The organism is Agromyces sp. Marseille-Q5079, assembly GCF_051016555.1.
Lineage (GTDB): Bacteria > Actinomycetota > Actinomycetes > Actinomycetales > Microbacteriaceae > Agromyces.
Window position 1 is genome coordinate 1 of the sequence record NZ_JBPEJF010000006.1, and the last position, 55,394, is coordinate 55,394.

At 66.3% G+C, this 55,394-nt stretch carries 60 protein-coding genes and 2 tRNA genes (1 of these 62 running past the window's edge); 37 read left to right on the plus strand and 25 right to left on the minus strand.

Annotation, left to right across the window (positions count from 1 at the left end; genetic code table 11):
- From ACR3IO_RS13965 to ACR3IO_RS13985, 5 genes are all read left to right on the plus strand, one after another.
- Positions 1 to 447: ATP-binding cassette domain-containing protein (locus ACR3IO_RS13965; protein ID WP_434071823.1), on the plus strand; the 447-nt coding region annotated here is incomplete at its 5' end.
- Positions 444 to 1,397: a D-isomer specific 2-hydroxyacid dehydrogenase family protein gene (locus ACR3IO_RS13970; protein ID WP_434071824.1), complete on the plus strand. Its 954-nt coding sequence runs from the start codon at positions 444 to 446 to the stop codon at positions 1,395 to 1,397. The genes ACR3IO_RS13965 and ACR3IO_RS13970, both read left to right, overlap by 4 nt.
- 163 nt (positions 1,398 to 1,560) lie before the next feature.
- A tRNA-Asn gene (locus tag ACR3IO_RS13975) sits at positions 1,561 to 1,633 on the plus strand.
- A 101-nt stretch (positions 1,634 to 1,734) separates the two neighbouring features.
- Positions 1,735 to 2,445: an AzlC family ABC transporter permease gene (locus ACR3IO_RS13980; protein ID WP_434071825.1), complete on the plus strand. Its 711-nt coding sequence runs from the start codon at positions 1,735 to 1,737 to the stop codon at positions 2,443 to 2,445.
- Positions 2,442 to 2,747: an AzlD domain-containing protein gene (locus ACR3IO_RS13985; RefSeq protein WP_434071826.1), complete on the plus strand. Its 306-nt coding sequence runs from the start codon at positions 2,442 to 2,444 to the stop codon at positions 2,745 to 2,747. Before ACR3IO_RS13980 ends, ACR3IO_RS13985 begins: the two co-directional genes overlap by 4 nt.
- 57 nt (positions 2,748 to 2,804) lie before the next feature.
- Here ACR3IO_RS13985 and def read toward each other — a convergent pair whose 3' ends face one another.
- The gene (gene def / locus ACR3IO_RS13990; RefSeq protein ID WP_434071827.1) at positions 2,805 to 3,371 is read right to left on the minus strand and encodes a peptide deformylase; all 567 of its coding nucleotides are present in this window, start codon (positions 3,369 to 3,371) and stop codon (positions 2,805 to 2,807) included.
- A 39-nt stretch (positions 3,372 to 3,410) separates the two neighbouring features.
- On the opposite strand from def, the gene ACR3IO_RS13995 reads away from it, so the two are divergent.
- From ACR3IO_RS13995 to ACR3IO_RS14020, 6 genes are all read left to right on the plus strand, one after another.
- On the plus strand, positions 3,411 to 4,328 hold the full coding sequence (locus ACR3IO_RS13995; RefSeq protein ID WP_434071828.1) for a DMT family transporter: 918 nt from the start codon (positions 3,411 to 3,413) through the stop codon (positions 4,326 to 4,328).
- A 165-nt stretch (positions 4,329 to 4,493) separates the two neighbouring features.
- Positions 4,494 to 5,750 (plus strand): glycosyltransferase, encoded by a 1,257-nt coding sequence (locus tag ACR3IO_RS14000; RefSeq protein WP_434071829.1) that lies wholly within the window; start codon positions 4,494 to 4,496, stop codon positions 5,748 to 5,750.
- A gap of 10 nt (positions 5,751 to 5,760) precedes the next feature.
- Positions 5,761 to 5,834, plus strand: a tRNA-Ile gene (locus ACR3IO_RS14005).
- Positions 5,835 to 6,004: 170 nt separating this feature from the next.
- Complete coding sequence (locus ACR3IO_RS14010) at positions 6,005 to 6,235, plus strand: helix-turn-helix domain-containing protein (RefSeq protein ID WP_434071830.1); 231 nt, start codon at positions 6,005 to 6,007, stop codon at positions 6,233 to 6,235.
- Entirely contained in the window at positions 6,235 to 7,479 is a 1,245-nt protein-coding gene (locus ACR3IO_RS14015; RefSeq protein WP_434071831.1) for a tyrosine-type recombinase/integrase, read from the plus strand. Before ACR3IO_RS14010 ends, ACR3IO_RS14015 begins: the two co-directional genes overlap by 1 nt.
- Before the next feature lie 86 nt (positions 7,480 to 7,565).
- Positions 7,566 to 8,216 carry a nuclease-related domain-containing protein gene (locus tag ACR3IO_RS14020; RefSeq protein WP_434071832.1) on the plus strand — a complete coding sequence of 217 codons (651 nt, stop codon included), beginning with the start codon at positions 7,566 to 7,568 and terminating at the stop codon, positions 8,214 to 8,216.
- Positions 8,217 to 8,243: 27 nt separating this feature from the next.
- Here the strand turns inward: ACR3IO_RS14020 and ACR3IO_RS14025 are convergent, their stop codons facing one another.
- From ACR3IO_RS14025 to ACR3IO_RS14050, 6 genes are all read right to left on the minus strand, one after another.
- Positions 8,244 to 8,783 (minus strand): hypothetical protein, encoded by a 540-nt coding sequence (locus ACR3IO_RS14025; protein WP_434071833.1) that lies wholly within the window; start codon positions 8,781 to 8,783, stop codon positions 8,244 to 8,246.
- Positions 8,784 to 8,842: 59 nt separating this feature from the next.
- A complete protein-coding gene (locus ACR3IO_RS14030) occupies positions 8,843 to 9,298 on the minus strand; it encodes a single-stranded DNA-binding protein (RefSeq protein WP_434071834.1) in 456 nt (151 codons plus the stop codon).
- A 42-nt stretch (positions 9,299 to 9,340) separates the two neighbouring features.
- Entirely contained in the window at positions 9,341 to 11,224 is a 1,884-nt protein-coding gene (locus ACR3IO_RS14035; protein WP_434071835.1) for a type IV secretory system conjugative DNA transfer family protein, read from the minus strand.
- 3 nt (positions 11,225 to 11,227) lie between these two features.
- Entirely contained in the window at positions 11,228 to 12,223 is a 996-nt protein-coding gene (gene dprA, locus ACR3IO_RS14040; protein ID WP_434071836.1) for a DNA-processing protein DprA, read from the minus strand.
- Between the two features lie 61 nt (positions 12,224 to 12,284).
- Entirely contained in the window at positions 12,285 to 13,775 is a 1,491-nt protein-coding gene (locus ACR3IO_RS14045; RefSeq protein WP_434071837.1) for an ATP-binding protein, read from the minus strand.
- Complete coding sequence (locus ACR3IO_RS14050) at positions 13,772 to 14,203, minus strand: hypothetical protein (protein WP_434071838.1); 432 nt, start codon at positions 14,201 to 14,203, stop codon at positions 13,772 to 13,774. The genes ACR3IO_RS14045 and ACR3IO_RS14050 overlap by 4 nt, the downstream gene beginning before the upstream one ends.
- Before the next feature lie 390 nt (positions 14,204 to 14,593).
- On the opposite strand from ACR3IO_RS14050, the gene ACR3IO_RS14055 reads away from it, so the two are divergent.
- Positions 14,594 to 15,928 (plus strand): AAA family ATPase, encoded by a 1,335-nt coding sequence (locus ACR3IO_RS14055; RefSeq protein ID WP_434071839.1) that lies wholly within the window; start codon positions 14,594 to 14,596, stop codon positions 15,926 to 15,928.
- Positions 15,929 to 15,969: 41 nt separating this feature from the next.
- Positions 15,970 to 16,659, plus strand: a complete 690-nt coding sequence (locus ACR3IO_RS14060) for an HNH endonuclease (protein ID WP_434071840.1) — start codon at positions 15,970 to 15,972, stop codon at positions 16,657 to 16,659.
- Between the two features lie 183 nt (positions 16,660 to 16,842).
- Here ACR3IO_RS14060 and ACR3IO_RS14065 read toward each other — a convergent pair whose 3' ends face one another.
- Genes ACR3IO_RS14065 through ACR3IO_RS14075 form a run of 3 tightly spaced genes read right to left on the minus strand, consistent with a single transcriptional unit; the run spans position 16,843 to position 19,989 of the window.
- Positions 16,843 to 18,306 (minus strand): SCO6880 family protein, encoded by a 1,464-nt coding sequence (locus tag ACR3IO_RS14065; protein ID WP_434071841.1) that lies wholly within the window; start codon positions 18,304 to 18,306, stop codon positions 16,843 to 16,845.
- A gap of 3 nt (positions 18,307 to 18,309) precedes the next feature.
- Positions 18,310 to 19,692 carry a conjugal transfer protein TrbL gene (locus tag ACR3IO_RS14070; RefSeq protein WP_434071842.1) on the minus strand — a complete coding sequence of 461 codons (1,383 nt, stop codon included), beginning with the start codon at positions 19,690 to 19,692 and terminating at the stop codon, positions 18,310 to 18,312.
- 27 nt (positions 19,693 to 19,719) lie between these two features.
- Positions 19,720 to 19,989: a DUF6112 family protein gene (locus ACR3IO_RS14075; RefSeq protein ID WP_434071843.1), complete on the minus strand. Its 270-nt coding sequence runs from the start codon at positions 19,987 to 19,989 to the stop codon at positions 19,720 to 19,722.
- A gap of 90 nt (positions 19,990 to 20,079) precedes the next feature.
- Between ACR3IO_RS14075 and ACR3IO_RS14080 the strand changes: the two genes are divergently transcribed.
- A complete protein-coding gene (locus tag ACR3IO_RS14080; RefSeq protein ID WP_434071844.1) occupies positions 20,080 to 20,760 on the plus strand; it encodes a hypothetical protein in 681 nt (226 codons plus the stop codon).
- 16 nt (positions 20,761 to 20,776) lie between these two features.
- Here the strand turns inward: ACR3IO_RS14080 and ACR3IO_RS14085 are convergent, their stop codons facing one another.
- The 9 genes from ACR3IO_RS14085 to ACR3IO_RS14125 form a co-directional block, all read right to left on the minus strand.
- Positions 20,777 to 21,043 (minus strand): DUF6112 family protein, encoded by a 267-nt coding sequence (locus ACR3IO_RS14085; RefSeq protein WP_434071845.1) that lies wholly within the window; start codon positions 21,041 to 21,043, stop codon positions 20,777 to 20,779.
- Position 21,044: 1 nt separating this feature from the next.
- Entirely contained in the window at positions 21,045 to 22,217 is a 1,173-nt protein-coding gene (locus tag ACR3IO_RS14090) for a M23 family metallopeptidase (RefSeq protein WP_434071846.1), read from the minus strand.
- A 9-nt stretch (positions 22,218 to 22,226) separates the two neighbouring features.
- Positions 22,227 to 22,880, minus strand: coding sequence for a hypothetical protein (locus tag ACR3IO_RS14095; protein ID WP_434071847.1), 654 nt, complete (start codon positions 22,878 to 22,880; stop codon positions 22,227 to 22,229).
- A 69-nt stretch (positions 22,881 to 22,949) separates the two neighbouring features.
- On the minus strand, positions 22,950 to 23,927 hold the full coding sequence (locus tag ACR3IO_RS14100) for a ParB N-terminal domain-containing protein (RefSeq protein WP_434071848.1): 978 nt from the start codon (positions 23,925 to 23,927) through the stop codon (positions 22,950 to 22,952).
- Positions 23,924 to 24,808, minus strand: a complete 885-nt coding sequence (locus ACR3IO_RS14105; protein ID WP_434071849.1) for a hypothetical protein — start codon at positions 24,806 to 24,808, stop codon at positions 23,924 to 23,926. Before ACR3IO_RS14105 ends, ACR3IO_RS14100 begins: the two co-directional genes overlap by 4 nt.
- A gap of 3 nt (positions 24,809 to 24,811) precedes the next feature.
- Entirely contained in the window at positions 24,812 to 25,222 is a 411-nt protein-coding gene (locus tag ACR3IO_RS14110; RefSeq protein WP_434071850.1) for a hypothetical protein, read from the minus strand.
- A complete protein-coding gene (locus ACR3IO_RS14115) occupies positions 25,215 to 25,913 on the minus strand; it encodes a DUF2637 domain-containing protein (RefSeq protein WP_434071851.1) in 699 nt (232 codons plus the stop codon). The genes ACR3IO_RS14110 and ACR3IO_RS14115 overlap by 8 nt, the downstream gene beginning before the upstream one ends.
- On the minus strand, positions 25,901 to 26,800 hold the full coding sequence (locus ACR3IO_RS14120; RefSeq protein WP_434071852.1) for a bifunctional DNA primase/polymerase: 900 nt from the start codon (positions 26,798 to 26,800) through the stop codon (positions 25,901 to 25,903). The genes ACR3IO_RS14115 and ACR3IO_RS14120 overlap by 13 nt, the downstream gene beginning before the upstream one ends.
- An 11-nt stretch (positions 26,801 to 26,811) precedes the next feature.
- On the minus strand, positions 26,812 to 27,933 hold the full coding sequence (locus ACR3IO_RS14125; protein WP_434071853.1) for an ArdC family protein: 1,122 nt from the start codon (positions 27,931 to 27,933) through the stop codon (positions 26,812 to 26,814).
- 322 nt (positions 27,934 to 28,255) lie between these two features.
- Here ACR3IO_RS14125 and ACR3IO_RS14130 point away from each other — a divergent pair, with 322 nt between their 5' ends.
- From ACR3IO_RS14130 to ACR3IO_RS14185, 12 genes are all read left to right on the plus strand, one after another.
- Positions 28,256 to 28,678, plus strand: coding sequence for a hypothetical protein (locus ACR3IO_RS14130; RefSeq protein ID WP_434071854.1), 423 nt, complete (start codon positions 28,256 to 28,258; stop codon positions 28,676 to 28,678).
- A gap of 61 nt (positions 28,679 to 28,739) precedes the next feature.
- Positions 28,740 to 29,204 (plus strand): hypothetical protein, encoded by a 465-nt coding sequence (locus ACR3IO_RS14135; RefSeq protein WP_434071855.1) that lies wholly within the window; start codon positions 28,740 to 28,742, stop codon positions 29,202 to 29,204.
- Entirely contained in the window at positions 29,201 to 30,193 is a 993-nt protein-coding gene (locus ACR3IO_RS14140) for a DUF6545 domain-containing protein (RefSeq protein ID WP_434071856.1), read from the plus strand. Before ACR3IO_RS14135 ends, ACR3IO_RS14140 begins: the two co-directional genes overlap by 4 nt.
- 14 nt (positions 30,194 to 30,207) lie before the next feature.
- Complete coding sequence (locus ACR3IO_RS14145) at positions 30,208 to 31,332, plus strand: alpha/beta hydrolase family protein (RefSeq protein WP_434071857.1); 1,125 nt, start codon at positions 30,208 to 30,210, stop codon at positions 31,330 to 31,332.
- A 56-nt stretch (positions 31,333 to 31,388) separates the two neighbouring features.
- Positions 31,389 to 31,640 (plus strand): hypothetical protein, encoded by a 252-nt coding sequence (locus ACR3IO_RS14150; protein ID WP_434071858.1) that lies wholly within the window; start codon positions 31,389 to 31,391, stop codon positions 31,638 to 31,640.
- 883 nt (positions 31,641 to 32,523) lie between these two features.
- Complete coding sequence (gene mobF / locus ACR3IO_RS14155; protein WP_434072013.1) at positions 32,524 to 35,958, plus strand: MobF family relaxase; 3,435 nt, start codon at positions 32,524 to 32,526, stop codon at positions 35,956 to 35,958.
- A 168-nt stretch (positions 35,959 to 36,126) separates the two neighbouring features.
- A complete protein-coding gene (locus ACR3IO_RS14160; protein ID WP_434071859.1) occupies positions 36,127 to 36,471 on the plus strand; it encodes a sulfate permease in 345 nt (114 codons plus the stop codon).
- 89 nt (positions 36,472 to 36,560) lie between these two features.
- Positions 36,561 to 36,827: a hypothetical protein gene (locus tag ACR3IO_RS14165; RefSeq protein ID WP_434071860.1), complete on the plus strand. Its 267-nt coding sequence runs from the start codon at positions 36,561 to 36,563 to the stop codon at positions 36,825 to 36,827.
- Between the two features lie 5 nt (positions 36,828 to 36,832).
- Entirely contained in the window at positions 36,833 to 38,128 is a 1,296-nt protein-coding gene (locus ACR3IO_RS14170) for a hypothetical protein (RefSeq protein ID WP_434071861.1), read from the plus strand.
- A 216-nt stretch (positions 38,129 to 38,344) separates the two neighbouring features.
- Positions 38,345 to 38,704: a Cd(II)/Pb(II)-sensing metalloregulatory transcriptional regulator CmtR gene (cmtR, locus tag ACR3IO_RS14175; protein WP_434072014.1), complete on the plus strand. Its 360-nt coding sequence runs from the start codon at positions 38,345 to 38,347 to the stop codon at positions 38,702 to 38,704.
- Positions 38,701 to 40,722 (plus strand): heavy metal translocating P-type ATPase, encoded by a 2,022-nt coding sequence (locus tag ACR3IO_RS14180; protein ID WP_434071862.1) that lies wholly within the window; start codon positions 38,701 to 38,703, stop codon positions 40,720 to 40,722. The genes cmtR and ACR3IO_RS14180 overlap by 4 nt, the downstream gene beginning before the upstream one ends.
- Positions 40,719 to 41,375, plus strand: coding sequence for a DsbA family protein (locus ACR3IO_RS14185; protein WP_434071863.1), 657 nt, complete (start codon positions 40,719 to 40,721; stop codon positions 41,373 to 41,375). Before ACR3IO_RS14180 ends, ACR3IO_RS14185 begins: the two co-directional genes overlap by 4 nt.
- Positions 41,376 to 41,455: 80 nt before the next feature.
- Here ACR3IO_RS14185 and ACR3IO_RS14190 read toward each other — a convergent pair whose 3' ends face one another.
- Together ACR3IO_RS14190 and ACR3IO_RS14195 are read right to left on the minus strand one after the other, a co-directional pair.
- A complete protein-coding gene (locus ACR3IO_RS14190) occupies positions 41,456 to 42,367 on the minus strand; it encodes a cation diffusion facilitator family transporter (protein WP_434071864.1) in 912 nt (303 codons plus the stop codon).
- 3 nt (positions 42,368 to 42,370) lie between these two features.
- Positions 42,371 to 42,760, minus strand: coding sequence for an ArsR/SmtB family transcription factor (locus tag ACR3IO_RS14195; protein ID WP_434071865.1), 390 nt, complete (start codon positions 42,758 to 42,760; stop codon positions 42,371 to 42,373).
- Positions 42,761 to 42,900: 140 nt separating this feature from the next.
- Here ACR3IO_RS14195 and lnt point away from each other — a divergent pair, with 140 nt between their 5' ends.
- The 10 genes from lnt (at position 42,901) to ACR3IO_RS14245 (ending at position 52,002) form a co-directional block, all read left to right on the plus strand.
- Entirely contained in the window at positions 42,901 to 44,445 is a 1,545-nt protein-coding gene (lnt, locus tag ACR3IO_RS14200) for an apolipoprotein N-acyltransferase (RefSeq protein WP_434071866.1), read from the plus strand.
- A gap of 73 nt (positions 44,446 to 44,518) precedes the next feature.
- Positions 44,519 to 44,941 (plus strand): hypothetical protein, encoded by a 423-nt coding sequence (locus ACR3IO_RS14205; protein ID WP_434071867.1) that lies wholly within the window; start codon positions 44,519 to 44,521, stop codon positions 44,939 to 44,941.
- Between the two features lie 480 nt (positions 44,942 to 45,421).
- Positions 45,422 to 45,880 carry a M23 family metallopeptidase gene (locus ACR3IO_RS14210; RefSeq protein WP_434072015.1) on the plus strand — a complete coding sequence of 153 codons (459 nt, stop codon included), beginning with the start codon at positions 45,422 to 45,424 and terminating at the stop codon, positions 45,878 to 45,880.
- 12 nt (positions 45,881 to 45,892) lie between these two features.
- The gene (locus ACR3IO_RS14215) at positions 45,893 to 46,636 is read left to right on the plus strand and encodes a DsbA family protein (RefSeq protein ID WP_434071868.1); all 744 of its coding nucleotides are present in this window, start codon (positions 45,893 to 45,895) and stop codon (positions 46,634 to 46,636) included.
- Positions 46,633 to 47,229, plus strand: a complete 597-nt coding sequence (locus ACR3IO_RS14220; protein WP_434071869.1) for a TlpA family protein disulfide reductase — start codon at positions 46,633 to 46,635, stop codon at positions 47,227 to 47,229. The genes ACR3IO_RS14215 and ACR3IO_RS14220 overlap by 4 nt, the downstream gene beginning before the upstream one ends.
- The gene (locus ACR3IO_RS14225) at positions 47,229 to 47,966 is read left to right on the plus strand and encodes a cytochrome c biogenesis CcdA family protein (protein ID WP_434072016.1); all 738 of its coding nucleotides are present in this window, start codon (positions 47,229 to 47,231) and stop codon (positions 47,964 to 47,966) included. Before ACR3IO_RS14220 ends, ACR3IO_RS14225 begins: the two co-directional genes overlap by 1 nt.
- 7 nt (positions 47,967 to 47,973) lie before the next feature.
- Positions 47,974 to 49,953, plus strand: a complete 1,980-nt coding sequence (locus ACR3IO_RS14230; RefSeq protein WP_434071870.1) for a cytochrome c oxidase assembly protein — start codon at positions 47,974 to 47,976, stop codon at positions 49,951 to 49,953.
- Positions 49,940 to 50,965 (plus strand): cytochrome c oxidase assembly protein, encoded by a 1,026-nt coding sequence (locus ACR3IO_RS14235; protein WP_434071871.1) that lies wholly within the window; start codon positions 49,940 to 49,942, stop codon positions 50,963 to 50,965. The genes ACR3IO_RS14230 and ACR3IO_RS14235 overlap by 14 nt, the downstream gene beginning before the upstream one ends.
- A gap of 75 nt (positions 50,966 to 51,040) precedes the next feature.
- On the plus strand, positions 51,041 to 51,415 hold the full coding sequence (locus ACR3IO_RS14240; protein ID WP_434071872.1) for a DUF6804 family protein: 375 nt from the start codon (positions 51,041 to 51,043) through the stop codon (positions 51,413 to 51,415).
- Between the two features lie 77 nt (positions 51,416 to 51,492).
- Entirely contained in the window at positions 51,493 to 52,002 is a 510-nt protein-coding gene (locus ACR3IO_RS14245; protein ID WP_434071873.1) for a hypothetical protein, read from the plus strand.
- Between the two features lie 152 nt (positions 52,003 to 52,154).
- Here ACR3IO_RS14245 and ACR3IO_RS14250 read toward each other — a convergent pair whose 3' ends face one another.
- The 4 genes from ACR3IO_RS14250 to ACR3IO_RS14265 form a co-directional block, all read right to left on the minus strand.
- A complete protein-coding gene (locus ACR3IO_RS14250; RefSeq protein WP_434072017.1) occupies positions 52,155 to 53,381 on the minus strand; it encodes a Dyp-type peroxidase in 1,227 nt (408 codons plus the stop codon).
- On the minus strand, positions 53,371 to 53,913 hold the full coding sequence (locus ACR3IO_RS14255) for a copper chaperone PCu(A)C (RefSeq protein ID WP_434071874.1): 543 nt from the start codon (positions 53,911 to 53,913) through the stop codon (positions 53,371 to 53,373). Before ACR3IO_RS14255 ends, ACR3IO_RS14250 begins: the two co-directional genes overlap by 11 nt.
- Before the next feature lies 1 nt (position 53,914).
- Positions 53,915 to 54,538, minus strand: a complete 624-nt coding sequence (locus ACR3IO_RS14260; protein ID WP_434071875.1) for a copper resistance CopC family protein — start codon at positions 54,536 to 54,538, stop codon at positions 53,915 to 53,917.
- Between the two features lie 110 nt (positions 54,539 to 54,648).
- Complete coding sequence (locus tag ACR3IO_RS14265; protein ID WP_434071876.1) at positions 54,649 to 55,239, minus strand: hypothetical protein; 591 nt, start codon at positions 55,237 to 55,239, stop codon at positions 54,649 to 54,651.
- 82 nt (positions 55,240 to 55,321) lie between these two features.
- Between ACR3IO_RS14265 and ACR3IO_RS14270 the strand changes: the two genes are divergently transcribed.
- On the plus strand, positions 55,322 to 55,394 hold the 5' end (the start) of the coding sequence (locus ACR3IO_RS14270) for an ArsR/SmtB family transcription factor (RefSeq protein ID WP_434071877.1). The gene runs 317 nt beyond the window's last position; only the first 73 of its 390 coding nucleotides appear in the window; it begins with the start codon at positions 55,322 to 55,324; the stop codon falls past the right edge of the window.

Sequence of the window (55,394 nt, forward strand, 5' to 3'; positions counted from 1 at the left end):
CAGGGGGCCCCCACGCCCCGCGCCGCGACCAGGCCCGACAGCGTGCGGTGGCCGCTCGGCTCCCGCGAGAAGTCCCCCTACGGGCGGAGCGGCGGGCAGCGCCAGCGCGGGGCGCTCGCACGGGCGCTGGGGCGGGGGCCGTCGGTGCTCATCGCCGACGAGCCCACCGCCGGCATCGACCTCACCGTGCGCGACGCGGTCGCCCAGCTCATCGGCGAACTTCGCGAGCGCCAGCGCTTCTCGGCGCTGCTCATCAGCCACGACCTCCCGGTGCTGCGGCGCACGGCCGACCGCATCGCGGTGCTCGACCACGGCAACCTGGCCGCGCTCGGCACGATCGAAGAGGTGTTCCACGATCCGAGCCACCCCTACGTGGCGGCGCTGGCCGGCGCGCTCGACGACGGCCACGCCGTGATCGACGAACTCGACGGGGGCCTCGGGGCGTGACCGGCTCCGCGGGTACGCCGTTCGGTGCGGGCGTCGTCACGGTGCTGCCCCACGCGGATGCCAGCGTCGTCGACGCCGTGCACCGCGCGGGCGGCAGGGTCGCACCGCTCGGCGACGACACGCGGGGCATCGTCTGGGTGGCGAACTCGGGCTCGGGCGACCTCGCCGCGGCACTCGAGCGGCATCCGGATGTCGCGTGGGTGCAACTGCCGTGGGCGGGCGTGGACTCGTTCGCGGGCACGCTGCGGCGGTTCCGCGACGACGGCCGCATCTGGACGAGCGCGAAGGGGTCGTACGCCCGCCCCGTCGCCGAGCACGCGCTGATGCTGGCGCTGAGCGTGCTGCGCGAGGTGCCCCGACGCGCCCGCGCCCGCACCTGGCAGGCCGACGAGCGCGGACACTCGCTCTTCGGCGCCCGCGTGGTGCTGCTCGGCGGCGGTGGCATCACCGAGGAACTCCTGCGGCTGCTGTCGCCCTTCGGCGTGCAGGCGACCGTCGTGCGGCGTCGGGAGGCCCCGGTCGAGGGTGCGGCGCGCACGGTGACGGATTCCGCGCTGCCCGAGGTGCTCGGAGGCGCCGACGTGCTGTTCGTCGCTTCCGCGCTCACCGAACGCACGCGCGGCATGATCGGCGCCGCAGAGCTCGCCGCGCTTCCCGAAGGCGCCGTGCTCGTCAACGTCGCGCGCGGCGCCCTCGTCGACACCGACGCGCTCGTCGCCGAACTCGCGAGCGGTCGCCTCGGGGGAGCCGGTCTCGACGTCACGGAGCCCGAACCGCTGCCCACGGGGCATCCGCTCTGGCAGCTCGACAACGCCCTCGTCACGCCGCACGTCGCGGACACCGAGGCCATGACCGTGCCGCTCTTCGCCGAGCGCGTGGAGGCCAACGTGGCCGCCCTCCTCGGCCGCGGCGAGTGGGTCGGACGCATCGACCTGCACGCCGGCTACTGACGAGCCGGCGGCATCCGGCACTCGTTCAGGCAGACCGGGTACGCTGAAACCGCATCTGGCCGGGGAGTCTTCCGCGACACCGAGGCCGGATGATTGTCGAGGGTCGCTCGAATTGGTCAGACGCGCGCGTTTTGCTAGAGTGAATCCGCTGCAACACGCATGATCCTCCATAGCTCAATTGGCAGAGCAATCGGCTGTTAACCGATAGGTTCTTGGTTCGAGTCCAAGTGGGGGAGCAACCGAAGCCCCGCATCCGTCACGGATGCGGGGCTTTCTGCAACGGCGGTGCCGATGGCGGTGGCGTCGCGAACCTGCACGTGCCGATTCGAGGGTGCACATGGACGAGACGACCGCTGACGCACTCGCGCGTCGTGCCGTCATCCGCGACTCGCTCTCGGTCGGGCTCGCGACGGCCGCGTACGGCATCTCGTTCGGGGCGCTCTCCGTCGCGTCGGGCCTCGACGTCTGGCAGACGATGTTCCTCAGCCTCGTGATGTTCACGGGCGGCTCGCAGTTCGCCCTCATCGGCGTGCTCGCCGGCGGTGGCCCGGCGGCTGCGGGCCCGGCGATCGCCGCGGCCGCATTGCTCGGCGTGCGCAACGTCGTCTACGGCATGCGCATGAAGCCGCTCGTCGACCGCGGCGGGCCCGTGAAGCGGGTCGCCGCCGCCTGGCTCACGATCGACGAGTCGACGGCCGTCGCGCTCGCGCAGTCGACCGAGCGGCCGGCCCGCCTCGGGTTCTGGCTCACCGGCACGATCGTGTTCGTCGGCTGGAACCTCACGACGCTCCTCGGTGCGCTCATCGGCGACGCGCTCGGCGACACTCGGGCGTGGGGGCTCGACGCCGCGGCCGCGGCCGCGTTCCTCGGCCTGCTGTGGCCGCGCCTGAAGCGACGGCAGGCGGGCGCCGTCGCCGTCGGCGCGGCGGTCGTCGCGGTGCTGGCCACGCCCGTGCTCGTACCGGGCCTCCCGGTGCTCGTCGCGGCATCCGTCGCCCTCGTCGTCGGCTGGTTCGACTGGTTCGACCGCAAGGAGCCGGCGGCATGACGACCTGGCACGTGATCCTCATCGCCTCCGCGGCGACGCTCGCGCTGAAGCTCGGCGGCTACGTGGTGCCCGCGGGCTTCCTCGAGCGCGAGCGCCCGGCGCGCATCGCCGACCTGCTCACGGTGGCGCTGCTCTCGGCGCTCATCGTCGTGCAGACCCTCGGCGCCGGGCAGGCGATCGTGGTCGACGCTCGCGTGCCGGCGGTCATCGTCGCCGCGGCGCTCTACGCGCTGCGCGTGCCGTTCGTGGTCGTGGTCGTCGTGGCCGCGGCCGTCGCCGCCGGCATCCGCGCGTTCACCTGAGCGGATTCCGCGACGCGGCCGTGCGGAGCGCGCGTACGCCGCACGGGGCGGCGCGGATCAGGCCTCGAGGTCGTCGACGCCCGGCATCCACGAGACGCCCGGTTCGCCCCAGCCGACCTTGCGGCAGATCTTGGCGACGATGCGCTGCTCGCGATCGGTGAGGCGGTCGGTGTACAGCGTGCCCTCGAGGTGGTCGAACTCGTGCTGGAAGATTCGGGCGAGCCAGCCCTCGGCCTCGATCTCGAAGCGGTTGCCGTCGAGGTCGGTCGCGCGCAGGAGCGCGCGCTCGGCGCGGCGCAGCGGGAACCGCTCGCCCGGGAACGAGAGGCAGCCCTCGGACTCGAGGTCGGGGTCGGGGTGGCCGGGCACGGCGGGCGTGATCCACAGTTCGGGATTGATCGCGACGCCCCGCCAGAGCTGGTCGGACTCGTCGGTCCAGCCGAACGTGAACAGCCGCAGCGCGACGCCCACCTGGGGCCCCGCGAGACCCACGCCGGGCGCGGCATCCATCGTCTCGAACATGTCGGCGACGAGCGCGCGGATGCCGTCGTCGATGGTCTCGACCGGGAGGGCGGGGGAGTGGAGCACCGGATCGCCGGTGATGCGAATGGGAAGCACGGCCATTCGCCAAGGATATCGGCGCGGGGACGGTAGGGTTTTTCCGTGGATCCGAACCTGAGCGACCTCACTGAGCAGATCGCCCTCGACCCCACCCAGTTCATCGGCATCCCGTTGGCGCTCATCGGTGCGGTCTTCCTGTCGCTCGGTGCGCAGTTCCAGCACCGCGGGGTGACCAAGGTCGAAGCCCACACCGCCGACGCGCTCGGCAAGGGCCTGAACGCCGGGCAGTTGTGGCTGCTGCTCTCGCGCCCGTCATGGGTCATCGGCACGGTCATGCTCGGCCTCGCGATCGTCTTCCAGCTCTCGAGCCTCTACTTCGCGCCGATCATCGTGGTGCAGCCGCTCGGCGCCATCGCGCTCGTGATCACGTCGATCCTGAACTCCCGCATCAACAAGGTGAAGCTGAACTCGAAGTCGATCACCGCGATCGTGATGTGCGTGGGCGGCGTGTTCCTCTTCGTTGGCGTCGCCGCGTTCACGGCCGTCGACAAGCCGGTCACCGACCGGCAGCTGGTCGTGATCCTCTCGCTCCTCGCGGTCGTGCTCATCGCGGCCGGACTCGCGTTCTGGTTCTTCCGCAGCCGCATCCGCGCCGTGTTCTACGTCATCATGGCGGGCGTGCTCTACGGCTTCGTCGCCACGCTCGCCAAGGTCATCATCGGGCGGCTCCAGCAGGGCGAGTTCGAGTGGCTGACCTTGACCTGCGTGATCGGCCTGCTCGCGGCCACGGCACTCGGCGCCTACTTCGTGCAGAACGCCTACGCGTCGGGCCCGCCCGACCTCGTGATCGCCGGCCTCACGGTCGTCGACCCGATCGTGGCGGTCATGATCGGCATCGTCGTGCTCGGCGAGGCATCCCAGGCCGGCATCTGGGCGAACTCGATCTTCGTCCTCGCCGGCGCCATCGCGGTCTGGGGCGTGTTCCTGCTCGCCCGGAACCACCCGCAGACCAGGCTCTGAGCGAGAGCACCACCGGCCCGCGCACGTGGCGCGCGACATGCCTGTCCGGCCATGTCCGCATCGCGTTGCGTAGACTATTCTTCGAAGTCACCGCTCGCGCCCGATCGGCGCCGTGACGAGCCCCGGCCGATCGGCCGGCCCCCGAACTGTGAGGAACATCTCCACGTGTCAGACACTCCCGGTGCGACATCCCCCAGCGCCGTCGACCGCGCGGAACCGGAACGCCCGCTCCGAATCCTGATCGGCGCCGACACCTTCGCGCCCAACGTCAACGGTGCCGCGAGGTTCGCCGAGCGGCTCGCCGCCGGCCTCGTCGAGCGCGGTCATGACGTGCACGTCGTCGCGCCCGCCGCGAACCGCAAGCACGGCACGTGGCGAGAGGTGCACGAGGGCCAGGAGATCACCGCCCACCGGCTGCGCAGCTGGCGCTGGTACCCGCACGACTGGCTGCGCTTCGCGCTGCCGTGGCGCATCCGCCAGAACAGCGCCCGCATCATCGACGCTGTGAAGCCCGACGTGGTGCACTTCCAGTCGCACATCATCGTCGGACGCGGCCTCTCGGTCGAGGCCGAGAAGCGCGGCATCCGCATCGTTGGCACGAACCACTTCATGCCCGAGAACATGCTCGAGTTCACCCTGCTGCCCAAGGGCTGGCAGGAGTGGGCCGTCGGGCTCGCCTGGAAGGCCGCCGGCCGCACGTTCGGCCGCGCCGAGGCAGTCACGACGCCCACGCTCAAGGCCGCGCAGTTCCTCGAGAAGCACACCGGTCTCACCGGCGTGCACGCGATCTCGTGCGGCATCGACGCGCACAAGTACTCCCCGAACTGGGAGCCGCGCATCGAGAACCGCATCCTCTTCGTCGGCCGGGTCACGGGCGAGAAGCAGATCGACGTGCTCCTCCGCGCCCTCACCCTGCTGCCCGCCGAACTCGACGCGAAGGTCGAGATCGTCGGCGGCGGCGACCAGAAGCGCAACCTCGAGAACCTGGCCGCCGAGCTCGGCATCGCCGACCGCGTCACCTTCACGGGCTACGTGACCGACGAGGAGCTCCGCGAGGCATACCACCGGGCATCCGTGCTCGCGATGCCCTCGATCGCCGAACTGCAGAGCATCGTGACCATGGAGGCCATGGCCTCGGCGCTGCCCGTGGTCGCCGCCAACGCCATGGCGCTGCCGCACCTCGTGCATGACGGCGAGAACGGGTACCTCTTCGAGCCGAGCAACCCCGAAGACCTCGCGGCCAAGCTCCGCATCGTGCTCGAGGCGTCGCCCGACGATTACAACGCGATGAAGGCGTCGTCGCTCAAGTACATCAAGGCCCACGACATCACCCGTACGCTCGACACGTTCGAGAGTCTGTATCGTGGTCTGCGCGTGACCGATCCGGTCACCGAGTCGATGCCGGTCATACTGCCCGACTGACGTCGCTCGAGGGGCGGTAGCTCAGCCGGTTAGAGCAGTGGACTCATAATCCATCGGTCACGGGTTCAAGTCCCGTCCGCCCTACCGTATTTCGACGTGATCAGGATTTCTTGCCCGGAGTGATGGGTGAGGACTTGATGTCGTCAACGTTTATTCAACGTTTATTCGTCGGACCGCGCAGTTTCTCGCGCGCTGGGTGCAGCGTGATCGAGTGTGTTCGGTTCGTCTGGGTTCGTCTCGAACACCTTCGTGGCATGAACAGCGAACGCCTCTCAGGGCTCGGCTTGGAGCCCATGTTGACCACGAGCGAGCTCGCCGAATACCTGGGCGTGCACGTGCAGGCGATCTACGACCTGCGTTCCGACGGGCGGGGCCCGGCCGGTCTGCGGGTCGGACGTGAGATCCGGTATCGCATCTCCGACGTCGTTCGATGGCTCGACGGACTCCATGAGCCCGAATTGGCTGCCAGCGGAGGCGAGGGCTGATGGCGGGTCGTCCGCGCCTCGCCATCGGCACGTATGGGACGATCCAGACCACCGAGATGGCACGAGGTCGATTTCGCGCGCTCACTCGATTTCGTGACTGGGACGGTCAGACCCGGCAAGTGGTCGCGACGGCCGAGAGCCGGAACGCCGCGATCTCGGTGTTGAAGCTCGAGCTCCAGGCGCGGATGCGCCATGCCGGGACACAGGGATCGCTCACGCCGGACTCGAAGTTCGCAGACCTCGCCGACGCGTGGTTGGACGACCTCCGGCTGGACGTCGATCGTGCCGAGAGCACGAAGGAGACCTACGAACGGCAACTGCGGAGCAGTGTGCTGCCCTTCTTCGCCGACTTCGCAGTGCGTGAGATCACCGTCGGCCGGATCGAACGCTACCTGAAGCAGCAGCGGCAACGTTCGTTCTCGATGGCGAAGCACTCGAAGACGACGCTGAGCATGGTGCTCGCATTCGCCGTCCGGCAGGGCTTGCTCGAACGCAATCCCGTGAAGGAGACCTCGCAGCTCAAAAAGCCCAAGCGAGTGCCGAGAGCGCTCACTGCTGATGAACTTGCTGCCATTCGGACAGCTGCGCGCGAGTTCGGGACTGGCCCGAACTGGTTCGGGCCGAGGCCGGACGGCCAGGTTCGCGACCTCATCGAGGTCATGCTCGGTACGGCGACCCGCATCGGCGAGGCGCTCGCGCTTCGAAAGTGCGATGTCGACGTGACGGCCGATCCACCGCGCGTCGAGATCTGCGGCACGATCATCCATCGCACGGGTGTGCCGGTGTACCGCCAGGAGCACCCGAAGACCAAGGAGTCGAACCGGCTTGTAGCCGTGCCTGCGTTCGCAGCCGAGGTTCTGCGGCGGAAACTTGCGGAGTTGCCAAGCGACGCCGAGCCGGAACAGCTGCTCTTCTTCTCGAAGAACGGGACGCCGCTGATGCCGGCCAACGTTCGACGGCAGTTCCGGAGGATCCTCGAGCTCGCTGGCCTCGGGGCCGAAGGGATCTCACCGCATGCGTTCCGCCGGACTGGGGCGACGGCCATCGCGCATGAGTTGGGGCTCCAGGCAGCTGCCGATGTGCTCGGTCATACCTCGACGGCGGTGACGAAGGAGCACTATGCGGAGCCTGACCGGCGGGTCACGTCGGCGCCAGCAGAGGCGCTTCAACGCCTCGCACCGGAGTCCCCATCACCTGCTGATGGTGCGGAGGACTTCGACTGGGACAGCTGGGACTCCGAGTGAGCCACCCGGTGCCCCGCATTGGGGGCGAAGGGACGCTGTCGGAGATGAGATTCGGCCTGCGACTGTGGTTTCGAGGAGGTGGCAGGGTGGAGAGTCCTGGAACAGGTAGCGCGGGAGGCTCTGCGCGACAGGAGTATGAGCGACGTCGTGCAAATGATCACGAGCGGATTCGCAGTCGCTGGGGGCGGTTCGGCGGTATCGCTGTTGCCCTCTCGGACGAGCGGCAAAGCACCAAGGCGTGGAGCGTCGGTGCAGGTGGCGAGGAGATCGTCGGCGCACGGCTGGACGGTATCGTCTCCGACCGAGTCAAGGTGCTGCATGATCGGCGCATCCCCGGCTCGAAGGCCAACATCGACCACATCGTCGTGACTCCCGCCGGCGTGTGGGTGATCGACACCAAGCGGTACCGAGGTCGACCCGAGCTGAAGGTCGAAGGCGGGATCCTTCGCGCGCGCATCGAGTCGTTGCGCGTCGGTGGTCGAGACCAGACCAAGCTGGTCGACGGAATGCACCGTCAGGTCGAGATGGTCCAGAAGGCCGCCGTCGAAGTTCCCGTGAGTGGCGTGCTGTGCTTCGTCGATGCCGACTGGCCGCTCTTTGGTGGACCGTTCATGGTCCAGGGCGTGCACGTCCTCTGGCCGCGGAAGCTCACGGACCAGCTGGTCAACGACGTCGGGGATATCGACGTTCGGATGGTCACTGACGCCTTGGCGGCGAGCTTTCCGAGCGCGACCTGAACGCTCCAGATGCGTGCGTTTCCGCGTTCACGCTCGGCCGTTGAACCGTGACTCGACCTCGTGGCGGCGCTCAATGTCGATCGAGACGAAGTCGACGAAGTCGGCATCTCGATCGGTGATGGCCGCCTCCGCAAGGACCTCAGCGGGTTCTTCGCCGGGCCAAATCGTTTGCCGGGTCGGGCGGTCGCGGTCGAGCCGGGTGCCGGAGGTGGCTACCCAGTCGTGGAGGCGGTTGCGGGCGTCGGCGAAGTCGCGGTGCCAGCCGAACGGGGCAGAGCCGTGTTGGTCGGGGTCGTAGGCGCTGAGCCAGTGCAGATGGAGGGCGGAGAGCTCCCAGACGAGTTCGGGGTGGCGGTGCCAGAGCGGCGGGATGATCGAGGCCGGGAGCCCATAGGTGCGGCGGAGCCAGGTCACCCACCGGTTGAGCTCGATCCAGGCGGTTTCGGCTTCCTCGGCGTCGAGCACGCTCCAGTTGATCGGGTGCGGTGGCTCAGCGAGGAGATGCTCGTCGAGATCCTTGAACGCGTCGTCGTCGAATGACGTTGTGAAGGCCCTGTCGCCGAACAAGGCGTCTTGCTCGGCGGCAGGGCCTTCGCTCCTCGCGTGTCCGGAGGTCTCGGGAGAGTTCACAGGCCGAGCACCGGGTTCCCGAACGGCGACGCCACCTTTGGTGTCGTGGCGTCCCGGCCGGCGGCCGCGGCATCCGTTTGGACGACCGTCTGTCGTCGGGTGCGGTCGACCTCGTACTCGGTGCGCGCGAGGTCGTGGCCGAGCTTCTTTGCGACGAACTCTTCGCGGTCGACGATCTCGCCGTCGCGTTCGACTTGGAAGGTTCTCACGTAGCCTTCGGCGACGAAGCTGTCGCCCTTCGCGAAGCGGGCCACGGCGCGATCGGCGGTGGCGCGGTAGGCGACGAGGTCGTGGAAGGTGGGTGCGAGCTCGGTGAACGAGCCGTCGTCTTCGCGGCGGAAGCGGGGCTGGCCGATGCGGGCGTAGAAGCGGGTTTCGCCGCGCTCGGTGACGGTCTGCTGGGGTTCGGTGGCGATGAACCCGGAGATCGATTGCTGGGTGTGCAGAGCCATGGGACTGTGCCTTCCTGTGCTGGGCGGATCGATGATCCGCGCTCACTGCTCAGGTGCGCGTGCGCTCCCGGACGACGCGTCTTCCTGTTGGCTGTCTGGTTCGTTCGGTTCGGTCGCCGGCTCGTCGTCGAGGGAACGGCTCGGTCTGGCGTGGGCGTTCTGCGCGACAAGGAGAGTTTCGATTGCGGTTCGGTCGGCGACGAGTCGTTTGGACTCGGGGCGGTCCGTCCAGGCGCGCAGGTGGGCAATGATCGGCGGCGCTTTGCTGAGCAGGAAGAGCGCTGCGCCGTCGGGCAGGGTCCGGATCGTTTCTTCCGGCATGGTCTGGACCCGGCGTATCGAGCGCTGGGCGGAGCGGGATCCGCGGTCGCCGATGGTGGTTGAATCGGTGACTTCGTCGCGGTTGCCGATGATCGTGGAGACGTCGTGCAGGTCCTTGGCGTTGGAGGATCCGCCGAGCATGATCTTCACGATCGAAGCCTCCCAGATTGTGTCGGCTGCAGCCGCGGACCACTTGTCCCTCGCCTGCCCGAGCGATTGCAGGACGGGCATCGTGGTGATGCCGGTGCCGCCGCCTTCGGACACGAGACTGGGCAGCGACGGAAGCGGTGCCAGGTTGCCGATCTCGTCGAGCGCGAGCAAGAGTGGCGGGTCGAGTCTGACGCCAGGGCTCCCGGCCGCGAGGTGGCGCGCGGTCTCGACCAGATCTTCGATGAACGCGGAGACGAGTGCGGCCGAGCTGTTGGCTCCGGCACCGGTGGCGAGCAGGTACAGGGTGCCTCTGTTCCGCAGGAACTCTTCCGGATGAAACTGTTCGTCGGGACCTGGCGAAACGGCGTCGAGGACTCGAGGGTCGGCGAGGGCGGCGAGGGAGAGCGATACGCCCTGCCAGATCGAGTCGCGAGTGCGCGGGTCAGCATCGAGCATGGCCTGGAGCGAGTCGGCCCATCCGATCGCGGTGTTCGGGTTTGACGCGAGGATGGCGGCGGCATCGGCAGCCGACGCTGGGTCGAGTGTCCACCGGAACAGCTCGGAAGGGGAGCGGCGGTCCAGTGCCGCAGCGTGCAAGAGAGCTTGGAGCGCGACTCTAGTCTTCGCTTCCCAGAAACCGCCACCCTCGACTCCACCAGCTCCGAGCCCGGTGCCTGCGGCCAACCCTCTTGCGCGGATGATCGCGACGAGTGGATCTTCGCAGCCGCGAATCGGGGACCAGCGCAGGCCTGAGGGGATGCCGGGGACGAGATGCTGCGGGTCGAACACGGCGACCGGACCGCGGTCTTGGCGCGCCCGCATCGTTGCGGTCAGGTTGTCGGCTCGGGTTGACGTCGTGACCACAGCCCCGGGCGCATCGAGGATCGCATTGATGACGAAGTTCGCTCCCTTTCCGGAGCGTGGCGGGCCGAGGATCAGGAATGAGTCCTCAACGGACGCCCAGATCTCGACGCCGTGCGCAGACCCGAGTCGGTAGCCGACATCCGACGGCTCCGGTTTTGCCAGTGAGGGCCGCAGGTGGCGGGCGCGGCGCAGGAGGCGGCGACGTGATGCGTGGTGCGCGACCTCGTGTTTCGATGCGATGCCGGGCAGATGGAACACGTCGGCCGGGAGCGCCTGACCTTGGGTGTGCGTCATACGCCAGATCGCGATCGCCAGGGCAAGAAGGCAGGCGAGCAGGAATCCTGCGATCACCCAGAACACAACCGGGTTGAGATCCGGGACACCGAGCGGAGCGCCGGGGTCGCTCGGATCGAGCAGCACCGCCAGACCGCTCGCAGCGTCCCCGCTTGGTTGGGGGAGTCCGGTCACCCATGCAGCTGCGCTCCCGGCGCCGCGCAGTACAAGCGCGAGACCGGCCGCGCCCATCAGGGTGGCGAGCCCGAGATTGGTGGCCTCGTCGCCGAGCCCGGTCGAGGAACTTGACGAGGCCATGGCTCAGCGGACCAGGTCGGCGCCGCGGCGCGTGTTCCGATGCGAGAGCGGCGAACTTGGAAACGTCCGTTCCCTGGCGTAGCGAACGGAAGGGTCTGTGAGCGCGAGGACGTCGTCGGCGTTGACCACGAGCTGGGCGAACCCGTCTTTGATCAGACGATGGGTGCCGGCGCTCGTGGGAGACGTGAGCGGTCCGGGAACGGCTGCTACCGGCCGTCCGAGAGCATTGGCGATGCTCGCCACGTAGAGCGAGCCCGAGCGTGGGCCGGCTTCGACGACGATCGTCGCTCCGCCCAAAGCGGCGAGTAGACGTCCGCGCTGCAGAAAGCGCCACTTCGTCGGTGCCGAGCCGGGCGGGAGCTCGCTGACGAGCAGCCCGCCTGTGGCGGCGACGTGAGGAAACAGATCCTCGTGTCCGGCTGGATACGGCCGATCCAAACCGCTGGCGAGCACCACGACGACGCGCCCGGGAGCGGTCGCCATCACCGCGCGGATCGCCGCGGCATCGATGCCGTATGCGCCGCCCGTGACGATCACCTTGCCCCGCCCCACAAGATCGGTCGCAAGTTCACCGGCGATGTGGTCGCCGTACGACGTGGCCGCCCGAGCGCCGACCATCGTCACGCGCTCCTCGAGCGGAGCAGACAACGGGGCAGGATCACCCCGGAGCCAGAGCACGAGCGGCGTCGTCGAGCCGAGATGTCGCAGTTCCGCCGGCCACACCGCGTCATCCGGTGTGATCATGCGGAGCTGATGCTGTTCCATGCGCGCGGCGACGCGATCGGGCTCGTCGGGGTTGAGTCGTGCCGCGAGTCGGCGTCGCCAGAGTTCGCCCTCGGCGGGGTCGATGCCGGACGGAAGCCCGGTCCGTGATTCGAGCAGCGCCAGCGTCTCGATCGGACCGACGCGAGCCACCAGTGTGCCAGTGATGACGTCAGCAGGCTCTGAAACGGTGGCCAGCGCCATCCGTGCCGTGCGTTCGTCGGATGCTGCAGTCACGACCCCTCCTCGGTGTGTTCGGAAGGTGCGCTCGCAGGGTCGCTGCGGCGTAGCATCCAGATCACCGGTCCGAGCCGGCCATCATGCGCGCGGTGGTGTCGAACGTGGCGAGCTCTGCGGGGTGCAGTTGGTGCTGGACGACGAAGCTGCGGTCCTTGATGCGCCAGAGGCCCTGACCGATACCGAGGGTGGGCAGAAGGTTCTGCTCAGTGACGGACAAGCCCAGCGCGGTGGCGGTGGACCCGAGCTGGTCGGGTTCCTGTCGGTACACGATGCGGGTCTCAGCGTTCGCGAGCAGCGACGATGCGAGCGCGCGCATGGCGGAGCCGGAGTCGCCGACGTTGTCGAGGTCGGAAAGCTTGTGGAAGATCAGCATGTTGGCGATGCCGTAGTGCCGGGCGAGGCGCCACTGTGCGTCCATCCGGCGAAGCAAAGCCGGGTAGGCCATGAGCCTCCACGCCTCGTCATAGACCACCCAACGCTGGCCGCCGTCCGGGTCCGCGAGCGCGGACTCCATCCACGCCGACGAGCAGGTCATGAGCACCGAGATCAGCGTCGAGTTCTCGGCGACACGGGACAGGTCGAGCGAAACCATCGGCAGGTTCGGGTCGAAGCGCACGGTCGACGGGCCGTCGAACAATCCGGCGAGGTCGCCGGCGACGAGGCGACGGAGTGCGTGGCCGGCGAGTCGTCCGTCTTCGGCGAGGCGGCCGTCCGGGTCATCCGTCGCGTTCGGCTGCAGGATGCGGTCGACGACCATCGGCAGGATCGGCACCTCCGCGCTCCGTACTGCATCGCTGAGGGCTAGATCGATGGCGGTGTGCTCGAGCGGGGTCAGCAGGCGATCGAGCACGGTTTCGGCGAGTGCGCCGATGAGGTCGCGTCGGCGCGCGGCGAGTTGTGCCGACCATTCGGCGTCGGATGCCGCGGCTGGACGGTGCCCTTCATCGAGCGGGTTGAGCCGGTTGCGGAGGCCGTGGCCCAGAATGATCGCTCGTCCGCCGACCGCTTCGGCGACGGCCGTGTGCTCGCCTTTCGGATCGCCAGGCACGTAGACGCGTCGGCCGAACGGCAAGGATCGCGTGTACAGCGACTTCGCCAGCGAGGACTTGCCGGAGCCAACGATGCCGGCAAGTACCACGTTCGGTGCGGTGATCATGCCGCGCTGGTAGAGCACCCATGGGTCGTAAACGAAGGAGCCGCCAGAGTAGAGGTCCTGCCCGACGAACACGCCCTCAGAGCCGAGGCCCGCCTCGGCGAGGAACGGGTAGTGACCTGCGAGCGTCGCGGTTGTGTCTTGGTGCTTCGGCAGCTTGAGTCGGCCGGGGGTGCGAAGTGCCGCAGGCCCGGATTCTCCTGATGCAGGCAGATATGAGGCCGAGCGCGCTTCGGCGCGCTCCGCCTCTGCCCGTGCGCGGCGTTCGGCGATGGTTGCCTGTCGGGTTTCGCGTTCGATCTTGGACGCGAGACGCCTGCGGCCGCGGCGTTGGCCGCGTGACTCATCACGGGAGCTCACCAGAGCGGCAGTGTGAAGCCGTTCGTCGAGGCTCACATCGCCACCGAGCGCTGGCGTGGTGCCACTGCCACGGGTGAAGGATTCGCCATCCATTCGCTCGCGACGGACTGTGGCGTTCGCTCGAACGGTGCCAAGGCTGCGACCGAGTCGGGGGACCGCATGGGTTCGTAGCGGCGGAGGAGCGAGACGTAGCCGAACGTGTCGCTGTACGTCAGCGCGTACGGGGAACCGTACGGCTCGATCGTGTGATCGGTGCTGCCGGCTGGCACCGCGTCGTACACGTAGCCGTTGACGAGCGCAGCCTCAATCGTCTCATCGCCGTGGTCGAGCTCGCGAAGCTGATAGATCGCGGAGATCGGCCCCTCTCGATCGATCAGGGTGAGAAGCCTCTCAGCTTCCTCGCCCTGCAGAAAGGCGACGCTGATCCACCGCGTCGACGGATCGTTTCGTTCGATGGCGTACATACTCGGCTCCAATCAGGACTTCGCATGTAAGGTGCGCCGGCAGAAGCGGTGTCCCCGTACAGGGTTGACGGGACGACGACTAGCACTCCCCTCTCCGCGACCGTCCAGTGGGCGGGGCGCTTGAGCTACATGCTCGATGGGTGAAGCCAAGCTCCCGGTCGGCAAACTACTAGCTGGTCCGGGCGATGCGATTCCCTTCGAGGACCTCATATGGGACGGTCCGTATGATGCAACGCAAGCTCGAGTTCCGTGAGCAGCGTAGACGGATCTTTGCGCCTGTCCGATACCCACGGGCGAAATGACGATCACCCGTAAAGCGGGGAACTACGATCAACAGCAGTCCTGTCTTCACCAACACGCCGGACATCTCAACAACGCCTGGAGGACGGCATGTATGTAAATCGCGTCAGTCTGCGCAACATCAAAGGCTTCACCGAGGCCGACCTGGATTTTGCGACGACCGACGATGTGCACGAGGGCTGGTCAGTCATCACTGGTGACAATGGCTCGGGCAAGACTGCGCTACTCCGCGCGATCGCGCTCGCGATTCTCGGGCCCGAGCAGTCCCGGGGACTCGTGCAGGACCTCCGCGGATGGGTCACCGAAGGTCAGAGCGAGGGAACTGTCTCCGTGGAGATCACCCCGGACCACCTCATCGATCGCACCGCGAAGGGTGGTCAGCCGGTCCAATCAACCTTCTGGGCGGAGGTTGCAATCACGCGAACTGACGTGGCCGGCGCTCGCCCTGATCAAACGTGGGTGATTTCTGCCACTGACGTGTTCCGAAACAAACGAAAGAGTGCGACAAATGGTCCTTGGGCGCCGAGCACCAATGGCTGGTTCACTCTGGGCTACGGTCCCTTCCGACGCATGTATGGCAGCTCTCCTGACGCGCAACGTCTCATGGTCATCCCGGGTCGAATCCCCCACTTCGCCACACTCTTCAAAGAAGACGCAACGCTCAGCGAGGGGGAGGAGTGGGCAAAGCAGCTGAACTACCAGCGCCTCGAGGACAATGCGGAGTCTGCCGAAGCGCTAGATGGGCTGATAACACTAGTGGCCCACGACTTTCTTCGTGAGGGAGTGCGGATCAAGGGTGTGACGTCCGACGGGATTTCCTTGGAGGACTCGGCAGGTCGCGTCGTGCCACTGTCGGACATGAGTGACGGATACCGTTCTGCGCTAGCCATGCTGATGGATATCTATCGACACATGCTTACGGCATACGGCGCCAAGGGCCTTGTCGAGATAACGGAGCAGGGGCCGGTGGTCGCACGGCCTGGCGTCGTGCTCATCGACGAGATTGACGCACACTTGCATCCTGCGTGGCAGCGAGAGATTGGCTTTTGGTTGAAGTCGCACTTCCCGAAGGTGCAGTTCATCGTCACCACCCATAGCCCTATCGTCTGTCAGGCCGCGGACGGCGGCCGTATTTACAACATCCCGTCGCCGTCAACGCAACGAGCCCCCTTCCAACTCTCCCGCACCGACTTCGACGCCGTGATCGCGGGCAAACCCGATGAGATCCTTCTCTCACCGGCGTTCGATCTCGAACACACACGATCTCCGCGGGCGGTCCAGGCTCGAACGCGGCGCGCCTCTCTCAAAGCAAAGCAGGCCGCTGGTGGGGCGTTGAGCGCAGGCGAGCAGGCGGAGTTCGATGATCTCGCTCTTTTTTCCGCCGACTATGACGTGAAGACCGATTTCGGCTCACCTGTCGAATGAGACGACTACACCGCTCACTGCTGCCGCTCCAATTCCGCCTCTTGCTGAAGGCCGAGCAGGCTGGTGTAAGCGACTCGTTGGCGGCTCGAGAAGAATGGAAGAGGTTCCGCAACGCCAAGTCCAGTGAGCCACTTATCGTCGAACTTCGGCGCATGTCGGGTGCCACCGAGCGGTGTGCCTATTGTTCGGATTCACTCGGGGCCACGGTCGACCATTTCCTCCCCATCTCGCCGCACTTCGAGCACACCTTCGACTGGAGGAACCTCTACTGGATCTGCGACAACTGCAACCGGCGCAAGGGCGCGAGAATCACTTTTGACCCAGCGACCGGGCAGCCACTCGCCATTCGCCCCGACCGAGAGTGCCCCTGGGAGTACCTCTACCTGGATATGGAGACTGGCGTAATTGCGCCCAGGATGCGGCCCCCGATGTTTGAGCCGGACGAACGCGCCGCTGAAACGTTGCGCGTACTTCCAGTCCTCGGATTCGAGCCCGTAATCGAAGGTCGGCGCCGGGAGATTCGACGACTACGCGAGGTAGGCAACAGCGCCGTGACGACGCGAGGAACCGACGAAGTTCGCGCACTAGTTCTTGCCTTCAAGGAAGAACATCATGGCGTGAAGTCATGGATCGCGCACCACGAGGGAAGCGACGAATCCCCGTGGCGTGAATTGAAGCGGCAGGCACCGCACCTCTGGCGTCGATTGGTCATCACTTCGGTCTCCGACTGAACCCGTAGCTCGCTCCGGGGGCTTCATGGAGAAGGGACACCCCCATGGCCCTGTCTCAAGGCGCGCTCCCACGGATGGGTTTGGGGTCGTGATCTCATCGGATACGGTCGCGCCCGACAGTAGCGCTTGGCTGGTCTGGCAGGTCACGCAGGCAACCATGAAACCCCTGTAGAAAGGCGTTCATCAAATTGAGCGACAGAGCGGCAGGCTTCCAGCAGCGAATGCTTGGGCTTGCTGGCCGATGAGTCGACGAACCTCACAGGACGCCTGGATCGCCGCCTGCTCGATAGTCGCGATGGCGGCGTCGAGCTCATAGACGGTGGGCGCCGAGACTGCGATGAGCCCGGTCGCACGAAGAACACCGTGGCCGGCCGTTAGGTCTGCCTCTTGCTTGAGGACGTCGCCGTATTCCGCGGTGGCGGAGGCATCCTCGATCTGGCCGATGCGGCTGCGCTGGTGGGCGTCGCTGATGAGTTCGGTCTTCTTCTTGCGAAGGTCGCGGGCCGCTTGATCGGCGCGTACCGGGATGTAATGCAGGGCGAGTGTGCGGAGCACGCCGTTCGTGAAGACGAGGGGTGCGAGGAAGCCGGGGTAGACCTGCGATCTCGGCCACTCGCTGATCCAGAGCACGGCGTGGTGGGCTGTGTCGGTGCGGATCCGGTCCCATGTTTCGGTCACGGCAACCGGGCCAGCCGTGGCGAGGTCGCGGCCGACGCCTGGATGGCGGTCGAGTTCCACGCCGACCGCAGGGTCGTATGCGGTGCGAAGCGCAGCCGCGAGGTCTGCGGCAGAGAGCCAGCCGCTGACGATCAGGTCAGCTGTGCGGAGTGCTCCGGAGAGGGCGGTCATCTCGTTGCGGAGGACGGTGGCTGCGCCACGCATGCCGCCGCCGTTCGCTCGCACTTGCCGGGCCGAGGCATTCAGATCGATGGCGAGGCTGATCGTCGTCGCGTGTCTCTCACCGGCCGGGCCAGCGCGATCGATGAGGTCGCGGTAGGTGTTCGCGGCCCATGAGTCGTCGTCGCTGCCGTGACGCTCCCACCACTCGGCGAGCCCGGTGCCGGAGTCGGGTAGCGTGCGTTCGTTCACCTGGATGCGGGCGATCCGTCCGGAACGGCATGTGCTGGCGAGTACTCGCCCCCATGACTGAACCCGGCGTTGCTGTTCGCCATGATCGACCAACGCGAAAGCCGGATGTGAGATCGCGACGATCGCGGTGAGCGTCTGCTCGTGCGGGTCATGGATCATGACGGCACCGGACTCTGGGTCGTGCCATTCGCGGAGTGCCGCCGCATCGCCGGGCAGGGCGAGGGAGCCTGCGGGGCGCGGGTGCAGGATGCGTCGACGGTAGGTGAGCTGGCCGCGCGCAGCGCGAAGCATCCACTTGGTCATGATCGGGACCCACTCAACGAGCTTGCGACCGCCGATGGGTATGACCGCGGACAATGCGGCGGAGCCCCAGAACGGCGATGTCCATGCGACGCCGCTGGCTCCAGAGGAGTAGAGGGCGCTGACGATCATGACGAGGGCGAAGCCGAGCGCGATGAGTTGCGGCAGCGAGAGGCCGAGCAGCACGCCCCGTTTGGTCAGACGAGAGAACTGTACAGGCGTGAGCCCGGTGCCGGTGAGTGCGGCATCTGTGTGCATGGGTTAGGCCTTCCGTGGAGGTGATGGAGGGATGGTCGCGGGGATCGGGCCCAGTGGCTTGGGCCCGACTGTCGGCGCGGTTGACGGATACACGGGCGCCGCGGATGCGTCGGCGGCGTTCGTGTGGGAATCGCCCGCCTGCCCGAGGGAGCTGCCGAATTGACGGCCTGCGCTCGCCGTCGCGCCGACTACCTGGGCACCTGTGACCGCCGCTAGGCCGATGGGGCCCGCCGCTGCGCCAGCGCCTGCTGCGGTGGCCCCAGATGCGGCGCCGCCTCCGGAGGAGCCTGCACCTGCCGTCGAGGCCGCCCCGCGGCCTGCGGCGGTCGCGGAGGCGCCCTTGGACCCGGCGTGGCCCGCTGTGGCCCCGGTCGGCGATGCAGGAGCGCCCGCGGTCGAGTCGCTCCCCGAGCTCCCGCCGTCGAGCACCTTCTTGGCGCTGTCCAAGTTCGGCCCGTGCGGCACCGGCACGGGGCGATTCAGCGCCGACTTGGCCTCCTGCTCGCTGGACATCGCGTGGTACATGTCGAAGCCCACGAAGTTCAGGAACTTGTACGTGATGTACGGCGCGAACGCCGCGACGAACATCAACACGATGCCGGCGATCGGATCACTGATCGACGCGAGGTCGGCGTCGATCGGGGCAGCGACCTGTGCGATGGCGACGAGGAAGATCACGACGAGTACGAGCTTCGACAGCACGAGCGCCACGACAAACGCGACCCATTTACCGAGCCAGCCCTTGGTGGCATCCCACGTCATGCCAGCCAACGCGATAGGCCCGAACACGACCGCGACCAGCAGGAGCGCTTTTCGGATCAGCAGGGAGAACCACACGATCGCGGCGCCGCTGATCGCAAGGGCGGAGAGGAAGATCGTGATGATCGCGCCGACGCCCGGGGCGCCGATGTTGATCGTCGCGAGCCCGCCGGCGAGGAGGGCGATGCGGTCGCCCATCCCTTCCATCGTGTTGCCGGTGGCCTGAACGATTCCGATAGACAGCTGGTCGGTGATCTCGAGCAGCAGTGCAGTCAGACCGACGATCACGAACGAACCGAGGATCGACTTCGCGAGGCCGAGGCCGGCACGGGGGAGCGCAGTCGGATCCCGGTGGATGAGGCCCATGATGAGCTGGAGGAAGAAGAAGATGAGGGTCACGAAGACGGCGACGCCGAAGAGCAAATTGAAGACCTGCAGGTAGGTAGGGTCGGTGACGTCGACGAGGGTCGTGGTGTCGAACGCCGTCCAAACGGCCTCGAACATCCACGCCGCCGCCGAGCCCATTGCTGAGGCCAGCCAGTCGAACGGGGCGGTCACGAGCGACGCAGTGCCTTCGCCGACGGTCGTGCAGACTTCGGCGATGACGGGGATGTCGCAGACGCTCATGATGGCTTCGGCGTGCGCCGTGCGGGGCTAGATCGTTTGGCCGACGTTCCAGAAGAAGTTCGTCAGCGTCACCGCTGCACCGCAGATGACCGCGGCACCGCACGCGATTAGTACGCCGGCCTTGCCACGCGACGCGAGATGCGGGTTCGACGAGTTCGCGCCGAAGCCCCACACGATCGCCGCGACGATCAGCGCAAGGACAGCAAGGATCAAGCCGACCGTCATGACCGCGCCGACGATGACACGGAGTTGGTCGATACCGGGGAGGCCGGTTCCGTTGGGGTCGATGTCGATCATGGTGGGCTCCTCGAGGCTCGATGTGACTCGTTCCTAGGTGCGCGACCAGTTCCAACTGAGCTGCGCCGTGAGACGCACTAGCGTTGCGGAATGGTCTTCTTTGGGAGCTTCGAGGAGCAACGGCGTCGCATTCGTGCCACGCTCGGCCTGAAACCGCACGAGCGCGCCGTCAAGGTCACGGGAGGTTCAGCATCCACGGCCGCCGATCTGGCGAGTCTCGCGCGTGACTTCGAAATGGCGCGTGCATTCTTCGATTCCTACGCGGCGATTCCAGACGGCCAGAAGGACCCGGCTTCCGCGAATCAAGCATTCTGGATCGCCGGAATCATAATGTATGGGCGCGCCTTCGGTACGGGCATGCGTCACTCTGCGCGTGCGAGTGTGAACGTGTATTCCGACGAACAACGCGTCACTCACAACTTCGTCATGGCGCTGAGGAACAAGTACGTTGCGCACTCGGTGAACGGATTCGAGCAGGCAAGCGTCTTTGCGATTCTGGATGGATACGCGCCGGACAAGCTCGCGATCTCGGGCGTTGGCACCCAGCACGGCAGCTTGGCTAGCGTTCGGACGGAGAAGGCGCGCCTCATGAGTTCGCTCTGCGATGTTCAGCTTGCCGACATTGGCGCACGCAAGGGCGAGGTTGAGCGCGCTGTGATGGCCGAACTTCTGGCAATGGGCGCAGAGCGTGTCCTCTCCCTACCTGAACTCGGCATGCCCGCGATCGACGAGTCCGCCGTTAGCCGCGGCAGATCGAAATCATGGGAGTAACCGTGCGGTTGCCCAGCTAGAGAGAAGCGCCGAGCCTGAGCAGGTAATTCACCCAGGCGACGCCGAAACCCGCCAAGGCGGATGAACCTAGCGCGATCCACACACCTATGCGTGCGCGTGTGGCCGTTTGAACGTGGCCGTTCACGGACGCGAGCGCCCACGTGACCGCGCTGACGATGAGCATGAGCACAGCGAAGATCAGCACGTAGGTCATGAGTGCGCCGATGATGCTGCGGAGTTGGGTGGCGGCGCCGACGGCGCCGAAGTCGGGGAAGATGTCCATCTCAGTGGGTCCTTTCGGGGCGGCATCCGGCGATCGTGACTGCCGCGTCACCGACGCCGGCCGCGCCGTGCTGAGCGAGCCAGTCGACGGCGTTGACGGCCGGCTGGTCCTGACCGCCGGGGTGGATCTCGATGTGCAGGTGTGGGCCGGTCGACTTGCCGGCTGAGCCGACGTCGCCGATGTGTTGGCCGGCGGCCACAGTGTCGCCGACGACGACGTGGATGCCCTCGTCGTACATGTGCGCGTAGTAGGAGACGACCGTCTGCTCAGCGACGCTGTGCTCGAGCACGATCAGGCCGCCGTAGGTGCCGCGTTCACCGGCGAAGACGACGCGGCCGTCGGCGACCGCCAGGATCGGCGTGCCGGCGGGAGCGGCCAGATCGCTCCCTGCATGGAATCTGCGTTCGCCCGTGACAGGGTCGATGCGCCAGCCGAAGCCATCGGTGCTCGTATACGTGCCTTCGGGGAGCGGGAATACGACGCGAGTCGTCTCGGGTACGCGCGGCGGTGTTGAACCGTCAACGCCGGCGGTGCCACCCGAGCGCGTGAGCGCAGTGAGGATCGCCTCCGCTGCCGGCTCGTACTCGCGGTACCGGTCGGGGAAGGCGCTGACCTCAACGGCTTGCGCTGCTGCGCCACGATCGAGTTCGTGCCAGCCGGGGATGTCGAGCAGGCCGCGCGGTGAGCCGGCATTCGGTCCACTCGGCCCGCCGTAGAAAGCGCGAGCTTGATAGGTGGGGTCCATGAGATCAGCGACGGATCCCCAGCCTGACGCCGGCCGCATCTGAAACAGTCCGAGAGAGTCGTGGTCGGAGCCGTCGCCGTCGTTCGGGTAGCTGGCAGATTCCGGGTACGCGCCCGAGTTGGCGAGCATACGGAGGCTGGACTCTGTGAGTGCGGCCATGAGCGCAGTGATCACGCCGTCACGGCCGACGCCGACGGTCTGCGATCCGATCGTCGTGATCGTGGCGGCGTGCGTGAGCTGGCGACGGTTCAGCGTGATGGATTGGCCGGATCGGGTCTCGGCGGTGAGCGAGTCGGGGATCTCGCCGACGATGAGCGACCCAGACGCACACGCTCGCGCGGCGGGGTTCACGAATGCGGCGACGCTGATGAGGGCCGATGGCGGGCCCACGAAGAGGATGACGAGCAGGACGATGACGATTCGGTTCATCGCACACTGCTACTTCAGAGGGGCATCGGGCCTGGATAGCCGTAGCAGGTGGCATGGGTGCTCGCTCGGGCAGTCGATGAAGACGGTGAACGACACAGGCCGGCTGCTCTCGACGGGCTTGCCGTTCCACACTCCGGTGCGCTCGGCGATTCCGGAGATGGTGAAGGCGGATGCCGACGCGGGCAGCTGCCGACCTGCTGCTTGCGATCGTGCGGCGATCCAGGAATCCGGCACTTCGACGGTTTCTATGGTCAGTGTCTGGCGGGTGCCGTACGTTCGCAGCTCGTCCCAGAGCGTTCCGCTCGGAATGTACGCGCGAACGTCGGCGGCAACTCCGTTCGCCTCATCGGCATCGCTCGCATCGATGAGCGGCTGAGCCCACGATGCCGCGCCACCCTCTGCGCGGGTGTCCCATTCGAGGAGCGCGTGCGTGATGATCCGTGCGAAGCGCTCGGGATCCGCGGTCGTGGCGAGCGGCTTCGGCGATGCGACTCGCTCGTTGGTCTGGACCGGACCGGTCGCGACAGGGGTCTGATGCTCTTCCGGTTGAGCAACCGCGGGTCCGCGCAGAAGACCGTAGACGCCGACGCCAATCAGAACGAGAGCGATAACGGCCGCGACGATGAGGGCGATGGCTGCTCCACGACTTCGCGCGAACGACACGAGGCGCTCCCTTCTCCGGCTTCGGACGATCGGTGATCACCCGAAAGGAGCGCCGAGACATCCGCTCAATCAGCCAGTGGCGGCGATGGTGCGGTGACGGCGCGCGCGAAGCGCATCAGCGAAGGCGACCGTGCCGCTGACCGTGGCTTCGAACTGCTCCCACTGCTGATCAGTGAGCGTCGCAGCGAGCTCGTCTGCGTCGAAGTGTCGCCACCATTCGTGCAGGTCGGTCCATTGCATAACGAATGCACGAGCAGGGAGCTGCGCGAACTCGCCGGTGTCGCCTGCGGCCACGGCACCGCCACGGCGCGTCCGAGGCACCGAACCGACACGGGCAAGTGCGACCTGCGCGAGCTGAGTGAGTTCGGCGTCTGGCTCAGCGTCTTCGCTCGCCGCCAGTCGGTCTGTCACCGCCCGCAGCGCCGGCTTGACGGGAGCTCCTGAGTCGATCGCTTCCAAGGCCCGAGCCGCTTCGGTTCGCGCTTCCGCCGGAGCATCCTCGTCGTCGACGATCTGCTGTAGCCGGCCGATGCGCTCGTGCGTGTTGTACGAGCGATTGCCGCTCACGAGCTGGGCTGCCTGGGCTCGTGAGTCGCCCGAGCCGCGTGCGCCCGGTGCCGCACCGGGTGCGGCACCGGGCGGGGGCACCACGCCATCACGAATCCTGCTCGCGAGCTGCCGGCGCTTCGCATCCTCGGCGAGCAACTCCTTGACCTCGCGGTAGAGCGCAGCAGCCTCGGTCGGCGCAAGCGACTTGTGCAGCGTATTGTCATCTTGCTCGGCGAGCAGCTTGGCGAGCTCGTCGGAGATGCCTGACCTCACCCAGACGCTGACGTGTCGGTGCCCGAGCAGGCGCAGGGCAGCCAGACGGCGTGCACCGCAGACGAGATCTCCGTCGGGTGTGACGGTGATCGGTTGCAGCAGCCCCTGCCGTTCGATCGAGGCGGCGAGCGCTTCGACATCGCCGAGGTCACGTCGATGGCGCGCGCCGACGCGAATCGAGTCGATCGCCCGATCGAGCTCGATGTGCCCCCGGCCATCGGTCATGCGAACACCCGGGGTGTGTTGACAACGATCTCGGCCACCAGATCATCGTCGTGAAGGAGCGCGCGAAGCGGCTCACCGACGATCAAACGCCACAGGATGCCGCGGCCTGCCGCCGTGTGCTGGTGCAATGGGTCGCAGCATCCGAGCAGTGCCTTGAGCATCGCCAGCCACGCGCGCTGAGGCAGATCGAGCTGCGCGCGCGCCGCGGCATCCCGTCGGAGCGATTCGTACGCGGACGCCCGCGAGGGCGCATCTGCGAGCCGACCGCAGACGTACTCGACGCCGGAACGCGCGTGGTCCTGGGGCCAGCCGAGGAGCTGGAACAGCGTGATCGCATCGTGCACGGCAGCGCGCACGTCTTCGCGCTCGTCGCCTTCGGGGTCGATGTCGACCGGCCCGGAACGGAATGCGGGGTGATACTCATGCAGCTCGTGTTCACGGTCGCTGAATCGCTCGGCGTCGTGAAAGGCCGATATCTTCGCCCGCCGCGCCTGATGCACCGAGCAGAGGAGTCCCTGTGCGCGCTCTTCGGCGATGCAGGTCACCTGCACTGCTCGGGTGACGAGCGCCCACGGGTCATCGGCGCGAAGCGTCGCCGGCGCGCGCATCGCGTCGAATGCGGCCGAGGCCGCCTCCCACGGGTCGAGGCCGTGCTTGCGCGCCAAGGCCGAGTACTTCTCCGCCGCGAATTGCAGCAGCGCGGATGCTTCAGGGTCGGTGCGCCAGGCTTCGCCATCGGATGCCTGCAGTCGCCGAAGCAACGTGCGCAGGCCTTCTGACCCCCGAAACGCCTGCGTGGCGTCCTCCCGAGTTGAGCTCCAGTTCATCGCGGCACCTCCTGTCGGTTCGGTGCGTGTTGCCGCGGTCAGCAGGATGCTCATGATTCACCGCCGTCCGAGGCCGGGGCGGGCGAATTGGGCGGTCGCGGGGGAGCGGCCGAACTCGGAGAGGGGAGGGAGTTTGGCGGCGCGCTCGCGGATCGCTCGCCGGGTGGATGCCGGCGCTCGGCGCAGCCGTCGAGCAAGGTCCGCCTCGAGATCGAGGCCGCGGCCGGCAACGCGCCCAGTGCTCGTGCTCAGCAGATCGGAGGCGCGAACCCAGACGATTCCGGGCCGCTGAGCGGATCCGATCGGATCTCCGGTGAGCGCTTCCGTCCCGCTCGACGACCGCGATGCGTCGACCAGCGCTCGGATGCGCTCGCGAAGGTCGCCGTTGCTTGCGCCCGATGGCGCAGGCCTTCTCGCAGGTTGCCGATGCTCAACCGCTCGAGACTTCTCGAACTCGTCTTCATCCATCGCTCGCACCTTCCCGTAGGGTGTCGGTCTGCGAGCTAGGTGCGCCGACGTGGTCGCTCAGCCACCGCCCGATCGTCGTCGGATGCACGCCGAGCTTTCTCGCGATCGCCGCATTCGACCAACCGAGCGACCGCAGCGACGATGCGTCGCCGCGCGTGGCGGCGGCGGGCGTGGCCACCGTGGGCGGGAGCGTTCGCCGCGGCTTGACGGCCGCTGGCTGTGTCGAAGGTGCAGAGACGGATGCCGCGATGCGCGCGGCATCCCATTGGGTGGCGCTCGTCGACCGCATCAGCACCGAGGTCAGGTGGGTGATGGCTAACAGCACCATCGGCGGCACGGACGCGACGCATGCGGCGAGCACGAGCGGCACCTCGGTCGTCTCTGCGACCACCGCGTGTATCGCGTTCGCGGCCACCGAGATCGCGGCGCCCGCGACCAGCAGCATCCACGGATACCAGGCGCCTCGGCTCCCGGCGAGTGCGACTGCGGCGACTGTCGCGACCACGATGATGCCGTCGACGATGAGCGGCCACACCCAGGCTTGGCCGGTATCGACTCCGGATCTCCGCGCCAGGTCGCTGAGCGAGGTGAACGAGAGCCAGAATGCGCCCGCCGCGATGAAGACCGTGCCGGCGACCGCGGTGAGCGTTGCCAATCGAACTTCTCGCGAGCGTGGCGTCACCGTCTGCATGACCGCTCACTGATCGGTGTTCCGGCCACCGGGCGCGGCTGCCACACTTCCCGTGCTTCGGGGATCCGAGCGAGGTGCCGTTGAGCTGACCGGATCGTGATGGCGATCTCGGCGTCGGCGAGACCTGCGCTCGCGGCAGCCGGACCAAGTGCGTCCTCGATGGCGACAACCGAGAGCCCAGTCTCGACGAGTCGGCATGCTGCCCAGAACAAGCCGTGGTTGCGTTCGCCCTCCCGCAGCCGGGCGACCCATGCGGCGAGACGCTCACGATCCACGCCGCCCGACGGCACAGCCGACGGCTCGGAGCTCGCGGCATCCCTTCGCGGTCGTATCGAGCGCGGATCGATCAACGAGCGAAGTGCGCCGGCATCGACGGGATGCGGGTCGCCTGAGCTGAGTGAGGCGAGCCGGTATGCGGCACGGCCTCGCTCGAGAGTCAGCCATGACGGCGGGACGACGACGTATCCTCCGTCGCCGCGGAAGTCGATATGAGCCGTCGCGGATTGCCAGCAGCGTTGGGGTCGATCGGCTGCGGCTGGGAAGTACACGTGCACGCCGCCCGAGGGTGTGCGGACTCGGGCGTACTCACCGTCGAGGATTCCCGCTTCCTGCGCCACCGCGAACGCGTCGAAGCCCGATCGATCGGTCGCGACGTCGACGTCGACGACGTCGAGTCCCGATGCTGCGCCGGTCGGCACAGCCGGATTCGCATTCGGCCAGGTCGACCACCATCCGGCGACCACGCCGTGGTCGGTGGTCGCGTCATGGAAGCCCGCCGGTGTCAGCGGCCGCTTGCCTCCGGCGACGCAGGGAAAGACCGGCACGCCCGCGTTCGCGAAAGCCTGCGCAGCGTCACGCGAGCTCAGGCTGGCCGTGACGAGCAGCACTTCACCGAACCTCATGCGAGCCCCCGGGTGCTGATGCGGTCCGCCGGTCGGGTCGGGGGAGCCGTCGGGGCTGGTGCGCGTGCTGCGGTGGCGTGCATCTGCTCGAGCGCGACCGGGTCGCCATCGTCGAGCTGTGGGGTGCGGAGCTCATCGAGGATGCCGCCTGCTGCACGTCGTACCCGTTCGCCCGTGGTCTGCAGAACCTCGACTAGCGACATCTCCGGAACTGAGGAGGCCCAGCCAGACACGTACGGAACCGTGAAGACCGAGGTGTCCATCCCATGTGCGGCGCCTACCATGAGCGCGACCGACTCCGCCTCGACCTCGGCGATGCCACGATGCTGCGGGACCTCGTCCGGATCAGTCGGGATGGCCGTTGCGAGCGGTTCGGCCGATTGTGGCGCTGCCACTGGGTCGTGCAGTCGGATGTGCGCCAGCTCGTGTGCGAGCGTCTTGACGCCCGCTGCCGGCTCGAGATCGGCACGGACGTGCACGGTGCGGTTCGCGAAGTTTGTTAGGCCGTTCGCACCGCCGAGTGCGGCGGCATCCGGTGCCGTGGACAGGGTGAAACCGGAACGATCGACCAGCGCGGCGAGCGCGTCCCACAGCCCGATAGGGGCCTCGCCGCGCAGCAGCTTCGGTGCAGGTCGCGCAGGGAGCGGCCTCCCGTCGGTCTGCGAGACGTCCCAGACGTACGCCGGCCGAACGCCGATGAGTTTCGGTCGCACGACTTCGCCGGCTCTGGGGCGCTCGATCGACGCGAGCCTGCGCCAGGAGCTCGGATCGGTCGGCTCCGAGGTGGCGAACCGAGCGGTCACGGGCGCGAGGATGGCGTACCCGTGTTGGCCTGTGGTCACGCGTCGACCGAGCGTTTGCCACTGCTTGAATCCGGCGACATAGGTTGGCGCAGGCTCGGGAACGGTGCCGAGCTCGAAGGCGGCCGCGTGCTGCGCGTGGATGAGCAGCACATTGTTGAATGACCGTCGGCGGAACCGAGCTGAGAACTCGAGCGCCTTCATCCATGCATCGCCGGATACGAGTTCTTCGACCGCGGCGGTCAGACGCTCGTGCAGCTCCGCGATCTTGGCGTCGCGTTCGACGCGCTGACTTTGAATCGACGACACAATGATCACCTTCCGGAGCGACGGCCGCGCGGTTCTGCGGCTATGGCAGAGGTGTGCTGATCGCCCACGAGGTCAGCCTCGGGGGCGTGGAGTGATCATGTCGTCGACAGGGGCCCGAATGGCCGAGGACATGTTCGGAGGATGCGTCCGACTGTGAACCTCCTTCTGTTGAGCATGCTCAAACGAAGTCGTGATTTGGGTCTACCACGCAAGATTGAGCATGCGCAACCCTTGATTTGAGCATGCTCAATTGCTAAATTGAGGGATGCTCAATCTGGATGAGCGGTACGACCCAACCCTGCCTGACCCGAAGGGAGAGGGGCTGATAAGCATGGCCGACGTCGAGAACCGCCAAGCCGCGGAGAACCTCGCGAACCGCCTGCGGCTGCTCATCGACGTCGCTGTTGCCGAGACCGGCGCCGAGCCGACTTACTCGCAGATCGCCGAGTTCCTTCGCGAGCGTGGCATCAAACTCTCGCGTTCCCGCTGGACGTACATGGTCAACGGCCACCGCTGGGTGCAGGATCGCCGCCTGTATGAGGGCCTCGCCGAATACTTCAACGTCGAGCCGGAGTTCCTTTCTGGCGAACACGGCGCCGTCACACCCGAACGTGTGAGCGCGCAACTCGACCTTGTGCGATCGATGCGCGCGGCGCGCGTGAAGGCCTACGCTGCCCGAACGCTGGGCGACATCTCGCCCGACGCGCTCAAAGCCATCAGCAGGTACCTCGATGAGGAGATCACCCGTTCTTGAGCAGCGGCGCCCATGCGTCGCGGATTCTGGCCCAACACAGATCCGGAAGGAGTGGAGACACGTGAACAGCGCAGTCGCGGTGTCAAAGGCACGGACCGATCTCGCACTCGGGGACGCCTTCTCATTCGATGCTCTCGTTGCTGCCGTCGAGCAGCGGCGCGGGCGGAGCATCCGCATCGTCGAACTCGAGGAGCTCGGGCACGAGGCAAATCTTTGCGCGCTGCTCGTCGAGCTCGAGGCGGAGGACCTCATCTTCCACGCGCCGACCGAGTCCCAGCTGCACCGCCAGCAGTTCGTGCTGCATGAACTCGCACACTTGATCCTCGGGCATATTGACGGCGAAGAGCTCCGTGTGCCCGACTTCCTGTTGCCCGACATCCCGCCGGCCACGAGGCGCCGGCTGCTCCGACGGCAGAACCTCAGCGACCCAAACGAGGTCGCGGCAGAGTCTCTGGCTGACTGTCTCGCCGCCGCCATCAGGCTCTCCACCACGCACGACTCTCGCTTCGTGGAGATATTCGGGTGACCTCCGTCATCGTCGCCGGCCTCATGTGGCTGCTTGTTGCGGCCCTTCTTGTGCTGCGACGCGGACGCGTGGAGCGGAGCATCACCTGGGCGTCGGTCGCGATCGCTATCTCGATGACACTCAATATCGATCCTGTCTACGTCGCGCTCGACACCGCAGCTGGCGGCTCCAATGCGGTCACGCTGGTCGCCGACCTCGCACTCATGACTGGCGTCTTCCTCCTCGGTCGAGGTGTCATGAAGGCGGCGGATGACCCACCCCGTGCTGTGCGCATTGCACTCAGTCGCGTGACGTTCGGCGTAGCCCTCGTCAGCGCGACGATCGCCTTCCTCCTCATTGAGCGCGGTGCGACGACGACGAGCTTCATGCTGGATCTCGGCGAGCAGCCCGCGACCGCGATCTATTCGATGATCCACTTCACGTACTACGCGGTCGTGCTCGCAGCCATGGCCACCGTGGCGTTCGCGCAGATTCGCGTGAGCCGCGGCATCCTGGCACTGCCGCCGGCGCTGCTGGTCGTGGGGTGCGGGCTCGGCATCGCACTGACCGTCGACGTCATCTGCATGGACCTCTCACACGTCGCCGGCAACCTAGACCTGATGAGCGCAGCGGCCGTGCTGTACGGCCCGCTGTATCTGCTCACTTTTCTGCTGCTGTGCAGCGGCTTCGCTGGTCAGCCGTTCGTCCGAGCGGTTCGCGCGCGGCAGCGGGAACTGACCACTCGTGAGCTCGCGGCCCGGTTGGCCCCGCTCTGGCAGACGGCATCCGAGGTCCACCCCGGCATCAGCCAGAACTCGGAGGCGGAGTTCGATGCGGACGACCCCGAGGGGCTGTTGCACCGCCAGGTCGTCGAGATCCGCGACGCGATGATCGACACACGAGTCACGTTCTCCGTGAGCGGAGCAGATCTCGAAGCGCTTGAGGCAGCCGAGCGCCATCTGGTCGGCGCTACTGCGACACCTTCGGCCTCGCTGCGGGTGCGGCAGTGAGGCCCGCTCGCGCCGTGCTCGGTGCGCTGGCAGCGTTGGGCCTTGCCTTCGGCGGGCTCGGCTACGTCATCGCGCGACGTGTGACGGCTCCTGTCGGTCCACGACGATTCAATCTCGTCGTTCGCGGTGTGGATGCGTCGGGGGAGACGCCAATGGTCATCCTCCCTCGTACAACCCAGACAGCAGTGGTCGGCAAGTTCAATCTGATTCTCGATTCTGGCGAGTGGGTGAGACTCGGCGCGCAGGTGCATGACGTCGGTGCGGGTCTCGTCGGTCGAGACGTTGTGGAGCCCGAATCGGCGGCGACGCTCGTGCCTGGGGTGCGTGCCTCGTGGAGCGGAATCTACTTTCGAACCCCGGCGGACGCGGGGTTGAACGCGCAGGACGTGGAGATTCTGACGCCGGCTGGTCCTGCTCCTGCTTGGCTGATCGCTCCGGATGAGCCAAGGGACGGGGACTGGGCGATTCACATCCACGGACTCGGAAGCCCGCGCGCCGGGACACTCCGGGGGGTTCAGGTTGCTGCAGAGGCTGGGTTGACTTCGCTCGTCGCGTCCTATCGGAACGATGGTGAGGGACCAACTTTCGGAGGAGGGCGCTCAACGCTCGGGGCTCTCGAGACAGATGACGTCGAAGCCGCCGTGCGATACGCGCTCGAGAACGGTGCACGCCGGATCGTCTTGTTCGGCTGGTCGATGGGAGGCGCGATCGCGCTTCAACTTGCTGAGCGCCCGGGGGTGCGGAGACGCCTGGCCGGTATCGTGCTCGAGTCGCCCGTGCTCGACTGGGTGGAGACGATCAAGGCGAACTGTGCTCGGGTGGGCTTGCCCAGCTGGACAGGCGCGCTCGCCTTGCCATGGCTGGTCTGCCCGACTCTCGCGCGTATTGTTGGGCTTTCCGCGTCAGCTCATGTGACAGGTTTCGATCAATCGGCTGTTGCCATCCGGGGGTCGACGCCGATCCTGATCCTGCACGGCGTTTCGGATGATTCCGTGCCGATTGGATTGGCACGACGGAGTGCGCTGCAAAGTGGGTCAATCGATCTGTTCGCCGTTGCCTCTGGCCATACCTTCACGTGGAACGCAGATCCCGAGGGATGGCGAGACTGTGTGTCCGGATGGTTGAATCGGCGAGTATGACTGCTGTGGGCGAGCAGATGGCGAATGCCCGCGCGCTGGAGTCGAGGTAGCAAGGCATGGCGATGTTTCGATTCGGCGACCCGTCAGACCTTCCAGATAGCGAGACGTCGTTCCTGCCTCTCGAAGTGGCCGTCAAGTACATAGTTGCGATTCGAGAAGCGGAGTCCAGGGGTGACCGGACGGAAGCATGGCAAATCGCCGACGAGATGCGCGACTACTCGATCACGCGGGCCTCGCAGCGTCTGGATAGGCTGCGCCGGCTAGACCAGGAGCGCGTCCAGCGCCGCAACAAGCGCAACGAAGGCTGACTCTTGAGGTTCGGAGTTAGCCACCCCATTCGGGGCTGGTTGAGCACTCCCTTTCGAGCTTTCCGTGGCCGCCGAATATGGGGGCCAGCCTAGGCTCGCCGTCGCACAGCGTTCGCATAGACCCACACATACCGATCGCCGTGAGCCTCTGGCTCGGCGTATCGAATGAGCACCGCTCCGCGCGTCCAGGCGATCGCCTCGGCCTGCACGAGTCTTGGCTCTTCGTAGATCACGCGGTATCTGACGTTCGCCACGACCGGAACTGGCGCCTCAGGCTCGATTCGTCGACCGGTAACGCGCACCTCGCTCGTTGTCAGCGAGATCGGCGACCCGCGCTTCGTGGTCTCGAGGGCGATGGCGTCCCGGCGTTCGTCGGGGAGATCGGGGTAGCGTCGGTTGGTTCCCACGGACTACGCGAACACGTTCTCGACGACCCAGCCCGACGGTTGGAGCCGGAGATCGAAGACCAGTGTCTCGTCGGTCGTCGATTGTCCGGTGACGCGCCATCCGACTGCCGATCGATCTGACGCTGCGGTGGGGCGCTCGGATCGGTACGAGAGCCACGCCTGATGGGGCAGCCGCGTCGGCGTATCGATGACTCGGTACCTGACGTTGCGGTAAACGAGACGCGTCGGGGCCCCGGCGTCGTCGAGCCAAACGAAAACGGGCTCAGACGTGTGCGTCGCGATCATCGCATCTCCTTTATTCGAATAGATGTTCGAATGATAGATCCCGCCCACCGACACGCCAACACCTCCGATGACCGATGGCCCACCACATCCGATCGCCTGACAAGGCCCATCGACGGTTTGCCACGCCTCTTGCAGATCGAGGGCGCGCACCTTGCTCGCGTGATCGGAGGTGGGCGCGGGTGACGGTATCGATGCGGGTGATGAGCGCAGGACAGGGCTACCGTTACCTACTGCGCACTGTCGCTGCGGCTGACGGAGAGCGCTCACTCTCCACCCCATTGACTCGGTACTACGAGGTCAAGGGCACGCCGCCGGGCCGGTGGATGGGATCGGGTGTCGGGGGATTGGCCGGTGGTGCGGTCGCCGCGGGGGACACGGTCACCGAGGAGCACCTGCAGCTCTTAATCGGGCAAGGCGTGGATCCGGTCACGCGCGACCCGCTCGGCCGGGCGTTCCCACAGTACGACGGCGGCCGACGCGCGGTTGCCGGCTTCGACATCACGTTCTCGATGCCGAAGTCGGCGAGCGTACTGTGGGGCATTTCGGATGCCGCGACGCAGGCGATCATCTTGCGCGCGCACCACCAGGCGGTCGAGCGCGTCGTCGACTACATGGAACGCGAAGTGGCGGCGACCCGCACGGGCGTTGCGGCAGCGGACGGCGCGGTCGCCCAGGTCGCGGTCACCGGGCTCATCGCAACGGCGTTCGACCACTTCGACAGCCGCGCGGGCGACCCGCACCTGCACACGCACGTGGTGGTGAGTAACAAGGTGCAAACAACGCTCGACGGCAAGTGGCGCTCGCTCGACGGGCGGCCGTTGCACGAGTCGGTTGTGGCTATGTCGGAGCTGCACGAAGCACTACTCGCCGACGCACTTACGCGCGAGCTCGGCATCGGATGGGAGCGACGCGAACGCGGGCGCGATCGCAACCCGGTGTGGGCGATAGCATCGGTGCCCGAGTCTCTCGTGCAGGAGTTCTCGACGCGGTCGCGTCACATCGGAGCGGCCGCTGACCGACTCATCGCCGAGTACACCGCCGCGCACGGCCATCGGCCCGGCCGCGCGACCATCGTGCGCATCCGCGCGCAGGCCACGCTTGCAACGCGCCCAGAGAAGCACGTGCGCTCGCTCGCCGAACTCGCGAGCGACTGGCGTGCACGCGCGACGGCGGTGCTCGGCCAGGATGCAACGTCGTGGGCGCGCCGAGCATCCGCCTCCACTGCACCGCACACGGTGAACGCTGCAGACGTGCCGCATGAGACGATCGCAACGCTTGGCGTGCAGGTGATGCATGCCGTCAGCGAGAAGCGCGCAACGTGGCGGCACTGGAACCTCACCGCTGAAGCTGCACGCCAGACGATGCACTACCGATTCGCAACACAGTCCGATCGCGAGGCCGTGGTCGCATTCGTCGTCGACGCAGCCGAACACGCATCGCTGCAACTCACGCCGACCGAGCTCGCGCTCAGCCCGGCCACGTTTCAACGTGAGGACGGCACCTCGGTCTTCCAGCCCAAGCACTCGACCGTCTTCACCTCGCATGAACTCCTCGACGCGGAGGTTCGGCTCCGAGCGCGAGCAGCGGATGCCGCGGGCCCGACGACGTCGTTCGCCGCACTCCACGCGGTAGATGAACGCCGCGCCCGCGGCGAACAGACCCTTGCCGACGATCAGCTCGCCGCGCTCGCATCCATCTCGTCCTCCGGCCGCACTCTCGATCTCCTCGTCGGCCCAGCCGGCGCCGGCAAGACCACCGCAATGGCCGCCCTGCGCCGAGCATGGGAGATCGAGCACGGTCCCGGATCCGTGGTCGGACTGGCCCCCTCCGCTGCCGCGGCCCACGTGCTCGCCGGAGACCTCGGCATCCAGACCGAGAACCTCGCCAAGTGGTGGCAGAACCACGTCACCAGCGGCACCGCGTTCCGCAACGGCCAGCTCGTGATCGTCGACGAGGCATCCCTCGCCGGAACCCTCGCCCTCGATCGAGTGACCGCGCTCGCCGCAGCGGTCGGCGCGAAGGTGCTGCTCGTCGGCGACCACGCGCAACTGCAGTCCGTCGAGGCCGGCGGTGCATTCGCCATGCTCGCTCGCGATCGCACAGACGCCGCCGAGCTCGTCGACATCCATCGATTCGTGCACGACTGGGAGAAGGCGGCATCGCTCGGGCTACGACGCGGTGACGAGACATCCATCGAGACCTATCTCGCGCACGATCGCGTCCAGGATGGCGACAGCGAGGCGATGGCGGATGCCGCGTACCTCGCGTGGCGCGCAGACACCCGTGCCGGGCGCATGAGCGTGCTCGTCAGCGACTCGCATGAAGCGGTCGCAGCACTGAACGAGCGTGCACGCACCGACTCGATCGTCGACGGCCGCGTGGATGCAACGCGCGAGCTCGCGCTGCACGACGGCACCCGCGTCTCGGTCGGCGACACGATCATCACCCGTCGGAACGATCGGCGCCTGCACGCCGGCCGTGCTTGGGTGCGCAACGGCGATCGATGGACCGTGCTCGCCGTGCACCGAAGCGGCGCGCTCGAAGTTCGCCTCAGCGGTAGCCGCCGGGGGAGCAGCGCACGACTGCCTGCGGCGTACGTGCGGCACCACGTCGAGCTCGGCTACGCCGTCACCGCGCATCGCGCGCAAGGACTCACGACTGACACCGCGCATGTCGTCGTCGCACGCGGCATGACCCGCGAGAACCTCTACGTCGCGATGACGCGCGGGCGCCAGGCGAACACCGCCTATGTCGCGCTTGACCGGCCGGATGCCGCGCACACCGGCATCCGCCCACGCGACGATGCCGATGCGACAGCGCACTCGGTGCTCGTCGGTGTGCTCCGTCATGTCGGTGCGGAGCTGTCGGCGCACGAGGCGCTCGCCCGCGAGCAGGAACGGGTGGGCTCGATCGCGCAGCTCGCGGCGGAGTACGAGACGATCGCGGCTGCCGCGCAGCACTCGCGGTGGACGGCGCTCGTGCGGAACATCGGACTCAGCGATGTGCAAACGGACGCCGTCATCGCGTCCGACGCGTTCGGCCCGCTGTGCGCGGAGCTGCGTCGGGTCGAAGCGCATGGCATGGATGTCGCGCGAGTCGCGGCAGCGGCGGTCAGATCGCGTGGCTTTGAGGATGCCGTGGACGTCGCAGCCGTACTTCGGGCGCGGGTCGCTCGAGCTCGGGATGCCGCGCCGCGGGGCCGATCGCGATTCATCGGGGGGCTGATTCCGGTTGCTGACGGACCGATGGATGCCGAATCCACGACCGCGTTGCGCGAGCGTGCGGAGCTCATCGAAGCCCGCGCCGCCGCGCTGGCTGAGCGTGCAATCGACTCGCGCGCCGCCTGGCTGCGTCAACTCGGCGCGCCGCCTCCGTTCGAGGCCACAAGTTCGCGGTGGCGACGCCAGGTTTCCGTCGTTGCCGCCTACCGCGACCGGTACGGCATCACGGATGGTCGTCCGCTCGGCGCTGAGCGACCGGCATCCGATGTACAGAAAGCGGATGCCGCGCGGGCTCGGGCTGCCATGGAAGCGGCGCGTCGTGTCGTCGACGAGGCGAATCCGACCGCTGCAGCTCGAGTGCCGAATGTCAACCTTGGCGTTCCGAACGTCGGCGGGCGGGTCTAGAGTGCCGACCAAGCAGCAATTCAATGTGTTCGCCGCCACCGACGTGACGGCACGACGCCGCTCAGGCCGTCTCTCCAGGTTCTCGCTGCCGACCGATCGGAGAGCAGCCGCATGTTCGCATTCGTCTGGGCCGTCAGCGTCCGCACTGGAATGTTCATCCGTCGCTTCATGCCCACGAGCCGCCTGCTGGACGCGCTGCACACGCGGCGCGGTCTGAAGTGGGGCGTGCCGGCCATGTTGCTCGCCGTGCCCTACGGGCTCGCCGCATTCGTGTTTGCCGGGATGGCGGATGACGATGGGTGGTTCAGCGCGCTCGCGCTGCTGTGCGTGTGGAACGCGTGCAAGTTCCTCATCGCCGGGCCGGCCACGGCGATGCGCCTGCTCCACGCGCGTGCTCGAGAGGCGCGCTCGCGTCGCATCCTCGCCATGCTCGAACTCGAGGCCGAAGCTTCCGAGGCCGGCGTTGAATTCGGCGGCGGTGAACCCCAGCTCGACCCCGCGCTCCACCGCTGAACCGAACTCGCCCCGGCACGGTGCCGATGGCGTACCTCTCTTTCGCGGCAAGCTGGTCGACGACCAGCCCGCCGACAGGAAGGCCCGCCATGACGCGCTCCCAGGAGCAATTCGACGACCTGCTCGGTCGCACCGCACTCGCGGCGCTGTTCTACCTGCCCGAGGTGACTGTGACCGATGGCGCCTACCGAATCCAGGAGGACGTCGACTACTGCCTGCAGGCGGTCGACGGACTCGAGGCCGAGGATACGGAGCGTCTTCGTGAGGCGATCACTCAGACGATCGCAGACCCGACCGTGAACCGCTCGGCGCTGCTCGCGCTCGTCATGGAACTGGCGCCGCCGCCGAACAGATAACTCTGATGAGTGCCTCGTCCACGCCCGATCCGGCGGCGCGCCCACGTGGTGGCGTCGGCCAGCCAGACCCGGACGACGCCGAGCGTGAACGCCTGCGCGCCCAGAAGCGCGAGCAGGCGCGACGGTATCGGCACGAACATCCCGAGGAGCATGCGGCGGCCCGTCGTCGGTGGGTCGACGCGAACCGCGATCGAGTGCGTGCCGCGAACCAGCGGTGGCGGGAGGAACATCTCGAGCGCGCCCGCGAGCTCAATCGCGAATCCATGCGACGGGCGGCCGCGCGACGTGGGCGCGAGGAAGCGACCCGCGCGCGAGCACGGGAGCGGGTGCGCGTCTGGCGTGAGGAGCATCCCGACCGCGTGCGTGAGTATCAGCGGTGGTGGGTCGACGCCAATCGGGACAAGGTGCGCGAGTACTACAACCGGTACTACGCGAGGCACCGCGACGAGGTGAACGCTCGTGCCACTGCTCGCCGGGATGCCGACCCCGAAGCGACCCGTTCTCGACAACGCGCCTCGGCCGCGGAGCACAAGGAGTATCGCGCCGAGCTGCAGCGAGCTCGTCGGGCTGACCCTGAGCGCTATCGGGCAGACCTCGACAGGAACGCGGCAGCCCGACGCCTCAAGCGCGCGCTCGCGCGCGCGGGCCTGCCACCGAAGCGCATCCACCCCTCGACCGCGGCCGAGCGGCGTGCTGATGAGCGAGCCGCCGACGCGTTCTTCGCCAACCCGCTCCTTCCTGAGCGACTTCGCCAGACCGCCGCGTTCGGCGAAGCCCTGACTTGGCACATGCTGAAGCACCACGCGCAGATACGCGAGTTCGCTGAGGCGTACGTCGCGAGTCGTGTGCGGGTAGGACTGCCGCCTGTGAACGTCGACAACGTGATGTGGGCGCGCGCCGCGGAATTGGTGCTCGAAAGTCGGCTGCGCGTCGATCTACTCAAGAGCCGGGACGTCGCAGCGGCGGTTCGAAACTCGATGGCGACGGTGCGTAGGGGCGAGCGAGAGCGGATGATTCGTCGATTCGAAGCCGCACGGACGGTACATGTATCGCGGAACCTGACGAGGCTGCGGGACGAGGCGCGGATGGAGAATCGAGCCAGACGTGCACGCGGACAGTCCCGCGTTGACCCTGACCGACTGATGCTTCGGATTGCGAGTGAAGAAGTTCTGGAGCTTGGCGTGTTCGATCAGCTCGCAATTGAGGATGTCGAGCGCCTGCCTGTGCCGAATCTCAGGGCTGCGAGCCTAGAGAAGCCGACCGGCCGTGCCCGAATTCGCCAGATGGGCTTCGGGACATGACGCAGTGGATCAACTCGACCACGCGGGCGACGAGGGCAGGACGTGGCCCATGGCGACGGTGCGGACCGTGCCCGTCGGTTCAGCGTCGTCGCGCCCGGCACAGGGCGCGCCCATTCAAGTACTTGTGAAGTAAGACCTGAGTGTGCCTGAGGTGCGTCAACGCTCCTCGGGCACGAGGTTGAATCGACGATTCAGTGAATGCTGTATATTCAGCGAATGCTGACTATTGCTTCGCGTGTTGATGTGATGAACCGGTTGGGTCGGGCGATGGCGGATGCGACCCGCTCGCGGATTCTGCTGAGCCTACTTCGGGAGCCTGGGTACCCGGCCCAGCTTGCACACGATCTCGAGCTCACGCGGAGCAACGTCTCGAACCACCTCAGCTGTCTGCGCGGGTGCGGCATTGTGGTCGCGATCCCGGAAGGGCGATCGACGAGATACGAGATCGCCGACCCGCACCTGACGCGCGCGCTCACCTCGTTGGTTGATGTCGTACTCGCCGTCGATGACGGGGTGGCTTGCGTGGATGAGAACTGCGACCTCCCGTTCTGCTGCGGAACGGGAGCGGGCGAATGAGCCGGGAGTGCTGCGGCCCGGACGAGGGTGTGAGCGTGAGCATCGGTCGCCGACCGGATCTTGCGGCGGGCGGGTTGTCTGCGGCGAACGAGCTGCCGACTGACCTCGACGAGCACGACGAGCACGACGAGCACGACGAGCACGACGAGCACGACGAGCACGACGAGCTTGCGCCGTGGTGGCGTGATCGGGCGCTGATGTTGCCTGTGGTCTCCGGCGTTCTCCTCGCGGTCGGGTTCGGTTTGGAGTGGTCCGGGGTTGGCTGGCCGGCGACGGTGGTGCAGGGTGCGAGTCTGCTTGCAGGTGCTGCGACCTTCGTGCCGGGTGCGGTTCGGCGTTTGCTGCGCGGCAAGCTGGGCGTTGGTCTGCTGATGACGATCGCCGCGATCGGGGCCGTCCTGCTCGGTCATGTCGGTGAAGCGGCCGCGTTGGCGTTCTTGTTCTCGATCGCGGAGGCTCTCGAGGATCGGGCGATGGATCGTGCACGGCACGGTTTGCGGGCGTTGCTGTCCCTCATCCCCGAAACGGCCCGAGTGTCGCGGCTTTCCGGTGAGGTCACCGTGCCGGCAGCGGAAGTCCGTGAGCTTGACATCCTGGTGATCCGTGCTGGTGAACGGGCTGCGACGGACGGCATCGTGGTGGCCGGGCGGAGCAGTATCGACACGTCCGCGGTGACGGGTGAATCGATCCCGGTTGAGGTCGGGCCGGGTGACCCGGTGCCAGCCGGTTCGATCAATGGGTCGGGCACGATCCAGATCGAAGCGACAGCAGACGGCCGCGACAATTCCCTGACCACGATCGTCCGCCTGGTCGAGCAGGCGCAGGCCCGTAAGGGCGAGCGTGCCCGTCTTGCCGACCGGATCGCGCGTCCTCTCGTTCCGGTCGTGCTCATCGTGGCTGCGCTGATCATCGGGTTCGGGTTCCTCGTCGGCGACCCCGGCCTTTGGACCGAGCGCGCGCTCGTGGTCTTGGTCGCCGCATCGCCATGCGCACTCGCGATCGCGGTGCCGGTGACGGTGATCTCGGCGATCGGCGCGGCGAGCCGATTCGGCGTCGTGATCAAGTCCGGTGCGGCATTCGAGCAGCTGGGCGCGATCCGGACGGTCGCGTTCGACAAGACCGGCACCCTGACCCGCAACAAGCCAAGCGTTGTCGCCGTCGCCAGTGTAGAGCCGAGCGCGAGCGCTCAGGTTGTCAGGTTGGCGGCCGCACTCGAGGCCAACAGCACCCACCCCTTGGCGGCCGCGATCCTCGCCGAAGCGCCCAAGCATCCGACCGCCAGCGACGTGACCGAAGAAGCCGGCAACGGGCTTGCCGGCATCGTCGACGGGATCACGGTTCACGTTGGCAGCACCCGCTGGCTCAACCCGGGCGTGCTCACGGAGCGGGCGACCGCGATGGAGACCCGGGGCATGACCGTCGTCGTCGTCGAGACCGACGGCGTGATCGCCGGCGTGATCGGCATTCGCGACGAGCTCAAGCCCGAAGCCGCCGATGCGATCCGCGACCTCGACGCTGCGGGACTCAAGAGCGTCATGCTCACCGGCGACAACGCACGCACCGCAGCGGCCCTCGGCGCAGAGGTTGGCATCGCTGACGTCCGGGCGGAGCTCCGCCCCCAGGACAAGGCTGCAGCGATCGAAGCGTTCTCGGGGGTGAAGCCGACCGCGATGATCGGGGACGGCATCAACGACGCCCCCGCTCTCGCTGCCGCCGATGTCGGCATCGCGATGGGCGCGACCGGTTCCGCGGCCGCGGTCGAGTCCGCGGAAGTCGCCTTCACTGGCACCGACCTGCGCCTGATTCCGCTGGCGCTCGCCCACGCGCGTCGCGGTCGTCGGATCATGACGGGCAACATCGTCCTCTCGCTCGCGATCATCGTCGTGCTATTCCCGCTCGCCCTGTTCGGCGTGCTCGGCCTCGCCGGCGTCGTCCTCGTCCACGAGCTCGCTGAGGTGGTCGTCATCCTCAACGGAATCCGCGCGGCCCGCGGACGAAAGGTCCTTCCCGCCGCATGAAGAACAGCACCAAACTCCAGATCGGGATCATCGGCGTCGTCGTGCTCGCCGTCGCCGGTGTCGTGACATCCGTTGCGCTCAACCAGCCGCAGCCTGCCGCCGTAGCCGAAGGTCAGGCGGGTCCGGCGGTGGTCGCCGAGAACAGCCACCGCCTCGACGTCGCTGACGACAGTGCGGTCACCTTCACCGAGTTCGTCGACTTCGAATGCGAAGTCTGCGGCGCGGTCTACCCCTTCGTCGAGGAATTGCGCGAGGACTATGCGGGCGAGGTCACCTTCGTGACGCGGTACTTCCCGCTGCCGGGCCACTTCAACTCCCGGACGGCGGCGATCGCTGTCGAAGCGGCAGCCCAGCAGGGCCAGTTCGAGGGCATGTACCACCGGATGTTCCAAACCCAAGCCGAGTGGGGCGAACAGCGCGTCTCGAAAGCTGACCTGTTCCGCCAGTACGCCAATGACCTCGGACTCGACATGGACGCCTATGATCGCGCTGTCGCGGACCCAGAAACCGAAGCTCGCGTGCAGTTCGACTTCGACGCGGCGACGGCACTGGGTGCCACTGGAACGCCGACGATCTTCATCAACGACGAGTACATCCCATTGAGCTCACCCGAGGACATCCGCGCCGCACTGGACGAAGCCATCGCAGACTAGGTAGAGAGCCGGAGCCGGAGCCGAACCTCAGTCCCGAGCGCCGCACTGATGATGCTGTGCGGCGCTCGCGATGAAAGGCCCTAGTTGTGAACCTCCGCTTCTCCGGCGACGTGAGTAGCGGGCTCGAGTTGGAACGTGGAGTGCTCGATGTTCACCCTGAAATGCGTGGCTACGCACTCCTGCAAGTCGCCGAGGATCTTCGGAGCGTGGCCGTCGCGGAAGCAGGACGGCTCGACGACGACGTGGGCACTGAGGACGGGCAGCCCAGTGGCGATCTGTGATGCGTGGAGGTCGTGGACCGCGGCGACATGCGGCATCGCGAGGATGTGCTCGCGAACGGAATCCAGATCCAGGTCCTTCGGGGTGGACTCGAGGAGGATGGTCGCCGACTCCTTGAGCAGGAGCAGCGTGCGGGGGATGATCAGTGCACTGATCAGCATGGCCGCCAGGGCGTCGATCTGCGTCCAACCTGTGGTGGCGATCACGATTGCGCTGATGATGACCGCGACGGATCCGAGGGCGTCGTTGATGACCTCCAGGAACGCGGCACGCATGTTCAGGTTCGCCGAACGCCCGGCGCTCAGGATCAGGATGGCTGCGATGTTCCCCGCGAGGCCGATGATGCCGAAGACGAGCAGTCCGGTCGATGAGACCTCCGGCGGCTCGAACAGCCGCTTCACTCCTTCGATGAACGCGTACAGCCCAACTGCGAGCAGCACGGCTGCTTGCGCGAGCGCGGCCAGGACTTCGGCGCGCTTGAAGCCCCACGTGAATCGGGGAGACGCTGGGCGAAGGGAGAGGGAGGCGGCGATGAGGGCCATCAGCAGGCCGCCGGCATCAGTGAGCATATGTCCGGCGTCGACCAGGAGCGCAAGACTCCCCGTCACAACGGCACCGATGACCTCCGCGACCAGGATGGATGCGGTGATCGCGAACGCAATCGCCAACCGGGTTCGATTCGTCGAACCACCGTGCTCGTGATCGTGTGACACCGATCAGATCCGTTCAGCGGCGAGCGAGCTGTCATCGCTCTCAGATCCGGTGCCTACCCCGCAGGTCGGGCACAGCACGATCGCATATCCGCTCGCCTCGAGCACGCGCTCGGCCGCACCGAGAAGCGATACCAGGTGCGCCTCAGCGCTCAACGTCCAAATGGTCGAACGTCCGTCCGGTCGTGAAGAGACGAGCCCGCAGTCCGAGAGGCAGCCGAGATGGGCGCTGACTGTGCTCTGGGCGAGATTGAGGTGGACGGTCAACTCTCGTACGGTGTGTTCGCCGGTCAGCAGGTGCTGCAGGATCAGGAGCCGGTTCGGCTCACCGAGTGCGCGGAAGAGTAGTGCGGCTGGCGCCAGCTCGATCCGCGCCACCTCCGGATTCATCGTCATACGCCGATGATAGCGGCAAATACCGCTGTTGATTGACCAGATGGCCGATGGCCCGGGTCCGCCCGAGGGCATCCTTTTCTTGTCGACGGACCTTGGGCCGTTTGGTGAACTGACAGGTTCGCCCGAATATGCTGCGCGCTGTGAATAATCCCGCCGTTGCGGCATGGACTCCAATGCCCGTTTGGGTCGCCGTGCCCGTGGCAGCCGCAAGTGGTGCTCTGTTGGACGCGGCGTTTCCCGACCGTGGATGGTGGTGGGCCGCCCCAGTGGCGGTCACCGTTCTCTTTGCCTGTTTGCTAGGTCGCAACTTCGCCACCGGGGCACTCGTTGGCGCCGTATCCGGGGGAACCTTCTGGCTGTTGCACGTGGAGTGGCTCACGCTCTATCTCGGTCCACTTCCATGGATCGCACTCTCGGCCCTCGAGACCTCGTTGTTTGCCCTGGGCGCTGGTGCGATCTCGGTCGTGCTCAACCGAGGAGCTGCGCACTGGCCCACACCTGCGGGCCGGTTCGGGTTGATACCGGTTGTGGTCGCCGGGCTCTGGACGGCGCGGGAGGGGTTAGCCGCCGTCTGGCCGTACGGTGGGTTCGCTTGGGGGAGGCTGTCCATCTCGCAAGTCGATGGCGGGTTCGCAGACCTTCTGCCGTGGTTGGGTGCCGCGGGAGTCAGCTTCGTCATGGCATGGCTGGCAGCGTTCTCCGTGCAGGTCCTTCGGTATCGGCCGGTGATGTCGTGGGTTCCCGCGACCGCGATCGCTGCGGTTTCACTCACGTTGGTCGCCCTGCCTGGCTGGCCGGCTGGGCAGGAAGGGACTTTACGGGTCGTCGCTGTTCAAGGTGGTGCGGATGCAGGGTTGTTTGCGGACAACCGTGCGGGCGATTTGCTCCGCGCGCATCGCGCTGCCACTCCAGGACCCGAGGTCGGACCGGTCGACGTTGTCGTCTGGCCTGAGAACAGCACCGACGTCGATCCGTTGCGATCTGCAGATTCGGCCCGAGTTCTGGACGAGTTGTCCGAGGTGATGGGTGCGCCGCTCGTCGTTGGCACCATCACCGCTCGCGGCGACGAGTTCTTCAACACCTCCCTGCTTTGGAAAGCCGGCGAAGGCGCGACCGACTGGTATGACAAGGCGCATCCGGTGCCGTTTGCCGAGTACATGCCAGATCGGTCGTTCTGGAGACCATTCGCCCCTGAACTGGTCGATCTCGTGACCCGGGATTACTCGATCGGTACTCGAGAGAACGTCTTTGCGCTCGGTGAGGTCCTTGCAGGGGTGTCGATCTGCTTCGACATCGCCGATGACCAACTCGTCACGGAAATGATCAAGGCCGGCGCTCAGCTGATCCTCGCTCAGACGAACAACGCCGACTTCGGCCGAACCGATGAGAGTGTTCAACAGCTCGCAATCGCACGGATGCGGGCACTGGAGACGGCCCGGAGCGTGGTGAACATCTCCACGGTGGGTACCAGCGCCATCGTCCACCCGGACGGTTCAGTGAACGATCAACTTTCGACGTGGATGCCGGGCTCGATCGTGGCGGATGTGCCACTTTCAACGACGATGACCCCTGCCATCGTGATCGGTAGGCAGATCGAGTGGTTCGTCGCCGGACTGGGACTCTCCGCGCTCGTGCTGGTCGTGAGTCGGCCAGCTTGGAGGTCGCGGCGCGCTCGTCCCAACTGACCCGCCCGGGAAGGTCCGATGCGGATCTGTTATCTTCTCTGTGTTCCGAACATCCCAGTCGACGAGGTATGACATGAGCCGCATCGAGACGTCGCCACGGCGGCAGCGTCTCCCGCGCGTACTTCTCGCCGCACTGCTAATCATCGGAACGGCAGTCGCGTTGTTGCTTGCCCACGCGTATGAGACCAGCCACTCAGCAAATGCGCCGCTCTCCACTGGCGTTGAGATTGTGCATGATGGTGAGTCTGCGGGCGAGGTGTCGATCTCGGCGTCCAACAATCGGGATGCCCTTCCGATGACCGACCCGCTTGCGCTGTGCCTGTCTATCGGTTTGGGATGCGTGACCGCGCTGTTGGTGGTGCTCCTCCGCCTTCGACGTCAACCATCTGCGATGGTCGTCGCTTCACCTTCGTTCCTCCTCTGGTCACCGCCGCTGCTTGAAGCTTCCTGGGCGCCGAGGATAACTCTCACCACTCTCTGCATTAGCCGGGTCTAGAAGCGACCCGGGTTCTCGGCTTCGTGGCGCCTCCTCGGCGAACCACTTTGCCGTCGGCCCTGTGCGCTTCCGTGCCCGTCGAGCCGATCTGGCTTGTTGCAGAGAGTGTCTATGAGTAAATGCCCCCAAGAACCGAGTCCACCCTTGACTCGGCGTGAAGCACGCCAGGAGGCGGAGCGGATCCGCAGGCGCCCACATGGGCGCACTCCGGATGCGCCGCCCAGTCCCCAGGAGACGAGGACGAAACCCGCTCGTCGATTCCACGTCCGCGTCCTCGCCCGCCTTGGCGTGGCGGTGCTGTTGGCCACGAGCGTGATGCCGGCAGCGGTGATCGGGCCACTTACCGCGGATGCCTCCGTCGGCCCGTCTGCGGCGAGGGATTCGCAGTCGCTCACCGTGGCGTCCGACGCGCGCTTGCAAGTGCTCTCGAAAGACGGCTACTCGGCCGTCACTGGTGAAGAGCTCGAAGCCGTCGCGAATATGCGAACCGCAGCGACCTTCGTGAATGACGGAAGTTCTGCCATCCAGTGGCCGTTCCCAGTGGGCGTGCCGCTCACAGATAGGTACGGGCCTCGGGAGGCGCCGTGCAGTGGGTGCTCAACATTCCATCTAGGACTCGACATGACGCCTGGTGAAGGCACGCCAATCGATGCGATCGCCGATGGTGTGGTGATTGCGGCGGAGGAATCGGATTCCGGATTCGGGGTCTCAGTCCGCGTCGAGCACGTCGTGAACGGCCGGAAATACGTCAGCTTGTACGCGCACATGCAGTTCGGCTCGCTGCAAGTTGCCGAGGGCGACGTCATCTCGGTCGGTCAGAAAATCGGCGAGGTCGGCAACACGGGGCAGAGCACGGGCCCGCACTTGCACTTGGAAATCTGGGAAGACGGCGATACCCCTGTCGACCCGTATGCGTGGCTGACCGAGATGGTCGGCTGAATTGGAGACATCATGAACACCCAGCGCAATTCTGCCCGTCAGAATCCGCCCCGATCGGCCGACCGTCCCGCTGCGGCGAAGAAACGCACAGGCCGGACCACGCTCTGGATAAACGTTGGTGCGGTCCTCGCCTTCGTCCTGGCGGTCGTCGTCATCTTCCTCGTGACCCGGCCTGGCTCATCCGGATCCGGCTCAGCTGACTCGGACTCCGCCGCGGCATCGGTCGTTGAGGCGGTGCGTGAGGACAGCCACGTCGTCGGCGAGCCTGGAACCGGGGACGTCACCCTCGTCGAGTTCCTCGACTTCGAGTGCGAGGCATGTGGCGCGGCCTTCCCCTTTGTCGAGTCGCTCCGCGAGAAGTACGCCGGCGATGTCACGTTCGTTGCCCGGTACTTCCCGATTCCGAGTCACAAGAACGCACTCAACGCCGCGATCGCCGCCGAATCTGCCGCCAGACAAGGCAAGTTCGACGAGATGTACGTCATGCTCTTCGAAACCCAAAAGGAATGGGCCGAGCAGCAGGACTCGAAAGCAGAACTCTTCCGCCAGTATGCCGAAGAGCTCGGGCTGGACCTCACCAAGTACGACGCGGACGTCGCTGACCCCACGACCGAGGAACGAGTGCGTTCGGACCAGGAAGACGGGACTGCGCTCGGCGTCGCCGGCACGCCGACCTTCTTCCTCAATGGGGAGCGTCTCGAACTTCAGTCGGCCGACGACCTCGTCTCAGCCATCGACGCAGCCCTTGGACGATGAAGAAGCCCTTTCTCCCGATCGTGGTGCTTGCGGTCACCGGCTCGCTCGTCCTCACCGGGTGTGCCTCCAGTGACGTGGCGGACCAATATCGCGAGGGGAGTGGGAAGAACTTCATCGCCGGGAACGGCACGATCACGGAGATCCCGGTCGCCGAGCGCGGCGAGCCAGTCGGATTCGCAGGCATCACGGAAACCGGCAAGCCGATCGCATCGACCGACTTCGACGGCCAACCACTCGTCGTTAATTTCTGGTACGCGGGATGTGCTCCCTGTCGGAAAGAAGCACCGGACCTGCAGGCGTTGTCCGAACAATTCCGCGAGGCCGGCGTGCAGTTCATCGGAGTCAACGTCAGAGATCAGGCAGCGACCGCAAAGGCGTTCGCCGACACGTACAGCGTGACCTACCCCTCGATAATGGATGCTGACCAGAGCGAAGTGCTGCTCGCGTTCAGCGGGATCGTCGCACCTAACGCGGTCCCCACAACGTTGGTTCTTGATGCAGAGCATCGCGTGGCCGCGCGGGTCCTCGGGCGAGTAACAAGCCGGTCGATCCTGGAAACGCTGATCGAGTCCGTGGTCCCGGAGCAACAGTGATCCCAGACAATTTCTTCAGCACAGTACTGTCCGGTGAACTTCTCCTCGCGATTCCGATCGCGCTGGCAGCGGGATTGATCTCCTTCGCATCACCATGCGTGCTTCCGCTTGTGCCGGGCTATCTGGGTTTCATCGGCGGAACTGTGGCGCCAACCAATGCTCGCAAGCGACTTGTCGCAGGTACCTCGCTGTTCATTGCGGGGTTCGGGGCCGTGTTCATCGCGTATGGCGCCCTATTCGGGGCGCTCGGATCATGGCTGATCGCCTGGCAGGACCTGATCACGCGGCTGCTCGGAGTCGTCGTCATCCTGATGGGGATTGCCTTCACAGGTCGGATCGGGTTCCTTCAGCGCATCGTGAGACTGCCCATTGCTCGATCCGGTGGTGTGGTGGGTGCTCCTATGCTCGGCGTGGTCTTCGGGCTGGGCTGGACTCCATGTATGGGGCCAACGCTTACCGCGATTGCCGCTTTGAGTCTCGAGGGCGGTTCGCCGGGCCGGGGCGCTCTCCTCGGGCTGGTGTACTGCCTCGGCCTCGGGCTCCCGTTCCTTGCCCTTGCTTTCGGGTTCTCTTGGGCTTCCTCAGCGGTGAGCGTGATCCGTGCACATATCCGTGCGGTGAACCTGGCCGGTGGGGTGCTCCTGATCCTGATCGGTGTGCTCATGCTCACCGGCGTGTGGAGCATGTGGCTCTTCGGCCTGCAGGCGGTGATTGGTGGTGTCCTCCTCCCTCTCTAGAACCAGCGTGCCGAGCGAAGCAACGGTGCTTGGGGTTCGGCGAGTCGTCTTGATTCCCGCATTGATCATCGTGGCTGCGCTTTCCGCGAGCACCGTCGCGGTACTCCTGACAACCGCGGGTGCCGCGCCGCTGTTCGAAATATCCCCGGTCATTGAGTACGGGTTGCCGGCCGCCAAGAGCATCGTGAACCTTGCCGCAGCGGCAACCATCGGTGGCCTGCTCACAGCCTCGGTCGTGCTGGCCAGATCCTCGCCGGGCTGGGGATTGGTCCTCGACATTGCAGCTGTCGGTGGTCTGGTTTGGACCGCTGGTGCCGCCGCTGCGACGGTACTCACCTACCTCAACGTTGCTGGACCCGTCCGGCCTGAGGTATTCGGCCCAGGACTCGGCCAGTTCCTCACCCAGATCGATCTTGGTCGAGCTTGGCTCGCAACCCTCCTCACCGGCGCGGTCCTGACGATCCTGTGTTTCGCCGTGCGTAGTCACACGGGCGTGGCTGCCGTCACGATCCTGGCATTCGCCGCGCTGATCCCGCTCGCGTTGCAAGGACATGCTGCCGGCGCTGGAAGTCACACTGCGGCATCAAGCGCATTGTGGCTTCATGTCGCTGCGAGTGCCTCGTGGATCGGCGGGCTCCTGGCACTTGTGCTGGTGCATCGCAAGCTCCAGGGTGTTCAAGCCCATACAGCGTTGAAGCGCTACTCGACCATCGCCTTGGCCAGCTTCGTCGTCCTTGTTACCGCGGGCACGATTGGTGCGGCAGTTCGGCTCAGCTCTCCTGAACAACTCTTGAGCACCGGGTGGGGACTACTCCTTCTCGGCAAAGTCCTTATCCTGCTCATACTCGGCGCTGCTGGTGCGTACTACCGCCGCGGGTTTCTTACACAACCGGCATCACCGGGCTCGTCACAGCGCGCGATCTGGCGTCTTGTGATCGCGGAGCTCGCTCTCATGGGCGTAGCGTCCGGGCTCGCTGCGGTCCTTTCCAGGACGCCACCGCCAGTAGTCGAGCAAATCGCGGTGAGTGCATCTGAGCGGCTCACTGGGCAGCCTCTTCCGCCCATGTTTGGGTTGGATAGTGCCTTCACAGTTTGGGCACCAGACCCAATCTGGTTGCTTCTGGCGGGACTCGGTGTCGTGTCCTACTTACGAGCGGTCACACATCTCCGGCGCCGCGGAGGATCTTGGCCGGCATCTCGCACCGTCTCCTGGATGGCCGCCATGGTCTTGCTCTGGTATCTCACGAACGGCGCACCGGGCGTCTACTCGACCTACTTGCTCAGCACTCAACTCCTCGTCTTCATGACATTCGCGTTCGTGCTTCCCCTCCTCCTCATTCTGGGCAGTCCAGTCACGTTGCTCACCATCTCGGTGCCCAAGCGAGAGGACGGCAGCCGAGGCGCACGGGAGTGGACCCGAGTGGTGTTGGAATCTCGCCCCGTTACGGTGCTGACTCATCCGATCGTCGCGGCATCGCTTCTCGTCGCGTCGTTGATCCTGTACTCCATCCCCGCCAGTCTGAAGTGGGCGGTGACGGACCCAGTTGGCCAGCAATGGGCGAATCTGCACCTGCTACTCATCGGGCTCGTCTTCTATTCCTCCTTCGTCGGCACAAGAACTCGGTCCCAACCCGCAGCCGGACCGCTGCGGCTGCTCACCCCGCTTGTCGTGATCGCGTTCCTCGCTGTCTACGGGCTGATGCTCGCCAGCGGTCCTGAGCTGCTCCTACCCGAGTGGTACGGGGTCATCATCGAAGGATGGCCGCTGGATCCGCTCTCAGACCAACAGAACGCCGGAGTCATCACCTTCGCCGCCGTCTCGGTCCCTGCTCTCATCCTGGGGGTGATCCTCGGCAGGCGATGGAAGCGCCGAAAGCCGACGAACGAACCCGGCCTGCTGAGCTCGGCCGCGGATGCGGGCGAAGACGTCCGCAAGGCCGACCCGCGGAAGCCCGAACGCGTGCGGAAATCCCATGCGCCACGGTGACGTCTCCGGCCCGGTCTCGATCCCGGATCAGCCGCCGAGCCTTGAGGCATTTCTCGCGATCGACCTTCAACCGGTGCCAGTGCTCCCCGTGGTGGCCGCGCTCCTCGCGGCCGCCTACACCAGTGGCTGGATTCGCCTCCGATGGCTCGGCCGGCCATGGCCAGCATGGCGAGCACTGCTCTTCCTCCTCGGCTGCGCGATCATCGCCGCCGTCACCGCGACCCGGCTCGAGGGATATGGCTACGCACTCTTCTCAGTGTTCATGTTCCAGCAGCTCACGCTCATGATGGCTGTTCCACCACTCCTCGTGCTCGGTTCCCCAGGAACGCTCCTTCTTCGGGCGATGCCGCATCATGGAATCGGACTCAGCCTGCTTCGACTCGCCGTCTGGGGACTTCGATCCTCATTCTCGCGATTCCTTCTACATCCCGGCTTGATGGTCCCGTTGTTCCTGTTCGCGTTCTACGGGATCTACCTCAGCAAGATGGCCGACTCACTTCTGCGGACTTGGCCCGGTCACCTCGGACTTGAACTGTTCTTCCTCGCGGCAGGGATTCTCTTCACCATCCCACTCATCAGTGCCGACCCGTTGCCGCGGCGGCAATCCCACCTCGGACGGCTGTTCGATCTCTTCGCCGAGATGCCGCTGCATGCTTTTTTCGGCGTCATCGTGATGATGGCCGTCACACCATTGATCCCGTACTTCGGGGAGCCGCCGCCCTCATGGGGTATCGACCCAGTGGCCGACCAAGGCATAGCCGGTGCACTCGCATGGTCTTACGGAGAGGCACCAACATTGGCCTTGGCGCTGGTGCTCCTCGGACGCTGGTACCGGGACGACACTCGACGCGCTCACGTGAGAGACGCTCGAATCGACCGCACCGGAGACCCGGAACTCGAGGCCTACAACAGCTACCTGCGTCGCCTCCAAGCGAGAGACCACGACCAAGGCATCGAATCCGGATCCCATCAGCCGCGCCCACGAGACGACCATCCAAGCGAGGCCACATGACTCACCCAGACTGAAGACCGGCCTCGCCACTCGACACCACCGACCATCGATCGAACCATCAGAAACGCAGGAGAAATGCCCAAGAACTCGCGCCCTCGACAGAACGCCCCAGCGGTCGGGCAACGTAACGCCCTCGCTCCCGGCCTCATCGCCGCCATGGCGCTTCTGCTTGGAGTGGTGGTGCTGGATGGTGGCGGATTCACCATCGTTCAATTCGTCGTTTCGATCTTGGCGCTGATCGTTTCCTGGTTCGCAGTGCAAGCTCACCAATGGTGGTGGCTGCCGGTGTTCATTGCGATCGCGGTGGTTTGGAATCCGGTGGTGCCATTGCCGTTCGAAGGTCAGTGGTGGCTCGCCGCACAGTTCGCGGCCGCGTTCGTGTTCATCCTTGCTGGAATCCTGATCAAGGTGCCGCGAACGGCCGCCACCAAGGCGTCTCGAGCGAAATAGGTCGAGACCACAAACAAGGCGCTCGTAGGATTGCCGCGAGCTCACGAATCGAAACCGCAGGCCGGGGAGTCGGGACCATGACGAACAAAATGACACGGACGGGCCGGATGGTTCGCGCCGGATTCGTTACCGAAGAAGCCGTCTACGGGGTGGTGCTCGTCGCCGGCATGATCGTCGTTGCCGGCGCGAAGGACGGGACTTCCTGGACCGTATTCACCACCGTCGCGACCACGGTGCTGGTGTTCTGGGCTGCGCATGTGTATGCCGGGACAGTGGCTCACCACGGGTTCGAAGTTGACCGATTCACTTCCCTTCAAGAGGCATTCGGACAGTCGATGCACCGCTCGCTGGGTCTGCTCACCTCTTCCCTGATCCCGCTGTTCATCCTGCTCTTGGGCGCGACGGAGTTGATCGATGACCAAACAACGATCTGGCTTGCGCTCTGGACCTGTGTCTTGGTGCTCACCGTGCTTGGCTTCATCGCGTACGCCCGACGCGGCGCCCCATGGATCTGGCGAATCATCGGAGCCCTCACCACTGGAACGTTCGGGCTCGCCATGATCCTGCTCAAGGCAGTCATCCACTAGACCAGACCACGTCGCAAGCAGCGCGGACCCGGTCTGAGATTTCACCTGCGAACGCGGGCACAGGGAGAAGGCCTGGTCGGTGCTCATCGTGAACTGCCGATCAGGCCCTCTGCGCTTCCCGTTCCGAAGCAGCTGGTGTTCTGCCCTGATGGTTAGGTGAGCAGCGTCTCTCCGACGTACCCGCCTTCCGAACACCCTGGCGGGACCGCGAAGACCGCTGAGCCGATCGGCGTCGTCCATTCGTTCAACAGGTCGAGTTCGTCCAGGCGCGTCTGGATGGGTACGAATTGCCGGTCGATGTCAGCTTGGAACGAGATGAACACGAGCCCGGTGTTCGAGATCGCTTCCGGATCGGGGGGCGTGTCGTCGTAGTTGTACGACCTCCGGAAGATCACCTCGCCGGGCGTTGCCGGACTTGATCGGCGGATGTGGGAGAACTCGGGGATCGTCGGGAACCCGATTGCCGTGGTCGCCTCGAAGTCGGGTACGTCTCGTTCGGCCGTGCCGGTCAGCGGGGCCCCGGTGTCGAGCCGTCGGCCGACGGCGAGCTCCCGCCCTGGCCTGTCGAGGCGGTCCCATTTGTCGACATCCATGCGGATGCGTCGGATGACCATGCCGGTGCCGGCAGTGAGCCAACTTCCGTCATTCACCCAAACCGCCTGGGCGAGCTCTGCGCTGCCCAGAGCTGGGTTCGTGGTTCCGTCGACCTGTCCGAAGAGGTTCCGCATGGTGGTGCCGGTCTTCTCGGATCCGTAGGCGCGGCGGAAGCCACGTTGGGTCCAGCGGTGTGTCGCGAACTTCCTGGCGTCCTTCAGCAGCATCCGGATGGTGTGCGCGACGGTCAATTGATCGTCGGAGCAGACCTGGATGAGCAGGTCGCCGTCGTTCCATGCCGGTTCGAGACGATCGACGCCGAACGCGGGGAGCGGGTGCAGCCAGCTGTGGGTGCCAGGATCGCCGCCTGCTCGGCGGACGAACTCGGGACCGAAACCGAACGTAACCGTCAACTGGGCCGGGACAAAGCTGAGTTCCGGTTCGGAGTCCGCGAGCGGGCTCAGGCCCTGTGTCAGCCGTGCGGCGTCGTCGGAGAGGAGCCGCATCATCGACCGCAGTTCGGCCCGCTCGACCTCGTCGCGCAGGTCCAGCGCGATGAGGACGGCATGTGCTGCGGGGGCAGTGTCGATTCCCGATTGGTGCATGCCGAAGAACGGCACGGTGGCGTCCCCGTTCAGAGGCTGGGCCGCCGCGACCTGTGCGTTCGGGTTGGTGATCAGCTGGTCGGTGGCGAGGGCGCCCACGGCGCCGGCGCCGGCGACTGCACCGCCGAGCAGGAGTTGGCGTCGGCTCAGGCCGGATGGGTCCGAGGGCCTATTCGGCATCGCCGGAGTCCATGTCCATGCCCGTGTCGGGGACGTAGCTCTCGTTCGCGCCCGAGTAGTCCTTGACGACGGCATCGAACTCTGTGGTACTTCCGTCGCTGAACTCGAGCAGGATCGTGAGGTCAGATCCTGCGCTGAGCTTTTCAGTCAAGTCCATGATCATGAGGTGGTCGCCGCCGGGCTGCAGGGTAAGCGAGTCGCCTGGTTCGATGACGAAGCCGCCTTCCTTGGGCTGCATCTTCATTTCGCCGCCCTCGGTCTCGACGGTTTCGTGCAGCTCGATCATGTTTGCGAACTCGGCGGTCGCGCTCTCGATCGTGACGTCCGCGGTGCCAGTGTTCTCGATCACGCCGAATCCGGCGGTCATGTCGCTGTCGGCGGACTTGATCCAGGCATCGGTAATAGAGATTGACTCCGCGGCCAGGACTGCGGAAGCGGTCGGAGCGACGTCGGCGGTCGCGGCCGAGTATCCGGTCAGGGTGAGGATCAGTGCGGCGAAGCTGAGCGTGGTGATACGACGGGTGGAGTTCATGTCAGTCATCCTTTGAAGAAGTGGTGGTGTTGTCGGTCGAGGGCGCGCCGGATTTGGGTGTTGATCGTCGTCGGCCGAGGGTGATGCCGAGCATGACCAGCCCGAGTGCGACTACAGCTCCGGTCGCGGCGATCAGCAGTCCCCGAACCCAGGACGCCGCGACGGTTTGGTTCGCGTTGGTGTCCGCTTCAGCGGCAACTGGTGCCTCCGAGGCGTCGGACTGTGTTGTGGCGCTGGGTGCTGCGGAACTCGGTAGTTGGGTGCTGGTGCCGACACCGAATTGGTAGATGTCGCTGATCGGGTGTCCGTCGGCTGAGATGGCCCGCCAACGGACGTTGTAGACGCCGTCCGGCATGCCGGGCTCGAGTTCGGCGGTGACGGTGTTCTGGTCGACGACCGCATCACCGACGACCCAGTCGGCTCCGTCGGTGTCGTCGACGATGATGATGGCGCCCATCGGGAGCACTTCATCGGTGTATTCGAGCACGATGCGTTCTGGGGCGGTCTCAACAACCGTTTCTTCGGCCGGGCTGGTGCTCTGGATGGATTCATGGGCGTACGCGGGTGCGGCGGGCAGAGCGACGATGAACGTCGCCATGACCGTTGCAGTCACCGTCGCGCCCACGCGTGAGCGTGAGGGCAAGCTGGGGCTCCTTATGCGGAATGGTCGCGTGAAGATCCCGACGCCGCGGCATGCGCGTACGTTCGGGTGCGCCGAGTGGCGCGATCAGAGTTTTACGCGACGACCGGCGGCCCGCGACGCGGACTGGTGAGTACCGCCCGCGCTGTCAGCAGAGCAACGTCCAGCGTGACGGGGCGCAGGCGGACCGAAGAAGCGGACGGGGTGACCGCCGTGATGCGGATCGCGCGCGTGAATCGCTCGTGGATTCGGTGGCCGATGCGGAGCACCCATGCCGAGATCGTCTCGGCAGTTCGGAGCATCAGCACGGTCAGTGCCGCTGCGATCGCGTGGGTGAACGTCATGTCATCGACCGGGATGTCGGCGCCGAGCGTGATCGGGATGTGGTGATGACTGCCGTGCCCTGCAGACAGCGGGGCGCTCGATGCTGGCGGCGCGGCGGAGAACAACGCATGGAACACGTACTGGCTGATGACGACGCCTGCGACCGTCTGCAGGAGCCTGACACGTCGACCGGCCAGAACTGTGCAGATTGGAATGCCGAGAAGGACCGTGGCGAGGACGCCCTGCCATGCCGGTGGCTGGCCACCACCGAGCATGTGAGCGAAGACTGCGACGTAGGTCGCCAGGAGTGCCATCGCGGAACCGCGCGCGACACGACTCCACCGACCCGACATGTCGTCCATTCTCCCTCATTGCGCGCGGATGGTTTAGCCCGCAATTGCACCCATGCTTGCGGCCAGGTTCAGTGTATGCAAATATCTGCGTATGAATGCAGATAGTAAGTGTGGTTTGACGGTCGATAGCGAGTACGTCGAGCTCGCGGTCGAGGTGTTCTCGA

What these genes read in the sequence shown, in the direction of transcription:
- ACR3IO_RS13980 (WP_434071825.1), top strand. Translation starts at nt 1,735, where the DNA reads ATGGACGAGACGACCGCTGACGCACTCGCGCGTCGTGCCGTCATCCGC.
- ACR3IO_RS13985 (WP_434071826.1), top strand. Translation starts at nt 2,442, where the DNA reads ATGACGACCTGGCACGTGATCCTCATCGCCTCCGCGGCGACGCTCGCG.
- def (WP_434071827.1), bottom strand. Translation starts at nt 3,371, where the DNA reads ATGGCCGTGCTTCCCATTCGCATCACCGGCGATCCGGTGCTCCACTCC.
- ACR3IO_RS14010 (WP_434071830.1), top strand. Translation starts at nt 6,005, where the DNA reads ATGAACAGCGAACGCCTCTCAGGGCTCGGCTTGGAGCCCATGTTGACC.
- ACR3IO_RS14015 (WP_434071831.1), top strand. Translation starts at nt 6,235, where the DNA reads ATGGCGGGTCGTCCGCGCCTCGCCATCGGCACGTATGGGACGATCCAG.
- ACR3IO_RS14030 (WP_434071834.1), bottom strand. Translation starts at nt 9,298, where the DNA reads ATGGCTCTGCACACCCAGCAATCGATCTCCGGGTTCATCGCCACCGAA.
- ACR3IO_RS14035 (WP_434071835.1), bottom strand. Translation starts at nt 11,224, where the DNA reads ATGGCCTCGTCAAGTTCCTCGACCGGGCTCGGCGACGAGGCCACCAAT.
- ACR3IO_RS14050 (WP_434071838.1), bottom strand. Translation starts at nt 14,203, where the DNA reads ATGTACGCCATCGAACGAAACGATCCGTCGACGCGGTGGATCAGCGTC.
- ACR3IO_RS14055 (WP_434071839.1), top strand. Translation starts at nt 14,594, where the DNA reads ATGTATGTAAATCGCGTCAGTCTGCGCAACATCAAAGGCTTCACCGAG.
- ACR3IO_RS14065 (WP_434071841.1), bottom strand. Translation starts at nt 18,306, where the DNA reads ATGCACACAGATGCCGCACTCACCGGCACCGGGCTCACGCCTGTACAG.
- ACR3IO_RS14070 (WP_434071842.1), bottom strand. Translation starts at nt 19,692, where the DNA reads ATGAGCGTCTGCGACATCCCCGTCATCGCCGAAGTCTGCACGACCGTC.
- ACR3IO_RS14075 (WP_434071843.1), bottom strand. Translation starts at nt 19,989, where the DNA reads ATGATCGACATCGACCCCAACGGAACCGGCCTCCCCGGTATCGACCAA.
- ACR3IO_RS14080 (WP_434071844.1), top strand. Translation starts at nt 20,080, where the DNA reads ATGGTCTTCTTTGGGAGCTTCGAGGAGCAACGGCGTCGCATTCGTGCC.
- ACR3IO_RS14085 (WP_434071845.1), bottom strand. Translation starts at nt 21,043, where the DNA reads ATGGACATCTTCCCCGACTTCGGCGCCGTCGGCGCCGCCACCCAACTC.
- ACR3IO_RS14090 (WP_434071846.1), bottom strand. Translation starts at nt 22,217, where the DNA reads ATGAACCGAATCGTCATCGTCCTGCTCGTCATCCTCTTCGTGGGCCCG.
- ACR3IO_RS14100 (WP_434071848.1), bottom strand. Translation starts at nt 23,927, where the DNA reads ATGACCGATGGCCGGGGGCACATCGAGCTCGATCGGGCGATCGACTCG.
- ACR3IO_RS14105 (WP_434071849.1), bottom strand. Translation starts at nt 24,808, where the DNA reads ATGAGCATCCTGCTGACCGCGGCAACACGCACCGAACCGACAGGAGGT.
- ACR3IO_RS14110 (WP_434071850.1), bottom strand. Translation starts at nt 25,222, where the DNA reads ATGGATGAAGACGAGTTCGAGAAGTCTCGAGCGGTTGAGCATCGGCAA.
- ACR3IO_RS14115 (WP_434071851.1), bottom strand. Translation starts at nt 25,913, where the DNA reads ATGCAGACGGTGACGCCACGCTCGCGAGAAGTTCGATTGGCAACGCTC.
- ACR3IO_RS14130 (WP_434071854.1), top strand. Translation starts at nt 28,256, where the DNA reads ATGGCCGACGTCGAGAACCGCCAAGCCGCGGAGAACCTCGCGAACCGC.
- ACR3IO_RS14150 (WP_434071858.1), top strand. Translation starts at nt 31,389, where the DNA reads ATGGCGATGTTTCGATTCGGCGACCCGTCAGACCTTCCAGATAGCGAG.
- mobF (WP_434072013.1), top strand. Translation starts at nt 32,524, where the DNA reads ATGCGGGTGATGAGCGCAGGACAGGGCTACCGTTACCTACTGCGCACT.
- ACR3IO_RS14160 (WP_434071859.1), top strand. Translation starts at nt 36,127, where the DNA reads ATGCCCACGAGCCGCCTGCTGGACGCGCTGCACACGCGGCGCGGTCTG.
- ACR3IO_RS14165 (WP_434071860.1), top strand. Translation starts at nt 36,561, where the DNA reads ATGACGCGCTCCCAGGAGCAATTCGACGACCTGCTCGGTCGCACCGCA.
- ACR3IO_RS14170 (WP_434071861.1), top strand. Translation starts at nt 36,833, where the DNA reads ATGAGTGCCTCGTCCACGCCCGATCCGGCGGCGCGCCCACGTGGTGGC.
- cmtR (WP_434072014.1), top strand. Translation starts at nt 38,345, where the DNA reads ATGCTGACTATTGCTTCGCGTGTTGATGTGATGAACCGGTTGGGTCGG.
- ACR3IO_RS14180 (WP_434071862.1), top strand. Translation starts at nt 38,701, where the DNA reads ATGAGCCGGGAGTGCTGCGGCCCGGACGAGGGTGTGAGCGTGAGCATC.
- ACR3IO_RS14185 (WP_434071863.1), top strand. Translation starts at nt 40,719, where the DNA reads ATGAAGAACAGCACCAAACTCCAGATCGGGATCATCGGCGTCGTCGTG.
- ACR3IO_RS14195 (WP_434071865.1), bottom strand. Translation starts at nt 42,760, where the DNA reads ATGACGATGAATCCGGAGGTGGCGCGGATCGAGCTGGCGCCAGCCGCA.
- ACR3IO_RS14205 (WP_434071867.1), top strand. Translation starts at nt 44,519, where the DNA reads ATGAGCCGCATCGAGACGTCGCCACGGCGGCAGCGTCTCCCGCGCGTA.
- ACR3IO_RS14210 (WP_434072015.1), top strand. Translation starts at nt 45,422, where the DNA reads ATGCGAACCGCAGCGACCTTCGTGAATGACGGAAGTTCTGCCATCCAG.
- ACR3IO_RS14215 (WP_434071868.1), top strand. Translation starts at nt 45,893, where the DNA reads ATGAACACCCAGCGCAATTCTGCCCGTCAGAATCCGCCCCGATCGGCC.
- ACR3IO_RS14220 (WP_434071869.1), top strand. Translation starts at nt 46,633, where the DNA reads ATGAAGAAGCCCTTTCTCCCGATCGTGGTGCTTGCGGTCACCGGCTCG.
- ACR3IO_RS14235 (WP_434071871.1), top strand. Translation starts at nt 49,940, where the DNA reads ATGCGCCACGGTGACGTCTCCGGCCCGGTCTCGATCCCGGATCAGCCG.
- ACR3IO_RS14240 (WP_434071872.1), top strand. Translation starts at nt 51,041, where the DNA reads ATGCCCAAGAACTCGCGCCCTCGACAGAACGCCCCAGCGGTCGGGCAA.
- ACR3IO_RS14245 (WP_434071873.1), top strand. Translation starts at nt 51,493, where the DNA reads ATGACGAACAAAATGACACGGACGGGCCGGATGGTTCGCGCCGGATTC.
- ACR3IO_RS14250 (WP_434072017.1), bottom strand. Translation starts at nt 53,381, where the DNA reads ATGCCGAATAGGCCCTCGGACCCATCCGGCCTGAGCCGACGCCAACTC.
- ACR3IO_RS14255 (WP_434071874.1), bottom strand. Translation starts at nt 53,913, where the DNA reads ATGAACTCCACCCGTCGTATCACCACGCTCAGCTTCGCCGCACTGATC.
- ACR3IO_RS14265 (WP_434071876.1), bottom strand. Translation starts at nt 55,239, where the DNA reads ATGGACGACATGTCGGGTCGGTGGAGTCGTGTCGCGCGCGGTTCCGCG.